A 56,609-nucleotide genomic window follows, 5' to 3' on the forward strand; every position below is an offset into this window, starting at 1 on the left:
GCGCCAAACAGGCCGAAGTGGGCGAGGATCGACAGCAACGACGCAATCAGCATCGAGCCGACGCCCACCGGATTGATGTCGTAGAGGTGCGCGCGTTTGAACTCGATGTGTTTGGGCGACAGGCCCAGGGGCTTGTTGATCACCAGGTCGGCGACCAACGTGCCAATCCAGGCAATCGCAATATTGGCGTACAGCCCCAGCACCTGGTCGATCACATCGAACACGCCCAGCTCCATCAGCATCAACGCAATGGCCACGTTGAATACCAGCCACACCACGCGCCCGGGGTGGCTATGGGTGACGCGGGCGAAGAAGTTCGACCAGGCCAGGGAGCCGGCATAGGCGTTGGTCAGGTTGATTTTCATCTGTGAGATGAACACAAACAGCACCATGGCGCCGAGGGCCCATTCCGGCGAGCTGAACACATAGTGGAAGGCGACCAGGTACATCTGGGTCGGTTCGGCGGCGCGCTCCATGGGGATTTCATGTTGCAGGGCAAGGAACGCCAGGAACGCGCCGCCAAACATCTTCAACGCGCCGGGGATAATCCAGCCCGGGCCGGAGCAGAGCAGGGCGGCCCACCAGCGCTTGCGGTTGGCGGCGGTCTTTTCCGGGAGAAAGCGCAGGTAGTCCACTTGCTCGCCGATCTGTGTCACCAGCGACAGCGCCACGGTACAGGCGGCGCAGAACGCCAGCAGGTTGAAACCGCCGCCGTCGCCGCTGCGTCCGACGAAGCTGGTCCAGTCGCTGAAGGCGTCAGGGTTTTTCCACCACACAAAACCATAGGGCAGCACCAGCAACAGCAGCCACAGCGGTTGGGTCCACAGTTGCAGGCGACTGATCAGCGTGACGCCGTAGGCCACCAGCGGAATCACCAACAGTGAGCAGATCACATAGGCGAAAGCCAGCGGGATATGGAAATACAACTCCAGCGCCAACGCCATGATCGCCGCTTCCAGGGCGAAGAACAGGAAGGTGAAGCTGGCGTAGATCAGCGAAGTGATGGTCGAGCCGATATAGCCAAAGCCGGCGCCGCGGGTCAGCAAGTCCATGTCCACGCCATAGCGGGCGGCGTAATAGCTGATGGGCAGGCCGGTAAGAAAGATCACCAGGCTGATGGCCAGGATCGCCCAAAAGGTATTGGTGAAGCCGTAACTGAGCACCAACACGCCGCCAATCGCCTCCAGCGCCAGGAACGACACCGCACCCAGGGCCGTGTTGGCGATGCGCAGCTCCGACCATTTGCGAAAGGATTTTGGGGTGTAGCGCAGGGCGTAGTCTTCCATGGTCTCGTCGGCGACCCAGGAGTTGTAGTCGCGGCGGATCTTGACGATGCGCTGGGTGCCAGAGGTGGGGTGCACGGTGGGGTGCTCCGGAAAGAGGGCCAGGTTAAATGAGCAAGTTCCATGCCCTCGAGTGCGCTGAGATCCAAATGTGGGAGGGGGCTTGCTCCCGATGGCGGTGTGTCAGTCAACGGATGCGCAACTGACCCACCGCCATCGGGAGCAAGCCCCCCTCCCACAGGGGATCGCAGTGGCTGGGCGGACGCGATCCTGCCCTGCATTGGTGCGCAACGGCATACGTCAAATGACGTACTGCGTTACGTCAGGCTGCGTATACCCGCGATTGCCTGCCGCCGCCATGCTGGAGCCCTCATTGCACAGGAGTCGCCCCATGGAACCACGATTGATCCGCTCCACACCGCTGCTGGCTCTGTCGCTGCTGGCGGCCAGCCTGTTCAGCCAGGGCGTGCTGGCCGATAACGAAGGCTTGGCCGTGACGCCCACCGAAGTCACCGTCGGCCAGTTGCACTCGGCCACCGGCACCATGGCGATTTCCGAGACCGGCTCGATCCAGGCCGAACGCCTGGCTATCGAGCAAATCAACGCTTCGGGCGGGATCCTGGGACGCCAGATCAAAGTGATCCAGGAGGACGGCGCCTCCGACTGGCCGACCTTCGCCGAAAAGGCCAAGAAGCTGCTGGTCAACGACAAAGTCGCCGCCGTGTTCGGTTGTTGGACCTCGGCCTCGCGCAAAGCCGTGCTGCCGATCTTCGAGAAAGAAAACGGCCTGCTCTACTACCCGACCTTCTACGAAGGCCTGGAACAGTCGAAAAATGTGATCTACACCGGGCAGGAAGCCACGCAGCAGATCCTCGCCAGCCTGGATTGGATCGCCAAGACCAAAGGCGCCAAGACCTTCTACCTGGTCGGCTCCGATTACATCTGGCCGCGCACGTCGATGAAGATCGCCCGCAAGCACATTGAAAACGTACTGCACGGCAGCGTGGTCGGCGAAGACTACTACCCACTCGGCAACACCCAGTTCGGCTCGCTGATCAACAAGGTCAAGCTGAAAAAACCTGACGTGGTGTTCGCCGCCGTGGTGGGCGGTTCCAACGTGGCGTTCTACAAACAACTCAACGCGGCAGGCGTGAACGCGTCCAAGCAAACCCTGCTGACCCTGTCGGTCACCGAAGACGAACTGCTCGGCATCGGCGGCGAAAACATGGCCGGCTTCTACGCCTCGATGAAGTACTTCCAGAGCCTGGACAACCCGAACAACAAAGCCTTCGTCGAAGCCTTCAAGGCCAAGTACGGCAAGGATGCAGTGATCGGCGACGTGACCCAGGCGGCCTACCTCGGCCCGTGGCTGTGGAAAGCGGCGGTGGAGAAGGCCGGCAGTTTCGACGTGGATAAAGTTGTCGCCGCCTCACCGGGCATCGAGCTGAAAACCGCGCCGGAAGGTTATGTGAAGGTCCATGAGAACCACCACTTGTGGAGCAAGTCGCGCATCGGCGAAGTGCTGCCGAACGGCCAGTTCAAGGTGATCTACGAGTCGGATCTGATCGAACCGAATCCGTTTCCAAAGGGCTACCAATAACCCCCAGGCATAAAGAGATCTAAGTGTGGGAGGGGCGGTGCGACGATTCGACTTGCCCCCGATGGCGGAGTGTCAGTCGACATTTCTATAACTGAACCACCGCTATCGGGAGCAAGCCCCCTCCCACACAGAGCAACAGCAGACTGCATTTCATCTCTCTGTAGGAGACCATCATCATGGAATGGCTATCGGAATTTGGAGCCATCGCGGCGATGCAGGGGTTCAACGGTTTGTCCGTGTTCTGCGTGCTGTTGCTGATGGCGTTGGGACTGGCAATCATCTTCGGCCAGATGGGCGTGATCAACATGGCCCACGGTGAATTCCTGACCATCGGCGCCTACACCACCTACGTGTGTTCCAGCCTCACCGCGCACTTTGCGCCGAGCTTTCAACCCTATTACTTCTTCTTCGCCATTGCCCTGTCGTTCCTCGTTGCCGGCGCCGTCGGCTGGTTGGTCGAGTGGGCGATGATCAGTCGCTTGTACAAGCGGCCGCTGGACACGTTGCTGGCGACCTGGGGCTTGTCTTTGGTCATGCAGCAAACCTTCCGCTCGGTGTTCGGCGCCCGCGAAGTCAGCGCCGAGCCACCGGCCTGGTTGATGGGCTCGGTGAACTTCACCGATGCGATTGAAATCCCGCGCAACGGCCTGTTCATGATGGCCCTGACCGTGCTGCTGACGGCGGCGATCTTCCTGATGTTGTACCGCTCGCGTTGGGGCTTGCAGGTGCGCGCCACGGTGCAGAACCGCCTGATGAGCCGCGCGGTCGGGATCAATACGCGCAAGGTCGACCGCATGACCTTCGCCCTCGGTTGCGGCGTGGCCGGGGTGGCCGGTGCGGCGTTCACCACCATCGGGTCAACCGGGCCGACGGCGGGCTCGCAGTACATTGTCGACACCTTTCTGGTCGTGGTGTTCGGCGGCGCGCAAAGCCTGTTTGGCACCATCGCCTCGGCGTTCGTGATCGCGCAGACGCAATCGCTGTCGGAGTTTTTCCTGAGTGGCTCGATGGCCAAGGTGCTGACCTTGTCCTCGGTGATTCTGATCCTGATGCTGCGCCCGCAAGGGTTGTTCTCCATCAAAGTGCGCAAGTAGAGGCGAGCAGATGAAGGCTTTAGACAAGCTGCTGGGCGGCCAGCAAAACCTGATCGGCATCGTGCTGCTGGCGTTGCTGATTCTCGTGGTGTTCCCCCTGACCCTGGATGCGTTCCGGCTGAACATGGTCGGCAAGTACCTGACCTACGCGTTTGTCGCGGTGGGGCTGGTGCTGTGCTGGGGCTATGGCGGCATTCTCAGCCTGGGGCAGGGCGTGTTCTTTGGGGTGGGCGGCTACTGCATGGCGATGTTCCTCAAGCTGGAGGCGTCGGACCCGCAGAGCACCAAGATCCAGTCCACACCGGGCATTCCGGACTTCATGGACTGGAACCAGATCACCGAGTTGCCCTGGCTGTGGCAGCCGTTTCACAGCTTTGGCTTTACCGTCGTCGCGGTGGTCGCCGTGCCGGTGCTGCTGGCTTTTATCATCGGCACGGCGCTGTTCAAACGGCGCGTGGGCGATGTGTATTTTTCCATCGTGACCCAGGCGATTGCGCTGATCCTCACGGTACTGATCGTCGGCCAGCAAGGGCTGACCGGCGGCGTCAACGGCATCACCGACCTCAAGACCTTGCTCGGTTGGGACCTGCGCACCGACAGCGCGAAGCTGATCCTGTACTTCATCAACGCCGGCTTGCTGTTTGGCTGCATCTTTATCGGTCGCTTCATTCTCGCGTCCAAACTCGGCCGCCTGCTGATGGCCATGCGCGACAAGGAAGAGCGCGTGCGCTTTTCCGGGTATGACGTGGCCAGTTTCAAGATCTTCGTGTTCTGCGTGGCTGCGGCGTTTTCGGCGATTGGCGGCGCCATGTTCGCCTTGCAGGTGGGCTTTATGTCGCCGTCGTTCGTCGGCATCGTGCCGTCGATCGAGATGGTGATCTTTGCCGCCGTGGGCGGGCGCATGTCACTGCTCGGCGCGGTGTATGGCGCGCTGCTGGTGAACTACGGCAAGACCTACTTTTCCGAGTCCTTTCCCGAGCTGTGGCTGTACCTGATGGGCGGGCTGTTTATCGCCGTGGTCATGTACTTCCCCAATGGCCTGGCCGGGTTGTGGGACAGCCATGGTCGGCAGGCATTGGCCCGACTGTTGCGCCGTCAACCGCCGATGAAAGCCGTGGCGCCGGTGGTCAAGCCCAAGGCTGAAAGCAAAATCCTGGAGACCCAGCCATGACCGCCGTCGGCTTTGAAATGAACAAACCGGTGTTGGCCATCGAAGGCCTGACCGTGTCATTCGACGGCTTCAAGGCCGTCGACAACCTCAACCTGTATATCGACCGCAACGAAGTGCGCGTGGTCATCGGCCCCAACGGTGCCGGCAAGACCACGGTGCTCGACCTGATCTGCGGCAAGACCCGCGCCACCAGCGGCAGCATCCAGTTCGACGGCCAGGAACTGACCAAAATGCGCGAGTACAACATCGTGCGCGCCGGGGTCGGGCGCAAGTTCCAGAACCCGTCGATCTACGAAAACCTCACGGTGTTCGAGAACCTCGAGATGTCCTACCCGGCGGGTCGCAAGGTCTGGGGCGCGCTGTTTTTCAAGCGCAATGCCCAGGTGATCGCACGGGTGGAAGAGGTGGCGCGGGAGATCTTCCTTGGCGAGTTGCTGCAACAACAGGCGGACTTGCTGTCCCACGGGCAAAAGCAATGGCTGGAGATCGGCATGCTGCTGATGCAGGACCCCGAGCTGCTGATGCTCGACGAGCCCGTGGCCGGCATGAGCGTCAACGAGCGCGCGCAAACGGCGGAACTGCTCAAGCGCATCAGCCAGGGCCGCTCGGTGCTGGTGATCGAGCACGACATGGAGTTTGTCAAAAGCATCGCGCACAAAGTCACGGTGCTGCACCAGGGCAAGGTGCTCGCCGAGGGCAGCATGGAGTCGGTGCAAAGCAATCCGAAAGTCATCGAAGTGTATTTGGGCCACTGAGGAGTCCGGCATGTTCAAGATCGACCAGCTGTCATGCGGCTACGGGCAGAGCCAGATCCTCCACGACCTGGACCTGAACGTGGCCAAGCGCGAGATCGTCGCGGTGATGGGCCGCAATGGCATGGGCAAGACCACGTTGTTCAAGAGCTTGATGGGCATCCTGCCGCAGTGGAAAGGCCAGGTCAGCGTGGACGGACACGACGTGTCGGCGCTGGAAACCCATGAACGGGTCGAGCGCGGGATTGCCTATGTCCCCCAGGGCCGCATGATTTTTCCGAGCATGACGGTGCTGGAAAATATCCAGACCGGCCTGCCGGCCTCCGCGCGGGGCAAGGTGCCGGAGGATTTGTACGCGCTGTTCCCGGTGCTGTACGACATGCAATCGCGCAAAGGCGGCAACCTGTCCGGCGGGCAACAGCAACAGCTGGCGATTGCGCGGGCGCTGGCGACCAACCCCAAGGTGTTGCTGCTGGATGAACCGACGGAGGGCATTCAGCCGTCGATCATCAAGGACATTGCACGCACGCTGAAGGAGATTCGCAACCTGCGCGATCTGACTATCGTGGTCTCGGAGCAGGTGCTGTCGTTCACCCTGGAAATCGCCGACCGCTTTTTGGTGATCGAAAAGGGCCGCTTCGTGATCGAAGAGACGCGGGACCGGGTCGACGAGGCGACGATCAGCCGCTACCTGTCCGTCTAAACCACACAGGTCAACTGTGGGAGCGGGCTTGCTCGCGATGGCGGTCTATCAGTCAATCAAACTGTGACTGATAGACCGCCATCGCGAGCAAGCCCGCTCCCACATTTTTTGCGTATTCCAAGCAACCTTTTTATACGTCATCCAACGTATTCCCCGTTTTACCCCGCTCCCCGAGACTGGTTTCAACGCCACAAGCCATCCGTCCAGGAGCCAGTCCATGACCGAAACGCTGATCAAAGTCGACCTCAACCAACCCGTCACCGAAAACGAGCAGATCCACAACCGTTGGCACCCGGACATCCCGATGGCCTGCTGGGTCAAGCCGGGCGATGACTTCATCCTCGAAACCTACGACTGGACCGCCGGCGCGATCAAGAACAACGACGACGCCAGCGACGTGCGCGATGTGGACCTGTCCACCGTGCATTACCTGTCCGGCCCGGTGGGTGTGCACGGCGCCGAGCCCGGCGACTTGCTGGTGGTGGACTTGCTCGACATTGGCGCCAAGGCCGACTCCCAGTGGGGCTTCAACGGCTTCTTCTCGCGGCAGAACGGCGGAGGCTTTCTCACCGATCACTTCCCCAGTGCGCAAAAAGCGATCTGGGATTTCAAGGGCATGTTCACCCGCTCGCGGCACATTCCAGGCGTGAACTTCGCCGGCCTGATCCACCCTGGCCTGATCGGCTGCCTGCCGGACCCGGTGATGCTCGCCGACTGGAACCGCCGCGAACAGGAACTGATCGACACCAACCCCACCCGCGTACCGCCGCTGGCCAACGCGCCGCTGGCCGCCACCGCGCACATGGGCAAGCTCAAGGGCCAGGCCCGCGACGATGCCGCCGCCACGGGCGCGCGCACCGTGCCGCCGCGTGAGCATGGCGGTAACTGCGATATCAAGGACTTGTCTCGCGGCTCGAAGATCTTCTTCCCGGTCTACGTCAACGGCGCCGGGCTGTCGGTGGGCGACTTGCACTTCAGCCAGGGTGACGGCGAAATCACCTTTTGCGGCGCCATCGAAATGGCCGGCTGGGTGCACATGAAGGTCGAGCTGATCAAGGGCGGCATGGCCAAGTACGCGATCAAGAACCCGGTGTTCAAGCCGAGCCCGATCACCCCGAACTACCAGAATTACCTGATCTTCGAGGGCATCTCGGTGGACGAACAGGGCCAGCAGCATTACCTGGACGTCAACGTCGCCTACCGCCAGGCGTGCCTGAATGCGATCAACTACCTGACCAAGTTCGGCTACTCACCGGCCCAGGGTTATGCGGTGCTCGGCTCGGCACCGGTGCAGGGGCATATCAGCGGCGTGGTGGATATTCCGAATGCATGCGCGACCTTGTGGCTGCCTACGGAAATCTTCGAGTTCGATATCAACCCCAACGCCAACGGCCCGACCCGGTTCCTCGACGGCAGCGTCGACCTGCCCATCGCCCCGGACCTGTAGCCATGCCGACCTACGAATACGCCTGCGAGGCGTGCGGTACGTTCACGATGTTGCGGCCGATCGCCCAGCGCAACGAACCCAGCCAGTGCCCGTACTGCGCAGGGCCGGGGGGGCAGTTGCGGGTATCGGCCCCGGCCTTGCAAACGCTGTCGGCCAACCAGCGCAAGGCCATCGCCGGCAACGAGCGCAGCGCCCACGCGCCGCAAACGCTCGGCGAGTACCAGGAAAACCGCCGACATCCAGCGGGATGCGGCTGCTGCGGCGCCAGTAAAAAGGTTGAACCGAGCAAGGCTAACCCGCTGGGCCTCAAGACCAAAACCGGGCCACGGCCGTGGATGATCAGTCACTAGACCCGGCGCGTTGCAATGCGTCATGCCTTGGGCGATGGCGACAGCCGGATGACCGGTGGCTGGTTTCTGTGCAATAGGCTTGCAGTCTGAATATTTTTGACTAATATAATCCGGGTAAAACAAATACTACCCGGGTATAAAACATGGATTCGCAAACCCCCCCTCGTTGCACCGCTTTCGTTCACCACCAACGTGTGGTGGACGGCCCCTATGCCCACGTTGCCCAGGTGTTGGCGGGCCTTGACCTGCCCTCCGGCAGCTTTCTGGTCTTCGACGATGCCAGCGGCGCCCAGGTCGATTACCCTTGGCCCGTAGGTTATGCAGCCGCGCTACCCGCGCCCGCAGAGGCGCAAGATGAGCCGCCCGCGGCCCCTACGGTCGGGCGCCCCAAGCTGGGCGTGGTCGCCCGCGAAGTCACTTTGCTGCCGCGCCACTGGGAGTGGTTGGGCCAGCAGCGTGGCGGTGCGTCGGCCGCGTTGCGGCGGTTGGTGGATGAAGCGCGCAATGCCCATGCCTGCCGTGATCAAATGCGCCAGGCCAAGGAGGCCAGCTATCGTTTCATGAGCGCCATCGGCGGTGACCTGCCGGGTTTCGAAGAGGCCTCGCGGGCGCTGTTTGCCCAGGACGCCGCAGACTTTTCCAATAAGATCGCGCTCTGGCCGGTGGACGTGCAGACGTACCTGGCCTGGCTGTCGCGCAACGCTTTTACTGCCTGATTATCATCCAGGGACCCGAACTACCATGGAAGTCACCCAACAACGCCCACTGTGGCAGATCTACCTGATCTTCCTCGCACCGATGGTGCTGTCCAACTTTCTGCAGAGCTTTTCCGGCACGCTCAATGGCATCTATGTCGGGCAAATGCTCGGTACCCAGGCGCTGGCGGCGGTGTCGGGGATGTTCCCCATCGTGTTTTTCTTTATCGCCCTGGTGATCGGCCTGGGGGCGGGGGCCTCGGTGTTGATCGGCCAGGCCTGGGGCGCCCGGGAAATCCATATGGTCAAGGCAATCACCGGCGCCACCCTGACCCTGGGCGCGCTGGTGGGCTTGGTTGCGGCGGTGCTCGGCAGTCTGTTTGCGCGTCCGGCACTCCAGGCGCTGGGCACGCCGGGGGACGTGCTGGACGACGCGGTAGGCTATGCCCAGGTGATGATGCTGATCATGCCGCTGCTGCTGGTGTTTATTCTCTACACCCAGTTGCTGCGCGGTGTCAGTGACACGGTTTCGCCGTTGCTGGCGTTGATGGTCTCGACGTTCGTCGGCCTGCTGCTGACGCCAGCGCTGATCCGCGGCTGGATCGGCCTGCCGCCCATGGGAATCCAGAGCGCGGTGTATGCCGGCCTGGTGGGGAACGCAGCGGCCATGCTGTATCTGATCCTGCGCCTGCGGCATAAAAACCATGTGATGGCGCCGGACCGCGAATTGCTCGCGGCCTTGCGGTTGGACCGCCTGATTCTCGGCAAAGTCTTGCGCATTGGGCTGCCCACCGGACTCCAGATGGTGGTGCTGTCGCTGTCGGAGCTGGTCATCCTGGCCCTGGTCAACAGCCACGGCTCCCAGGCCACGGCGGCCTATGGCGCGGTGACGCAGATCGTCAACTATGTGCAGTTTCCGGCGCTGTCGATTGCCATTACTGCGTCGATCCTCGGTGCCCAGGCGATTGGTGCCGGGCGCCTGGAACGTATCGGGCCGATCCTGCGCACCGGGTTGCTGATCAATACCTGCCTGACCGGCGGCCTGATCCTGCTCGGCTACCTGCTGTCGCACTGGTTGCTCGGCCTGTTCATCACCGACGACGCCGCGCGGATCAAGGCCGAACACCTGCTGCATATCATGCTGTGGAGCATTCTGGTGTTCGGCTTCCAGGCCGTGATAGGCGGGATCATGCGCGCCAGCGGCGTCGTGCTGATGCCGGTGGCGATTTCGATCTTCTGTGTGCTCGGCGTGGAATTGCCGGTGGCCTACCTGCTCAATGCGCAGTTCGGCCTGGAAGGGGTGTGGATGGCGTTTCCGCTGACGTACCTGGCGATGCTCGGTTTGCAGACCGCGTATTACCGGCTGGTGTGGCGGCATAAACAGATCACCCGGTTGGTGTGATAAAAGGTTGCGCAAATCAAGGAAAGAAGGCGTTTCAGTCATGGCAAATCCCTACGCCGAATTGTTCCAGGCGCCCGGCGCCCGGGCTTTCGTACTGGCCGGCATGCTCGCGCGCATGCCCATCTCCATGACCGGTATCGGCGTGATTACCATGCTCTCGCAGGTGCATGGCGGCTACGGCCTGGCCGGCTCGGTGGCGGCGGTGTTCGCCCTGGCCACGGCATTTTGTGCGCCGCAGGTGTCACGGCTGGTCGACCGCTACAGCCAGGGCAGGGTGTTGCCGATCGCTGCGCTGCTCGGCGGTGGGGCATTGTTGTTGCTGTTGCTGAGTACGCGTTTGCAGGCGCCGAACTGGGTGTTGTTTGTGTTCGCCGCGCTGGCCGGTTGCATGCCCAACATGTCGGCGATGGTGCGGGCACGCTGGACCGAGTTGTACCGGGGCCAGCCCAAGCTGCAGACCGCGTTTGCCCTGGAGTCGGTGCTCGACGAGGTGTGCTTTATCATCGGCCCGCCGATTTCGGTGGGGTTGAGCGTGGTGCTGTTTCCGGAGGCCGGGCCTTTGGTGGCGGCGTTGCTGTTGGCAGTCGGCGTCACTGCGTTCGTGATGCAACGCCAGAGCGAGCCGCCCGTGCATGAACGCCATGATCATCACGACCGCTGGCTGATCGCTTCGCCTTCGGTGTTGATCCTGATGATCCTGTTGCTGGCCATGGGGGTGATTGTCGGTGTGGTGGACGTGGTCAGCGTCGCTTTTGCCCAGCACCAGGGCCAACCGGCGGCGGCAAGTATTGTGCTGTCGGTGTATGCCATCGGCTCGTGTCTGGCCGGTCTGGCCTTTGGCACCCTCAAGCTCAAAGCCGCGTTGCCTCGCCAGTTCCTGTTCTGCGGGGTGGCCACGGCGTTGACGACCTTGCCGTTGTTGCTGGTGACCAATATCCCCGGCCTTGCGGTGGCAATCTTCATCTCCGGGCTGTTCTTTGCCCCAACCCTGATCGTGTCCATGGCCCTGGTGGAGCGGATCGTGCCGCCGAGCCGCCTGACCGAAGGCATGACCTGGCTGATCACCGGCCTGAGCATCGGCGTAGCCATCGGTGCCGCCAGCTCCGGCTGGATGATCGACCACTTCGGCGCGGCCAGCGGCTTCTGGGTGGCGCTGGCGGCGGGAGCGGTGGTGCTCGGCGCGGCCGTGTTGGGCAGTCGGCGGTTGGGCTAGTCAGCCAATCGCCGGGGCCGGTTCGGCGCAGTGATGTAGCAAAAACTCATTCAGCGCCTGGCGCGTCAGGTCGTTGAGCGTGACTTTTTTACGGCTCGCCGCCAGCGCGGCCGCCAGGTGCAGGTCATGGCCGACGCGCACATTGAACGAGCCTTTGCACGGCTTCTCCGGCGTTTGCCCCAGGGCCTGGCAGGTCTTGATGTAGTCATCCACGGCCTCGCGAAAGGCCGCGTCCAGCTCTGCGACGGTTTTCCCTTCGTAGCTCACCAGCGCCTTGATGAACAGGATTTTGCCGAACAGGCAGTTGTCGTCGAGGCTGGCTTCGATAGAGCCGATGTAGCCTTTGTGTTTGAGTGGGTTGTTCACTGAATCAGTTCTCCTGATTTCAATTGTTCGATGATCTGGCGCCGAATGTAGTGCTTCAGTTCGTTGCCGGGGTGCGGCTTGTGCAACGTGATCATTGCACTCGGGTCACCGATGTCGAACTTGACGCGGCTTCCAGCGCCTTCGATCAGCGTGTAGCCAAGGCGACGCAACAGCGTGACGCGCTCGGGCCAGGTAAATGCCATGTGCTCGTTGAGCAATTTGGCTAGCAGCTTCTCTTTTTTTGGACACGGCGTTCACCGCGTGTAACTAAATTTAGTTGCACGATGTGGTGTGCGTCAATGCTAGCCCGACTTCGTGCGCCTTTCCCGAGATTGATGTAACCCCTGATGACGCGTCGCTCGACGCCCGCCATCCCCCCGCTAATTTTTGCCTGTCCGGTTCGTTTTATAGGGACGACGTGCCTTTGTGCTTCCCGCCTATTGCTCCGGACTCCAAGAAATGAATGCTGAAGACTCCTTGAAACTCGCTCGCCGGTTTATCGGGTTGCCCCTGGAAAAACGCCAACTGTTCCTGCAGGCGCTGCAGAAGGAATGGGTGGATTTTTCCCGGTTCCCGATTCCGGCAGGGGTGGAGGCGGCGGATCGCCAGGCGTTGTCCTACGCGCAACAGCGCATGTGGTTCCTTTGGCAACTCGACCCGGCCAGCGGCGCCTACAACCTGCCGGGGGCGGTGCGGCTCAAGGGCGCATTGAGTCTGAGCGCCATGCGGCAGGCGTTCTCCAGTCTGGTGGCGCGCCATGAAACCTTGCGCACGGTGTTCCAGCGCCAGGCCGATGAGCGCCTGGTGCAAGTCGCGGTCGAGCCGTCGTTGGCGGTCGAGCCGCTCGATCTGAGCGCGCTGGCCCCCGCCGAGCGCGAGCAGGCGGTCAACGATGCGCTCATCGGTCAATCGCTGCTGCCGTTCGACCTGGAGCACGGCCCGCTGCTGCGCGTGCAATTGCTCAAGCTGGACGCGCAGGAGCACGTCTTGCTGCTGACCTTGCACCACATCGTTTCTGATGGCTGGTCGATGAACGTGCTGATCGACGAGTTCATCCGCTGCTACGACGCCCATGAGCGCAACGAGGCACCGCAACTGCCGCCATTGCCGATCCAATACAGCGACTACGCCCTGTGGCAGCGCCGTTGGCTGGAAGCGGGGGAGCAGGCCCGTCAGCTCGAATACTGGCAAGCGCGCCTGGGCGACGAGCATCCGGTACTGGAGTTGCCGACCGATCGTCCGCGCCCGGCCATGCCCAGCTACCTGGGCACGCGCCATTCCTTCGCGATTGAGCCAGCCCTGGCCGCGCAACTGCGCCGCTGTGCGCAACAACACAACGTCACCCTGTTCATGCTGCTGCTCGGCGGGTTCAACGTATTGCTGCATCGCTATACCGGCCAGGGCGACATCCGCATCGGCGTGCCGATCGCCAACCGTAACCGCAGTGAAGTCGAAGGGTTGATCGGCTTTTTCGTCAACACCCAGGTGCTGCGCACCGAGCTCACCGGGCAGACCCGTGTCGCCGAGCTGCTGCAGGACATCCGGGAGCACGCCCTGGGCGCCCAGGCTCACCAGGATTTGCCGTTCGAACGCCTGGTCGAAGCGCTGAAGGTCGAACGCAGCCTGAGCCATACGCCGCTGTTCCAGGTGATGTACAACCACCAGCCGGTGGTGGCGGACATGGCCTCGGTCCGTACCGCTTCCGGCCTGGAACTGGCCCTGGTCGAGGGGCAAGGCCGCACCACTCAGTTCGATTTGACCCTGGACACCTATGAACAAGCCGGCACCCTGCAGGCCGCGCTGACCTATGCCAACGACCTGTTCGACGCGCCCTCCATCGCACGCATGGCGCGGCACTGGATCAGCCTGTTGCAGGCGATGGTCGCCGACGGCGAACAGCGCATTGGCGAGTTGCCGATGCTGGCCGCCGACGAACAACACGTGGGGGTGCATGCCTGGAACCAGACCGCCGAGGCGTACCCGACCGAGCGCGCCATTCACCATTTGATCGAAGACCAAGTACAGCGCACGCCGGATGCGCCGGCGCTGGTGTTTGGCCACACCACCTTGACCTATGCCCAACTCGAGGCCCGCGCCAACCAACTGGCCCATGCCTTGCGCGAGCAGCAGGTCGGCCCCGATGTGCTGGTCGGTGTCTGTGTCGAGCGCTCGGTCGAGATGGTGGTCGGCCTGCTGGCGATCCTCAAGGCCGGCGGCGCCTACGTGCCGCTGGACCCGGAATATCCGCGTGAGCGCCTGGCCTACATGATCGAAGACAGTGGCGTGCGCCTACTGCTCAGCCAGCAGAGCCTGTTGCCGTTGCTGCCCGTCGAAGGCCTGCAGGTGATTGCCCTCGACCAGGCGGCGCAGTGGCTCGACGGTTACAGCCGCGCGGCGCCAGCGGTGCCGATCCACGCGCTGAACCTCGCCTATGTGATCTACACCTCCGGCTCCACCGGCCAACCCAAGGGCGCCGGTAACAGCCATTGTGCGCTGGTCAACCGCTTGTGCTGGATGCAACAGGCGTATGGCCTGGATGCCAGCGATGCGGTCTTGCAGAAAACCCCGTTCAGCTTTGACGTGTCGGTATGGGAGTTCTTCTGGCCGCTGATGACCGGCGCACGCCTGGTGGTCGCAGCGCCTGGCGAACACCGCGAGCCGGCGCGACTGATCGAAACCCTCGACGCGCAGGCGATCACGACCGTGCACTTCGTGCCGTCGATGCTCCAGGCCTTCATCCATGAGCCCGGCGTGCAACGTTGCAGGCGCCTCACGCGCATCGTGTGCAGCGGTGAAGCCTTGCCCGTGGACGCGCAAAACCAGGTGTTCGCCAAACTGCCGAACGCGGCGTTGTACAACCTCTATGGCCCGACCGAAGCCGCTATCGACGTGACTCACTGGACCTGCGTCGACGAAGGCGCGGCCAGCGTGCCCATCGGCCGGCCGATCGCCAACCTCGCCACCTACGCGCTCGACGCGCAACTCAACCCGGTGCCGGCCGGCGTTAGCGGCGAGCTGTACCTCGGCGGCACGGGCCTGGCGCGCAGTTATCAGCGTCGCCCGGCGCTGACCGCCGAGCGTTTTGTGCCGAGTCCGTTCATTGCTGGCGAACGCCTGTATCGCAGCGGCGACCGCGTGCGCCAACGCGCCGATGGAGTGATTGAATACCTCGGCCGCCTCGACCATCAGGTCAAGCTGCGCGGCCTGCGCATTGAGCTCGGCGAAATCGAAACGCGCCTGTTGCAACACCCCGGCGTGCGCGAAGCGGTGGTGCTGGTGCATGGCGGCAAACAACTGGTGGCCTATTTGGTCCTGGACGGCCAAGCGCCGACTGACCTCAAGGCCTGGCTGCTCGGCAGGCTGCCGGAATACATGGTGCCGACGCATCTGATCGCCCTGGCGCAGTTGCCGGTGACCGCCAACGGCAAGCTGGATCGCAAGGCCCTGCCATTGCCGGACGCCGCCGCGCAGCAGACCTATAGCGCCCCGGAAACGCCCGTACAACAAACCCTGGCTGCGATCTGGAGCGATGTGCTTGGCATTTCGCAGGTCGGCCTGGACGACAACTTTTTCGAACTGGGCGGTGATTCAATCATCTCCATCCAGGTGGTCAGCCGCGCCCGTCAGGCGGGGATTCGCCTGAGCCCACGCGACCTGTTCCAGTACCAGAGCGTGCGCAGCCTGGCGTTGGTGGCGAGCCAGGAGTTGGCGACTGCGATTGACCAAGGCCCGGTCAGCGGTGAAGTAATCCTGACGCCGGTGCAGCAGGGCTTCTTCGCCCAGGCGATCCCGGCGCGTGAGCATTGGAACCAGTCGTTGCTGCTGACCCCGCGTGAGGCGCTGGAACCTGCACGGCTGGACGCGGCCTTAACGCAATTGATCAACCATCACGATGCCCTGCGCCTGCGCTTTACCCAGCAGGCCGGCGGCTGGCGGCAAGTTCATGTGGCCCCAGTCGCGGCGTCGGTGTTGTGGCAATCCCACGCTGCGAGCGACGCCGAACTGGCGGCGCTGTGTGACGAAGCCCAACGCAGCCTCGATCTCGAACAAGGCCCGCTGGTGCGCGCGGCGTTGGTGAGCCTGGCCGATGGCAGCCAGCGCGTGTTGCTGGTGGTGCATCACCTGGTGGTCGATGGCGTGTCCTGGCGCATCCTGCTCGAAGACCTGCAACAGGCGTACCGCGCGCAAACGCTGCCGAGCAAAACCAGCGCCTACCAGGATTGGGCACAGCAACTGCAGGCCTACGCGCCAACGCTCAACGCGCAATTGCCTTACTGGCAGGCACAGTCCTTGGACGCCGATCTGCCGTGCGACAACCCCCAGGGCGGGCTGCAAAACCGCCTGGGCACCACGCTCGAAATGCGCCTTAACGCCGAACAGACCCGCCAACTGCTGCACGACGCCCCGGCGGCGTACCGTACCCAGGTCAACGACCTGCTGCTGACGGCCTTGGCGCGGGTGATCAGTCGTTGGAGCGGCCAGCCCGCTGCGCTGATCCAGTTGGAAGGGCATGGCCGCGAAGACCTGTTCGATGCGCTCGACCTGACGCGCACGGTCGGTTGGTTCACCAGCCTGTTCCCGGTGCGCCTGCAAGGCGACGGCGAGCTGTCGAGCGCGATCAAATCGGTCAAGCAACAACTGCGCGCCGTGCCCGACAAAGGCCTGGGCTACGGTGTGTTGCGCTACCTCGGTACGCCCGAGGCGCGCGAATCCCTCGCAGGCCTTGGCGCACCGCGCATCACCTTCAACTACCTGGGCCAGTTCGACCGCCAGTTCAATGAGTCGGCGCTGTGGGTGCCGGCCAACCAGGGCAGTGGCCAGGCCCAGGACCCCGAAGCAGCGTTGGCCAACTGGCTGACGGTGGAAGGGCAGGTGTACGGCGGCGAGCTTGCGCTGCGATGGGGCTTCAGCCGCGAGATGTTCGAGGCTTCGACCATTCAAGGCCTGGTGGACGATTACCGGCGCGAACTGCTGGCCCTGATCGAACACTGCGTCGACCCGCAACACGGCGGTTTCACCCCCGTCGATGTCGACCTGGCGCGCCTCACCCAGCAGCAACTGGATGACCTGGCGCTGTCGCCCAGAGAGGTGAAGGACCTGTACCCGCTGTCGCCGATGCAACAGGGCATGCTGTTCCACAGCCTGTACCAACAGGGCCAGGACGACATCTACGTCAGCCAACTGCGCGCCGACATCCACGGCCTCGACGTGCCGCGTTTCCGGCGCGCCTGGGAGCACGCACTGGCGCGGCACGACATGCTGCGCACCGGGTTTGTCTGGCAGGATGCCCAGGCGCAGCCGCTGCAGGCGGTGTATCACACGCTCGGTTTGCCGTTCGCCGAATATGACTGGCAGGCCCGGCCAGATCAGCAGGCAGCACTGGATGCCTTGGGCGAATCGACCCGGGCGCAAGGTTTTGTGTTGGAACACGCGCCGCTGCTGAGCCTGAAACTGGTGCGTACCGGTGTCGATCGCTTTCACCTGATCTACACCAATCACCACATTCTGCTGGATGGCTGGAGCCGCGCGCAGCTATTCGGCGAGGTCTTGCAGCACTACGCCGGGCTGCCGTTGGCGGCACTGCAAGGGCATTACCGCGACTACATCGGTTGGCTGCAGGCCCAGGACGCGGCGGCCAGCGAGGCGTTCTGGAAAAGCCAACTGACGGCGTTGCAGGAACCGACGCGCCTGGCGCGTGGCACGCCGTCGGGTCACCCGTCGGCCAAGGGCAGCTACGAGCTGGCGCTTAGCACCGAGCAGACCGCGCAACTCAAGGCTTTCGCCCAGGCACACAAAGTCACCCTGAACACCCTCGTGCAAGGCGCCTGGGCGTTATTGCTGCAACGCCACACCGGCCAGGACAGCGTGGTGTTCGGCGCGACGGTTTCCGGGCGGCCCGCCGGCTTGGCGGGCGTGGAGCAGCAGGTCGGGCTGTTCATCAACACGTTGCCGGTGATCACCACGCCGAGCCCGACGCTGTGGGTCGCTGACTGGTTGCAGCAGCTCCAGCAACAGAACCTGAGCCTGCGTGAACACGAGCACACGCCGCTGTTCGACATCCAGCGATGGGCCGGGGCCAGCGGTGCCGCATTGTTCGACACGCTGTTGGTGTTTGAAAACTACCCGGTGTCCACCGCGCTGGCCGCCGGTGCGCCGGCCGGGCTGGCCTTCAGCAACGTGCAGAACCTCGAACAAACCCATTACCCGCTGACGGTGCTGCTGGGGGCAGGGGCTGCGTTGGCGTTCGAGTTCAGCTTTGATGTGCAGTTGTTCAGTGAGGCGCAGATTCGGCAGTTGGCCGAACACTTCCAGTACCTCCTGCACGGCTTGGCCAGTGCAACGCCGCAGCGGTTGGGGGATTTGCCGTCGCTGACGGACGCAGCACGCCGGCAGGTGCTGTACGACTGGAACGCCACGGCGCGCGATTACCCGCTGCAGCGTTGCGTGCATCAGTTGATCGAAGCGCAGGTGGCGCGCACGCCGCACGCACCCGCCTTGGTGTTCGGCCAACAGCGCCTGGATTATGCCGAGCTGAACCGCCGCGCCAACCGCTTGGCCCATCGCTTGATGGACGCCGGCGTGGGCCCCGATGTGCTGGTCGGGCTGGCGCTGGAACGTTCCATCGACATGGTCGTCGGCCTGTTGGCGGTGCTCAAGGCCGGTGGCGCTTACGTGCCGCTGGACCCGGACTACCCGCGTGAACGCCTGGCTTATATGCTCGAAGACAGTGGCGTGAAGTTGCTGCTGACCCAGGCGCACTTGCTGGAACAGCTGCCGATTCCCCAAGGCTTGCAAACTCTGCTGTTGGGCGAGTCAACCTTTGAAGGCTACCGCGAGCACAACCCAGACGTTGCCCTGCACGGCGAAAACCTCGCCTATGTGATCTACACCTCCGGCTCCACCGGCCAGCCCAAAGGCGCCGGCAACCGGCATGCGGCCCTGACCAACCGCTTGCTGTGGATGCAGGAAGCCTACGCCCTCGACCTCGGCGACGCGGTGCTGCAAAAGACCCCATTCAGCTTCGACGTGTCGGTGTGGGAGTTCTTCTGGCCGTTGATGACCGGCTCACGCCTGGTGGTCGCCGCGCCGGGTGACCATCGCGAGCCGGCCAGGTTGATCGACCTAATCAATGCCGAACGCATCACCACGCTGCACTTCGTGCCGTCGATGTTGCAGGCGTTCCTGCAAGAGCCGGCGGTCGCTACCTGCCACAGCTTGCGGCGCATCGTGTGCAGCGGCGAGGCGCTGGCGGTGGACGCGCAGCAGCAAGTCTTCGCCAAGTTACCGCAGGCCCGGCTCTACAACCTGTACGGCCCGACCGAAGCGGCGATCGACGTGACCCACTGGACGTGCGTCGATGAAGGTCGCGATGCGGTACCGATTGGCCGTCCGATTGCCAACCTGGGTGGCTACATCCTCGACAATCACCTCGAACCGGCCCCGGTCGGTGTCTTGGGTGAGTTGTACCTGGGCGGCGTCGGCCTGGCCCGGGGTTACCATCGCCGTCCTGCATTGACTGCCGAACGCTTCATCGCGCATCCCTTCGTCAACGGCGAACGTCTGTATCGCACCGGCGACCTGGCGCGTTATCGCGATGACGGCGTAATCGAATACGCCGGTCGCATCGATCATCAAGTCAAGCTGCGCGGCTTGCGCATTGAACTGGGCGAGATCGAAGCGCGCCTGCTGGAACACGACCTTGTGCGTGAAGCCGCAGTGCTGGCGGTCGACGGCCAATACCTGTTGGGTTACCTGGTGCTGCGAGACGCTGGCGATGATTGGCGCGATGCAGTCAGCGCGCATTTGGCTTGCCATCTACCGGACTACATGGTCCCGGCGCAATGGCAATTGCTGGCACGCATGCCCCTTAGCCCCAACGGCAAACTCGACCGCAAGGCGCTGCCCAAACCGCAGGCCGCCAACCGCGAGTACCGCGCACCGCACAGCGAGCGCGAGCAGCAGATCGCCGCGATCTGGGCCGAGGTGCTGGAGCTGGAACGCGTCGGTCTGAACGACAACTTCTTTGAACTGGGCGGGCATTCCCTGCTGGCCACGCAAGTGGTGTCACGCCTGCGCCATGGCCTGGGCCTCGATGTGGGCTTGAAGGCGCTGTTCGATCAACCGGCGCTGGGCGATTTTATCCGCACCTTGGCGCCGGCATGTCTTGAAACCAGCCGCATCGAGCGGGTTGAACGCGACCAACCGCTGGCCTTGTCCTATGCGCAGGAGCGTCAGTGGTTCCTCTGGCAACTGGACCCGCACAGCGCCGCCTACCATGTGCCACGGGCCTTGCGCCTCAAGGGCCGGCTTGACCACGCGGCTTTGCAGCGGGCCTTCGACAGCCTGGTGGCGCGCCACGAAAGCCTGCGCACCCACGTGCAACAAGAGGCCGAGCACACCGTGCAGGTGATCCGCCCGTCGGCGCGGATCGAACTGGCCTTGGTCGACATTGACGCAACCGCCCTCAAATCGCGGGTGCAGGCCTGCGTTACCCAGCCATTCGACCTGCGCCAGGGCCCGCTGATGCGCGTCAGCCTGCTGCGCCTGGCCGCGGATGAGCATGTCTTGGTGCTGGTGCAGCACCACATCATCTCCGATGGCTGGTCGATGCAGGTGATGGTCGACGAGCTGGTGCAGCTCTACGCCGCCTATAGCCAGGGCCAGGCCCTGCAATTGCCGGCGTTGCCGATCCAATACGTCGACTATGCGCTGTGGCAACGCCGTTGGATGGACGCCGGGGAGAAGGCCCGCCAACTCGCGTACTGGCGTGCAGTGCTCGGTGGCGAGCAGCCCGTGCTGGAACTGCCGTTCGATCACCAACGCCCGGCCGTGCCGACCCATCGCGGTGCGCGCTTGAATATCGCGCTGGCGGCGCCGTTGCTTGACGCTCTCAAGACCCTGGCCCAAGGCGAAGGCGTGACGCTGTTCATGCTGTTGCTGGCGTCGTATCAAGTCTTGTTGCACCGCTACAGCGGCCAGCAGGATATCCGCGTCGGCGTGCCGATCGCCAACCGCAACCGCGTGGAAACCGAGCGCCTGCTCGGCTTCTTCGTCAACACCCAGGTGCTCAAGGCCGAGATCGATGGGCACACCACCGTCCGCCAACTGTTGGCCCAGGTCAAACAGCGTGCGCTGGAGGCGCAGGCGCACCAGGACCTGCCGTTCGAACAGCTGGTCGAGGCTTTGCAGCCGGAGCGCAGCCTTAGTTTGAGCCCATTGTTCCAGGTTGCGTTCAACCACCATGTCAGCCGGTCCGGCCGGCATTTACAACGCCTGGCGCAGTTGGACATGAGCCCGGTGAGCTGGGACGAAACGGTCGCGCAATTCGACTTGACCCTGGATATCGAGGAGTCCGACGAGCAACTGGGCGCATCGCTGAGTTACGCCACCGATCTGTTCGAAGCCTCCACCATCGAGCGCATGGCGCGACACTGGCAGAACCTGTTGCAGGCGATGGTTGCCGACCAGCAACAAAGCATCGCCCAGTTGAACCTGTTGGACAGTGATGAGCAGCAGCACATTTTGCAGCTGTGGGATCGCACCGACTCGGGCTTCTCGGCCCAGCGTCTGGTGCACGAATTGGTCGCCGACCGTGCACGGGAAACCCCTGATGCGGTGGCGGTGAAGTTCGATGCGCAAACCCTGACTTACGCTCAGCTGGATCGCCAGGCCAACCGCCTGGCCCATGCCCTGATCGCCCGTGGCATTGGTCCGGAAGTGCGCGTGGCGATTGCCCTGCCGCGCAGTGCCGAGAGCTTGGTGGCGTTCCTTGCCGTGCTCAAGGCGGGTGGCGTGTACGTGCCACTGGATGTGGAGTACCCACGAGATCGCCTGCTCTACATGATGCAGGACAGCCATGCGAAGTTGTTGTTGACGCACAGCCGGGTCATGCAGCAATTGCCGCTGGCTGAAGGCCTGGACACCCTGGCGATTGATAACCGCGAGGCGTGGGCCGACTACAGCGACACCGCACCTGAGGTCACGCTGCACGGCGACAACCTCGCCTACGTGATCTACACCTCTGGTTCCACCGGCCTGCCCAAAGGCGTGGCCGTCGCCCACGGTCCGTTGGTGGCGCACATCATCGCCACCGGCGAACGCTACGAAACCACGCCGGCCGATTGCGAATTGCACTTCATGTCGTTCGCCTTCGACGGTTCCCACGAAGGCTGGATGCACCCGTTGATCAACGGCGCCAGCGTGCTGATCCGCGACGACAGCCTGTGGTTGCCGGAGTACACCTACGCGCAGATGCATCGCCACAACGTGACGATGGCGGTGTTCCCGCCGGTGTACCTGCAACAACTGGCCGAACATGCCGAACGCGACGGCAATCCACCGGCCGTGCGCGTGTATTGCTTCGGCGGTGATGCGGTGGCGCAGGCCAGCTACGACCTGGCTTGGCGTGCGCTGAAACCGACTTATCTGTTCAACGGCTACGGCCCGACCGAAACCGTGGTCACGCCACTGCTGTGGAAGGCCCGCCGAGGCGACCCGTGCGGCGCGGTTTACGCGCCCATCGGCACACTGCTGGGCAACCGCAGCGGCTACGTATTGGACGCGCAACTCAACCTGCAACCGATCGGCGTGGCCGGCGAGCTGTACCTGGGCGGCGAGGGCGTTGCTCGTGGTTATCTCGACCGTCCTGCGTTAACGGCTGAGCGCTTTGTGCCGGCCCCGTTCGGTAAAGCCGGCAGCCGCGTCTACCGCAGCGGCGACCTGACCCGTGGCCGTGCGGATGGCGTGGTCGACTACCTCGGCCGCGTCGACCATCAAGTGAAAATCCGTGGCTTTCGCATCGAACTGGGCGAAATCGAAGCGCGGCTGCGCGAACAGGACAGCGTCGGCGAAACCGTGGTGGTGGCCCAGGACGGCCCGACCGGCAAGCAGTTGGTGGCCTATGTCGTACCGGTCGATCCCGCTTTGATCAACGAAGTCGAGTTCCGCGACGCCCTGCGCCGCGCACTCAAGACCCGTCTGCCGGATTACATGCTGCCCACGTATTTCATGTGCCTGGCGCAGATGCCGCTGACCCCCAACGGCAAGCTCGACCGCAAGGGCCTGCCCACACCGGACGCAAGCCAGTTGCAGCAACACTATGTGGCCCCCGAAACCGAGTTGGAGCAGCAGATCGCCGCGATCTGGGCCGATGTGCTGCGCCTGCCGCAAGTGGGTCTCAACGACAACTTCTTCGAAGTCGGCGGCCATTCGCTGCTGGCGATCCAGATCACCTCGCGGGTCCAGGCCGAGTTGGGCCTGGAGGTGCCGTTGGTGGACGTGTTCCAGACCGAATCATTGCGCGCCTATGCCCAGGCAGCGGCGACGTTCCGCGCCGGTACCGCGCAAGATTTTGATGACCTTCGTGACTTTTTGAGCGAACTAGAGGCGATTTGAACCATGCTTTCCAACCCCAATATCGACCTGGTGTCGCGCTTTCTTCGCCTGCCTCTGGAACAACGCCAGCAGTTTTACCAACGCCTGCAAAGCCGGGGCATGAGCTTCGGCCAATTGCCGATTGCCCCGGCGCGCCAGGACGGCGAGAGCCTGCCGCTGTCTTACGCCCAGGAGCGCCAATGGTTCCTCTGGCAACTGGAGCCGGACAGTGCCGCCTACCACATCCCGAGCGCCTTACGCCTGCGTGGGCGCCTGGACAAAAGCGCGTTGCAGCGCAGCTTTGACAGCCTGCTGGCCCGCCACGAAAGCCTGCGCACACGCCTGCACCTGGAGGGCGAAAACCGCTCGCAGGTGGTGCTGGCCCACGCCTCGATCGACATGACCGAAAGCGCGGTGACGCAAGAACAGGTGCAGGCGCGCATACAGGCGGAAATCGCCCAGCCGTTCGATTTGCAGCACGGCGCCTTGTTGCGGGTATGCCTGCTGAACCTGAGCGAAGACGAGCATGTGTTGGTGCTGGTGCAGCACCATATCGTCTCGGACGGCTGGTCGATGGGCGTCATGGTACAAGAGCTGATGCAGCTATATGCCGCCTATAGCCAGGGCAATGAATGCCAACTGGTGCCGTTGCCGATCCAGTACGCCGACTACGCCCTGTGGCAGCGCAGATGGATGGAAGCCGGGGAGAAGGAGCGCCAGCTTGGCTATTGGCGCGAACACCTCGGCGGCGCTCAGCCGGTGCTGGAGTTGCCCTTGGACCACCCGCGCCCGGCCCGGCAAACCTACCGTGGCGCGCGCCAGGGTGGGCTGTTGGAACCGGCGTTGGTCGCTGGCCTTAAAGCCTTGGCGCAACGTGAAGGCGTGACCCTGTTCATGTTGCTGCTGGCCGCGTTCCAGACCCTGTTGTATCGCTATAGCGGCCAGGCGGATATCCGCGTCGGTGTACCGGTCGCCAACCGCAACCGCGCCGAGACCGAACGCCTGATCGGTTTTTTCGTCAATACCCAGGTACTCAAGGCTGACATTGACGGCCAGATGACCTTCAGCCAACTGCTGGCCCAGGTCAAACAGCGCACCCTGCAAGCCCAGAGTCACCAGGACCTGCCGTTCGAACAGTTGGTGGAGGCGCTGCAGCCGGAACGCAGCCTGAGTCACAACCCGTTGTTCCAAGTGATGTTCAATCATCAGGCGCAAGCGCTCACGCCCCATGGCGAGCAGCAATTGCCCGGCCTGGACGTGGAAACGCTGGAGTGGCAAGGCCAGACTGCGCAGTTCGACTTGAGCCTGGATACCGAGGAAAGCCCGCAAGGGCTATGGGCCTCGTGGACCTACGCCACCGACCTGTTCGAAGCTGCCACCGTTGAGCGCATGGCGCAGCATTGGCACACCGTGCTGCGCAGCGTGGTCAGTGGCGCCGCCACGGGTATTGCGCAACTGGCGATGCTGGCCGCAGATGAGCAGGGCCATTTGCTCAGCGAGTGGAACGACGGCGCCGCCGCCTTCGGCAGCCCGAGCGGGGTTCACGCTCTGTTCGAAGCGCAAGCGCAACAACGGCCGGACGCCATTGCGCTGTGCCTTGACGAGCAGGTGCTGACCTACGCTGAGTTGAATCGCCAGGCCAACCAGTTGGCCCATTACCTGATCGGCCAGGGTGTCGGGCCGGAAGTGATGGTCGGCGTCGCGGTGCAGCGCTCGTTCGCCATGGTCGTTAGCCTGTTGGCGATCCTCAAGGCCGGTGGCGCGTATGTGCCGCTGGACCCGCAATACCCGCGCGAGCGCTTGCTGCATATGCTCGAAGACAGTCACGTGCGCCTGGTGCTGTGCCAATCGCCGCAGCCATTGCCGTTGCCCGCCGATGTCATGCGGCTGGACATCGACCGCGCCGATCAAGCGTTGCGGGGTAGCGCCCAGCACAACCCACAGGTGGCGGTCGATCCGCTTAACCTCGCCTATGTGATCTACACCTCCGGTTCCACCGGCAAACCCAAAGGCGTGGCGATCAATCACGCGGCGCTGACCGAGTTTTCCAGCATCGCCGCCAGCTATTCGCAACTGACCGCCGAAGACCGCGTCCTGCAATTCGCCACCCTGAACTTCGACGGCTTCGTCGAGCAGCTTTACCCGGCCTTGACCCACGGCGCCACGGTCGTCCTGCGCGGTGCCGAATTGTGGGACAGCGGCCGCCTGTACGCCGAAATCATCCGCCAACGCATCACCCTGGCCGATTTGCCGACCGCCTACTGGCACCTGTTCCTGCTCGATTGCCTGGCGGCGGGGCCGCGCAGTTATGGGGCGTTGCGCCAGGTGCATATCGGCGGCGAAGCCATGCCGTTGGACGGCCCGGCGCAATGGTTGAAAGCCGGCCTCGGTCATGTGCGGCTGCTCAACACCTACGGCCCGACCGAGGCCACGGTGGTATCGAGCGTGTTGGATTGCACCTCGGGCAACGAGACCATCGGCGCTACTGCCAGCCCGATTGGCCGCTCGCTGCCGGGGCGTGCGCTGTACGTGCTCGACCGCGACCTGAACCTCGCACCCTTCGGTGCGGTGGGTGAGTTGTATATCGGCAGTCAATGTGGCCTGGCCCGCGCTTATCTGAACCGGCCGTTGCTGAGCGCCGAGCGCTTCGTGCCGGACCCGTTCGGTGCCAGCGGCGAGCGGCTGTACCGCACGGGCGACCTGGCACGTTACCGCGCCGACGGTGTAATCGAGTACGTCGGCCGGGTCGACCATCAGGTGAAAATCCGTGGGTTCCGTATCGAACTGGGGGAGATCGAAGCGCTGTTGCTGGCCCAGGACGGCGTGCGTGAAGCCCTGGTGCTCGCCGCTGATAATCAACTGATCGCCTACCTGGTTTCTGCCGAGCAAGATGCTGAAACTCTGAAAACCGCGCTGCGCGAGCAACTGCCGGACTACATGGTGCCCGCGCACCTGATCTTCCTCGAACGCATGCCGCTCAACCCCAACGGCAAACTGGACCGCCAGGCGCTGCCCAAACCGGATGCCAGCCTGACGCAGCAGGCGTGGATCGCGCCAGTCACCGAGCTTGAGCAGCAAATCGCCGCCGTCTGGGCCGACATCCTCGGCGCCGAGCGCGTCGGGCTGACCGACCATTTCTTCGCGATGGGCGGGCACTCGCTGCTGGCGATGCAGGTGGTCTCGCGCCTGCGTCACACCCTGGCGCGTGAAGTGCCGTTGAAGCTGGTGTTTGAACAGCCACGCCTCGACGCTTTCGCCGCCGCTTTGCAAGCGCTGGAGGCGCAACCCCTTGAGCAGGCTCCGCCGCTGGTCGCGCTCAGCCGTCTTCAACCGTTGCTGCTGTCTTACGCCCAGGAGCGCCAATGGTTCCTCTGGCAGTTGGACCCCGACAGCGCTGCTTACCATATCCCCAGCGCCTTGCGTCTCAACGGCCCGCTGGACCGCGACGCCTTGCAGCGCAGTTTCGACAGCCTGGTGGCGCGCCATGAAAGCCTGCGCACCCATGTGCAGCCGGCAGGCGAGGGCGCCGTGCAAGTCATTCGAGCGCCGGCCCCGTTGCCGATGATGTTTGCCGAGATCGATGAGGCCGATCTGCAGGCGCGGGTTGCTGCCGACATCGCGTGCCCGTTCAATCTGCAACAGGGCCCGTTGTTGCGCGTGAGTCTGCTGCGCCTCGCGGCAGAAGAACATGTGCTGGTGCTGGTGCAGCACCATATCGTCTCCGACGGCGGCTCGATGCAGGTGATGGTCGATGAACTGGTGCAGCTGTATACCGGTTACACCCAGGGTCGCACCGTGCAACTGCCGGCCATGTCGATCCAGTACGCCGACTATGCGCTGTGGCAACGCGACTGGATGGAAGCCGGCGAAAAACACCGGCAGTTGGCTTACTGGCGCGACCTGTTGGGCGGGGAACAGCCGGTATTGGAGCTGCCGTTCGATCACCCGCGACCGGCCCAGCAGAGCCATCGCGGTGCGCGTTTGGACGTGCCGTTGCCAGCGCCGCTGACGGCCGCTCTAAAAGCTCTGGCCCAGGCCCAGGGCGTGACGATGTTCATGTTGCTGTTGGCCTCGTTCCAGACCCTGTTGCACCGTTACAGCGGCCAGCAGGACATCCGCGTCGGCGTGCCGATTGCCAACCGTAACCGGGTCGAGACGGAACGCCTGATCGGCTTCTTCGTCAACACCCAGGTGCTCAAGGCCGAGATCGACGGGCATACCACCGTCCAGCAACTGTTGGCCCAGGTCAAACAGCGTGCGTTGGAAGCCCAGGCGCACCAGGACCTGCCGTTCGAACAGTTGGTCGAAGCCCTGCAGCCGGAGCGCAGCCTGAGCCTCAATCCGCTGTTCCAGGTGATGTTCAACTACCAGACTGATGCCCCCAACGTCGCCGCACCGGCACTCTCGCAACTGCGTATCGAAAACCTGGCCTGGGAGCGCCGGACCGCGCACTTCGACCTGGATCTGGACACCCACGATAGTCGTGACGGTCTCTGGGCTTCCCTGGGGTACAGCACCGACCTGTTTGACGCCTCCACCATCGAACGCATGGCGCGACACTGGCAGAACCTGTTGCAGGCGATGGTTGCTGATCAGCAACAAAGCATCGGCCAGTTGAACCTGTTGGACAGCGATGAGCAGCAGCACATTTTGCAGCTGTGGGATCGCACCGATTCGGGCTTCTCGGCCCAGCGTCTGGTACACGAATTGGTCGCCGACCGTGCACGGGAAACCCCCGGTGCGGTGGCGGTGAAGTTCGATGCGCAGCACTTGACCTATGGCGAGCTGGATCGCCAGGCCAACCGCCTGGCCCATGCCCTGATCGCCCGTGGCATTGGTCCGGAAGTGCGCGTGGCGATTGCCCTGCCGCGCAGTGCCGAGAGCTTGGTGGCGTTCCTTGCCGTGCTCAAAGCGGGTGGCGTGTATGTGCCGCTGGATGTCGAATACCCGCGTGATCGCCTGCTCTACATGATGCAGGATAGCCGTGCGAAGTTGTTGTTGACGCACACTCGAGTCATGCAGCAACTGCCGCTGGCTGAAGGCCTGGACACCTTGGCAATCGACCGCACTGAAGTATGGGCCGATTACAGTGATTCAGCCCCCGAGGTCACGCTGCACGGCGACAACCTCGCCTACGTGATCTACACCTCTGGCTCCACCGGCCTACCCAAAGGCGTGGCCGTCGCCCACGGCCCGTTGGTGGCGCACATCATCGCCACCGGCGAACGCTACGAAACCACGCCGGCCGATTGCGAATTGCACTTCATGTCGTTCGCCTTCGACGGTTCCCACGAAGGCTGGATGCACCCGTTGATCAACGGCGCCAGCGTGCTGATCCGCGACGACAGCCTGTGGCTGCCGGAGCACACCTACGCACAGATGCATCGCCATAACGTGACGATGGCAGTGTTCCCGCCGGTGTACCTGCAACAACTGGCCGAACATGCCGAGCGCGACGGCAATCCACCGGCCGTGCGTGTGTACTGTTTCGGCGGTGATGCGGTGGCGCAGGCCAGCTACGACCTGGCCTGGCGTGCGCTGAAACCGACGTACTTGTTCAACGGCTATGGCCCGACCGAAACCGTGGTCACGCCACTGCTGTGGAAGGCCCGCCGAGGCGACCCGTGCGGCGCCGTCTACGCGCCCATCGGCACACTGCTGGGCAACCGCAGCGGCTACGTATTGGACGCGCAACTCAACCTGCAACCGATCGGCGTGGCCGGCGAGCTGTACCTGGGCGGCGAGGGCGTGGCCCGTGGTTATCTCGACCGTCCTGCGTTAACGGCTGAGCGCTTTGTGCCGGACCCGTTCGGCAAAGCCGGCAGCCGCGTCTACCGCAGCGGCGACCTGACCCGTGGCCGTGCGGATGGCGTGGTCGACTACCTCGGCCGCGTCGACCATCAAGTGAAAATCCGTGGCTTTCGCATCGAACTGGGCGAAATCGAAGCGCGGCTGCGCGAACAGGACAGCGTCGGCGAAACCGTGGTGGTGGCCCAGGACGGACCCACTGGCAAACAACTGGTGGCCTACGTGGTGCCCGCCGATCCGGCGCTGGCCGAGGCCGGCCCGGCGCAGGTGGCGTTCCGCGAAACCTTGCGGCGTGCCCTGAAAACCGGCCTGCCGGATTACATGGTGCCGGCGCACTTCATGTGCCTGGCGCAGATGCCACTGACCCCCAACGGCAAGCTCGACCGCAAGGGTTTGCCCGCGCCGGAAATGCTGCAAGGCGTGTGGGTCGCGCCGGTCAGCCCTTTGCAACAGCAAGTGGCCGCGATCTGGGCCGATGTGCTGGGGGTCGAGCGCATTGGCCTGAGCGATCATTTCTTTGAACTCGGCGGGCATTCCCTGCTGGCCATGCAGGTGATCTCACGCGTGTGCCAACTGCTGGACCGCGACGTCGCCCTGCGCGTGTTGTTCGAACAGCCACAGCTCGAAGGCTTTGTCCTGGCGGTGCAAGCGCTGGATGTCAGTGATGTGCCCCTGGCGCCGCCGCTGGTGGCGGTCGAGCGCGATCAACCGTCGGCGCTGTCCTACGCCCAGGAGCGCCAGTGGTTCCTCTGGCAACTGGAGCCGCACAGCGCGGCCTATCACGTGCCCAACGCCTTGCGCCTGAGCGGCCACCTGGACCGCGACGCCTTGCAGCGCAGCTTCGATAGCCTGCTGGCGCGCCATGAAACCTTGCGCACGGTGTTTGTCAGCGACGCTGATCGCACCTTGCAGCAGGTGCTGGCGCCGGCCGCGCTGCCCATCGACACCTGTGTGCTCGACAGCGCGGACGCCGCTCAGGTACACGCGCGGGTCGAAGCAGAAATCGCCCGGCCGTTCGATTTGCGCCAGGGCCCGCTGCTGCGCGTCACGTTGTTGCAACTGAGCGAACAGGAGCATGTGCTGGTGCTGGTGCAGCACCATATCGTCTCGGACGGCTGGTCGATGGGCGTCATGGTGCAAGAGCTGATGCAGCTCTATGCCGCCTATAGCCAGGGCAATGAATGCCAACTGGCGCCGTTGCCGATCCAGTACGCCGACTACGCCCTGTGGCAGCGCGACTGGATGGAGGCGGGTGAAAAGCAACGCCAGCTGCGCTATTGGTGCGAGTTGCTGGGCGCCGAGCAGCCCGTGCTGGAACTGCCGCTGGATCACCCGCGCCCGGCGGTGCAGAGCTACCGGGGCGCGCGTCTGGAGGTCGCCCTTGAGGCGGCGGTGGTCGCCGGGCTCAAGGCCTTGGCGCAACGCGAAGGCGTGACTCTGTTCATGCTGTTGCTGGCCGCGTTCCAGACCTTGTTGCATCGCTACAGCGGCCAGGCGGATATCCGCGTCGGCGTGCCGATTGCCAACCGCAACCGGGTCGAGACCGAGCGCTTGATCGGCTTTTTCGTCAACACCCAGGTGCTCAAGGCCGATATCGACGGGCAGATGACGTTTGCCCATTTGCTGCAACAGACCAGGCACCGCGCCCTGGAAGCCCAGGCGCACCAGGATTTGCCGTTCGAGCAACTGGTGGAAGCCTTGCAGCCCGAGCGCAGCCTGAGCCATAACCCGCTGTTCCAGGTGATGTTCAACCATCAATCCGACGCTCGCGTACAGCGTGGCGAACAACTGCCTGGCCTGCGACTGGAAGGGTTGGAGTCCGACAGCCATCCCGCACATTTTGACTTGAGCCTGGACACCCAGGCCTCGGCCGATGGCCTGTGGGCGACGCTGACCTACGCAACCGATCTGTTCAGCGAAGCGACCATCGAGCGCCTGGCGCAGCACTGGCGTCACCTGCTGCAGGCCGTGGCCGTCGATGCCCAGCAGCGCCTGTGCGAGTTGCCGTTGCTGACCGGCACCGAGCAGGCGTGCCTGTTGCAACAATGGAACGCTGGTGCCGCCGCCTTCGAACACCCGCTCGGCGTGCATGGGCTGTTTGAAGCTCAGGCGCAGCGACGTCCCGAGGCGATTGCGCTGCGCCTCGACGAGCAGGCGTTGACCTATACCGAATTGAATCGCCAGGCCAACCAATTGGCCCATTACCTGATCGGCCTGGGCGTGGGCCCGGAGGTCTTGGTCGGCGTCGCGGTGGAGCGCTCATTCGCCATGGTGGTCAGCCTGTTGGCGATCCTCAAGGCCGGTGGCGCCTATGTGCCGCTGGACCCGCAATACCCGCGCGAACGCCTGCTGCATATGCTTGAGGACAGTGGTGTACGCCTGGTGTTGAGCCAATCCCATGTGCCTATGCCGTTGCCCGAAGGCGTGCAAAGCCTGGCGATTGATTCTGTGGCGGGCCCGTTGGCGCAGTGCGCCCGGCATAACCCACAGGTGGCGGTCGATCCGCTTAACCTCGCCTATGTGATCTACACCTCAGGCTCCACCGGCAAACCCAAAGGCGTGGCGATCAACCACGCGGCGCTGACCGAGTTTTCCAGCATCGCCGCCAGCTATTCGCAACTGACCGCCGAAGACCGCGTCCTGCAATTCGCCACCCTGAACTTCGACGGCTTCGTCGAGCAGCTTTACCCGGCCTTGACCCACGGCGCCACGGTCGTCCTGCGCGGTGCCGAATTGTGGGACAGCGGCCGCCTGTACGCCGAAATCATCCGCCAACGCATCACCCTGGCCGACTTGCCGACCGCCTACTGGCACCTGTTCCTGCTCGATTGCCTGGCGGCGGGGCCGCGCAGTTACGGGGCGTTGCGCCAGGTGCATATCGGCGGCGAAGCCATGCCGCTGGACGGCCCGGCGCAATGGTTGAAAGCCGGCCTCGGTCATGTGCGGCTGCTCAACACCTACGGCCCGACCGAGGCCACGGTGGTGTCGAGCGTGTTGGATTGCACCTCGGGCAACGAGACCATCGGCGCCACCGCCAGCCCGATTGGCCGCTCGCTGCCGGGGCGTGCGCTGTACGTGCTCGACCGCGACCTGAACCTCGCACCCTTCGGTGCGGTGGGCGAGTTGTATATTGGCAGCCAATGCGGCCTGGCTCGCGCTTATCTGAACCGGGCGTTGCTGAGCGCCGAGCGCTTCGTGCCGGACCCGTTCGGTGCCAGCGGCGAGCGGCTGTACCGCACGGGCGACCTGGCGCGTTACCGTGCCGACGGTGTAATCGAGTACGTCGGCCGGGTCGACCATCAGGTGAAAATCCGTGGGTTCCGTATCGAATTGGGGGAGATCGAAGCGCTGTTGTTGGCCCAGGATGGCGTGCGTGAAGCCCTGGTGCTCGCCGCTGATAATCAACTGATCGCCTATCTGGTTTCTGCCGAGCAAGATGCTGACACTCTGAAAACCGCGCTGCGCGAGCAACTGCCGGACTACATGGTGCCCGCGCACCTGATCTTCCTCGAACGCATGCCGCTCAACCCCAACGGCAAACTGGACCGCCAGGCGCTGCCCAAACCAGATGCCAGCCTGACACAGCAAACCTGGGTCGCGCCGGTCACCGAGCTTGAGCAGCAAATCGCCGCCGTCTGGGCCGACATCCTCGGCGCCGAGCGCGTCGGGCTGACCGACCACTTCTTCGAGATGGGCGGGCACTCGCTGCTGGCGATGCAGGTGATCTCACGCCTGCGCCATCTACTGGGGCGCGAAGTGCCGCTGCGCAGCCTGTTTGAACAGCCACGCCTGCAAGGTTTTGTGGCCAGCGTGCTGGCGCAGGCGACCCCTGCGCAGCCGCTGGCGCCGCCGATGCGCGCGGTGGATCGCGAGCAGCCGTTGCCGCTGTCCTATGCCCAGGAGCGCCAATGGTTTCTGTGGCAGTTAGACCCGGACAGCGCCGCCTATCACATTCCTGGCGCGCTGCGTCTCAAAGGCCCACTGGACCGCGTCGCCCTGCAGCGCAGTTTCGACAGCCTGGTCGCCCGTCATGAAAGCCTGCGCACCCATGTCCGGCAGGACGGCGAAGGCGCGGTGCAGGTGATTGCCGCGCAGGCCGCCGTCGACATCCTGCGACTTGAGTGTGACGAAGCCGGCTTGCTCGCGCAGGTCGAGGCGCAGATCGCCCAGCCGTTCGACCTGCAACAGGGCCCGCTGCTGCGCGTGAGCCTGTTGCGCCTGGCCGAGGACGACCATGTGCTGGTGCTGGTGCAGCACCATATCGTCTCCGATGGTGCGTCGATGCAGGTGATGGTCGATGAGCTGGTGCAACGGTATGCGGCGTACAGCCAGGGCCAGGACGTGCAACTGCCGGCGATGGCGCTGCAATACGCCGATTACGCGCACTGGCAGCGCGCCTGGATGGATGCCGGGGAAAAACAACGCCAACTGAACTACTGGCGCGAGCGCTTGGGCGGTGAGCAACCGGTGCTTGAACTGCCGTTGGACCATGCGCGGCCGACCCAACAAAGCCATCGCGGTGCGAGCCTGGATATCCATGTGCCGTCGCCGCTGCTGGCTGCACTGCGTGAGTTGGCCCGGCAGCAGGAAGTGACGCTGTTCATGCTGCTGCTGGCCTCGTTCCAGACCTTGCTGCACCGCTACAGCGGCCAGGCGGATATCCGTGTCGGCGTGCCGATTGCCAACCGTAACCGGGTCGAGACCGAGCGCCTGATCGGCTTCTTCGTCAACACCCAGGTACTCAAGGCCGATATCGACGGGCACCTGACCGTGGCCCAACTGCTGCAACAGGTCAAACAGCGTGCGCTGGAAGCCCAGTCGCACCAGGACTTGCCGTTCGAACAATTGGTCGAAGCGCTGCACCCCGAGCGCAACCTGAGTTTCAACCCGCTGTTCCAGGTGATGTTCAATCACCAGACCGAGGATGCCGATCAACCCTGGCAGTTGCCGGGCCTGCACGTCAGTGGCCTGGAATGGCAGACCCGCACGGCCCAGTTCGACCTGAGCCTCAGCACCCAGGAGACCGGTGATGGGCTGTTTGCGTCGCTGATTTATGCCACCGACCTGTTCGAAGCGAGCACCCCGGCGCGCATGGCGCGTCACTGGTTGAACCTGTTGGAAGGCATGGCCCGCGATGCGCAACAACGCATCGGGCAGTTGCCGTTGCTGCAGGAAACCGAGCAGCAGGCGTTGGTCCATGATTGGAACGCCACTGCACAGGCTTATCCGCTGCATCGCGGTGTCCACCAATTGATGGAAGAGCAGGTCGCACGCACCCCGGATGCGCCGGCACTGGTGTTCGGCCAGGAACGCCTGAGCTACGCCGAGCTGAACCGCCGCGCCAACCGTTTGGCCCATCGTTTGATCGAGGCCGGCGTGGGCCCGGATGTATTGGTCGGTGTCGCGTTGGAGCGCTCCGTGGAAATGGTGGTCAGCCTGTTGGCGGTGCTCAAGGCCGGGGGCGCCTATGTGCCGCTGGACCCCGACTACCCGCGCGAGCGCCTGGCCTACATGCTCGAAGACAGCGGTGTGGCGTTGTTGCTGACCCAGGCGCGGCGGCTGGAGCACCTGCCGATTCCGCCCGGGTTGCCAAGCCTGGTGGTGGGCGAGTCCTGGTTCGAAGGCTATGGCGAAGGCAATCCGGGGATTGTCCTGGACCCTGAAAACCTGGCCTACGTGATCTATACCTCAGGCTCCACCGGGCAGCCCAAGGGCGCAGGCAATCGCCATTCGGCCTTGACCAACCGCCTGTGCTGGATGCAGGACGCCTATCGGCTGGAGGCGCGCGACGGCGTGCTGCAGAAAACCCCGTTCAGCTTTGATGTATCGGTGTGGGAGTTCTTCTGGCCGCTGATGACCGGCGCTCGATTGGTGGTGGCGGCGCCTGGCGAGCATCGCGATCCGGCCGCGCTGGTCCGCCTGATCAACGCCGAACAGGTCACCACGCTGCACTTTGTGCCGTCGATGTTGCAAGCGTTCCTGCAAGACCCCGGCGTCGCCACGTGCCACAGCCTGCGGCGCATCGTGTGCAGCGGCGAAGCCTTGCCAGTGGATGCCCAGCAACAGGTCTTTGCCAAACTGCCCGCAGCCGCCCTGTACAACCTGTACGGCCCGACGGAAGCCGCCATCGACGTGACCCACTGGACCTGTGTCGATGAAGGCCGCGACACGGTGCCGATCGGCGAACCTATCGCCAACCTGCGCACCCATGTGCTGGATGCCCACCTGCTGCCGGTGCCTGCGGGCGTGGCGGGTGAGCTGTACCTGGGCGGCGAAGGCCTGGCGCGCAGCTACCATCGTCGTCCGGGCCTGACCGCCGAGCGCTTCGTGCCATGCCCGTTCCACCACGGCGCACGTTTGTACCGCAGCGGTGACCGGGTACGGCAGCGCGCCGATGGGGTGATCGAATACCTCGGGCGCCTCGATCATCAGGTCAAATTACGCGGCTTGCGCATCGAACTCGGTGAAATCGAAGCACGCTTGCTGGAGCACCCACGGGTGCGCGAAGCCACCGTGCTGGTGGTGGAGGGGCAGCATTTGGTTGGTTATGTGGTGCTTCACGACGGCCACGCCGACTGGCGCGCCGACGTCAGCGCCCATTTGGCCCGCCACCTGCCGGACTACATGGTGCCGGCGCAATGGGTGGTGCTGGCGCAGATGCCGCTGAGCCCCAACGGCAAACTCGAGCGCAAAGCCTTGCCCAAGCCGGATGTTGATGGGCAGGGCCAGACATTCGTCGCGCCGCAGACCACGCTGCAACAGCAGATCGCCGGGATCTGGGCTGAGGTGCTGGACATCGAACGCGTGGGGTTGCACGACAACTTCTTCGAATTGGGCGGCCATTCGTTGCGGGTGCTGGTGCTCAAGGAACGGATCAATCGGCTGTGTGGCGGCGCGCTGGCGGTCAGCCAATTGATGCTCAATCCTACGGTGGCCGGCCAGGCGCGCTGTATCGACGGGGATGGATCAAGTTCGTTGATCGTGCGGCTCAACAGTCAGACCGAGGGCACGCCGCTTTATCTGTTCCACCCCAGTTTTGGCTCGGTGCATTGCTATAAGCCGATTGCGCTGGCGCTGCGCGAGCAACGGCCGGTGCTGGGGCTGATGTGCCGGGCGCTGGTGGAAGAGGGCGGCGCGGTGCCGACCTGGATGCAGATGGTCGAAGACTACGCCGAACAACTGTTGAGCGCTCAGCCGCAGGGCGCCTTCCGCCTGGCGGGCTGGTCGTTGGGCGGCAACCTGGCGATGGAAGTGGCTTATCGGCTGGAGCAGGCCGGGCGCACGGTGGAGTGGGTCGGCTGGATCGACGCGCCACCGCCGACGCGGTTTGCCGCGTTCTGGAATCAGGCTGCCGCTGAGCCTCAGTGGGAGAGCAGCGCAGTGCAGCGGCGGGCGCAGATGCTCGAAGTGATGTTCCCGGCATTTGCCGCGCAGATCCAGGCGCAATGGCGACTGGCGCAACAGGCTGGATGCAGCGAGGAGCAGCAGTGGCAGCAGGTGTCCGACTGGGCCGATGCGACGCTGGGGGAGAGCTTTCGGGTGCTCAAGGATGAACTGCAGGACGGTGGTGAAACCGAGCGTTCGTGGGCGATCAAACAGATCCTCGACCAGCGCTTGCAGGACACCGACTACCGCGCCATCAAGGCACCGGTTACATGTTGGTGGGCGGCGCGCAGCGAAGCTGGCCTGCACCAGGCGCTGATCGAGAACGGCATGCGTGAGGTGATTGGCCAGGCAGGTATCCGACGCTCGATTGTCATCGACACGACGCACCACCGGATTGTCGATAATGCTCAGTTCATCAAGAGCCTGGTGGCGGAAATGGCGTGATTCCACCCACGCCGCCGATCCCTTGTGGGCGCTTTAGCGCCCCACAGTGGATTGGCGAACGGCCATGAAAAAGTCCCGTATCTCGCGATACGGGGCTTTTGTGTCAACGCGGGGTCAGAAGTTCCAGCGGGTGGTGACCATCATGTTGCGTGGGGTGCCAGGGTACGCCGAGTCATAGAAACCGATGTTGGTGTAGTAGTGCTTGTCGAACACGTTGTTGACGTTGAGGGTGGCTGACAGGTTCTGGGTGATCTGGTAGCGCGCCATCACGTCCACCAACCAGTACGCGTCTTGGGTGAGGACTTCGGAGCGGCCCAGGCCGGAGTTTCTGATCGACTTCCAGCCTTCGCTCTGCCAGCGCGCGCCACCGCCGAGGGTGAATTTGTCCAGCGGGCCGGTGAGTTTGTAGGTGGTGTAGAGGTTGATCTGGTCTTCCGGCTCCCAGGTAGAGACCTTCGTGCCGCTGTCGTCGCGGGCGACCTTGTGGGTGTAGCCAGCCTGCAGTTGCCAGCCAGTGGCGATTTCGCCGGAGATTTCCGCTTCGTAACCCTTGGTCTTGGACTTGATGCCGTAGTAGGGCGAATCGTTGATCAGGTCGGCGCCGGGTGAGGTGTCGAGTTCTGGACGGTTCTCTTCGTGGACTTCGAAATAGGCGAGGCTGGCGTTCAGGCGGCCGTCGAAGAATTCGCCCTTGAGGCCGATCTCGTAGTTCGTGCCTTCGTCGGGTTCGAGCATCTTGTCGTTGCGGTCGCGGTAGTCGGTTTGCGGCTGGAAGATCTCGGTGTAGCTGGCGTAGGCGGTGAAGTTGTCGTTGAGGTCGTAGGTCACACCGGCATACGGCACGACTTTGCCGCTTACCTTGGATTTGCTGGTGCCGGTGACTTCATAGTTGGCCAGGCGCGCGCCGAGCAACAGGTGCATTTCGTCGGTCAGGCTGAAGCGGCTGGTGAGGTAGCTGCCGGTCTGGCGGGAAGTCTGGTCGATGGTGCGGTATTGAACCCACGCTGGCTCCGGGATGTCACCGTCCCAACTGTAGAAGTCAGCGGAGTTGGTGCCGGGCGCGAAGACGGCGTTATAGCTCTTGCCGTCCCATTTGCTGATCGACAGGGACTGGCCCACCACCAGTTCATGCTCACGGCCAAACAGTTCAAACGGTCCGGAGGTATAGGCATCCAGGCTGTCGGCGGTGGTTTCGCCGGTGTGTTTTTTCGCAAACAGCGAGCTTTGGTTGCCGGAGTCCTGGGACAGGGCGCCCAGCGGCGCGTTGTAGCCGTTGACCTGATGGTTGTATTGACCTTTGGCGACCCAGCCATTGCTGAAGGTGTGTTCCAGGGTGGCGAATGCCGTGCGGCTGTACTGCCCCCACGAACCCCATTTCGGGCCGTTGTTGAACGAACGCGGCAAGTCCAGCTCTTTACCCTCGGCATCGAAGATCATGCGGCTGCCGGTCCAACTGGAGCCTTTCGGGTCGCTGTCTTGGTAGTCGGCACCGACGGTCAGCAGGGTGTCTTCGTCCAGGTCGGCTTCGAGAATCCCGTAGAACACGCTGGTCTTGCGCGAGTAGTGGTCGAGGAACGACTGCTTGTCGTTGTACGCCGCGACCACGCGGCCACGGACGTTGCCGGTGTCGGTCAGCGGGCCGCTGACGTCGATCTGCGAGCGGTAGTTGTCCCAGGAACCGGCCCCCAGCTCGATACTGCCCTTGAAGTCGGCCGTCGGCTTCTTGCGGATCAGGTTGATGGTGCCGCCCACGCCGCCGGCGCCGGTGAGCAGGCCGGTGGCGCCCTTGAGCACCTCGATGCGGTCATAGATGGCCATGTCGGTGAGGGTCTGGCCGGCGGAGTACTGGGCGTCGCGCAGGGTCGGAATGCCATCGTACTGGAAGGTGTTGATGGAGAAGCCACGCGAGAAGTAGTTGGTACGTTCGCTGTCATAGGTCGACACCGTGATGCCGGGGGTGTGGCGCATCACGTCGTCGATCGAGCTGAGGGCGAAGTCATCCATGGCTTGGCGCGTGACCACGGAGATCGACTGCGGGGTTTCCCGTGGCGTCAGCACCAGGCGCGTGGCGGTGGCGATGGTGCCTGGGGTATAGGAGCCGGTGCCTTCGGTCACGGTGCCCAACTGGTTGGCGGTTACCTGGGTGGCGCCGAGTTCTATGCCGGTCGAAGCCTGGAGGCTGATGCTCAGGGTGTTGCCCTGCAGGCCATAGCCGACGCCGGTGCCTTGGAGCAGGGTGGTGATGGCGCGGTCCGGGTCGAGCTTGCCTTTGACCGCATTGCTGCGCTTGCCTTCCACGTCGGTTGGGCTGTACAGCACTTGCAGATTGGCCTGCCGACCGAATGCCTGCAGGGCACTGCCCAGGGATTGGGCCGGCACGTCGATCTCGAGTTCTTGTGCCTGCACATAGCTGGCAATCGGCAGCGACACGGCCAGGGCCAGCGCGCTGGGCAGCAGGTTGAAATGCAGGGCCCGTCGCATCGATAGCGCTTTGCTCAGGGGGCTCAGACCGAGTCGTACTGACATGAATGCTTTCTCTTCTAGGTTTTTAGGTGGGCAGTTTATACGTATCTATTGAGGCTGGTTCTCATTACCACTAGTGAGACGTTCCTAATTGGAAAAACCGGAAAAGAAATTTCAAGCCGGCGCCATTTCCTCTACGACCTGGCCCGCGCGCAGGCGCACCAACTGGTCGGCGATGTCGAAATAGCGGTCGTCGTGGCTGATCACGATGATGGTTTTGCCCAGGCGTTTGAGGTCCGGCAGCAACTCGGTGTAGAAGATGCGTCGAAAGGCCGGGTCCTGGTCGGCGGCCCATTCGTCGAACACCAGCACCGGGCGCTGTTCGAGCCAGGCGTTGACCAGCGCCAGGCGCTTGCGTTGGCCGGTGGACAGGTCGGTGGTGCTGAACACGCCATCCTTGACGCTGACCTTGTGCGCGATTTCCAGGCGTTCCAGGTACGGGGTCGCGCTGTCCGGGGACTGGGTTGCGCTGCCCTGGACGAGGTCGTCGAACAGGTAATAGTCAGCGAACACGGTGGTGAACAACTGGCGATAGTCATCGCGCAGCAGGTCGGTGACGGGTTCGCCGTTGAGGCGGATCTCCCCGACATGGGGCTGATACAGGCCCAGCAGCAACTTGATCAGGGTGGTTTTGCCACAGCCGTTTTCGCCGACGATAAACACAATATCGCCTTGCTTGATGCTCAGGTTGATCGGCCCCAGGTGGAACGGTTCGCTGCCTGCCACCGGCGGCGGGCTGTAGCTCACGCCGCGCAGTTCCAGGCTGTGGACCTGCGCATGCGGCGCTTCGCTAGCGTCCATCAACAGGTGCGGTTCCGGCGACGAGAAGCGCTCGGACAGTTCGGTGATACGCGCAAAGGCAATCCGCGCCTTGCCGATGATCGGCAGGTAACCCACCACGTGTTCCAGCGGGCCTTTCATGTACAGCAGCACCAGCACGAACCCGGTGATCACCGCCGGGTCGGGGTTCGGGTTGTAGGCCTGCATGGCCAGCGCGAGGCCGATCACCACGAAGAACAGCATCGAGCCGAAGGTCTTGGCCACGATGTAGATGTTGACTGAGCGCACCTGGATATCGCTGATGCGGTCGGCGGTTTCCTGGATGCGGTGGGTGTTCATGCGGTAGCGGCGCGGCCGATGAATGCGCAGTTCCTTGGCGCCGGAGGCAATTGCCGAGTAGTGGCGTTGCAACTCATCTTCCAGGTCGCGTGCCTCGTCGAAGCCACGGATGCCCTTGGCCCCGGCGATGAACTGGACGCTGCAGCCGATGACGATGGCGACGATCATCATCAGGAACATCGGCACCGACAGATACGCCAGGTAGCCCAGGCAGCCGAGGGTGACGGTGGTGGCGATCGCCAGCGGGGTGAAGGCGAAGGAAAAATCGCTGATGGTGTCGACGTCGTGGGTCAGCACCGGGATCAGGCGGTGGGAGCGGTAGCGCTCGATCTGCTCGATGGGCGCCGACAGCACTTTCTCGCCGAGTTCCTTGCGCAACGCTGCGATGATGCGTTGGCCCACATAGTTGGTGCCGATGTCCGACACAATCGAACTGGTCAGGGCCAGCAGGCACAGGGCGGCAAACGTCAGCACCACGCCTTGGGTCATCCCGGTGGAGGCGTGCAGCGCGTTGTTGATAGTGGCCAGCAACAAGGTGATGGCCAGGCCACCGGCCATGCCCAGCGCGACGGAAACCGTCACGAGGGTCCGAAAGGGCCTGAGTAATGCGAGCAGACCGTTGAAGGCGCCGCGCTTGGGGTCGGTCATAAATACTTCCCGGAGAGTGAATAGAGGGGCTGGGCACACAAACCCTTACCCATGACAAACGAAGCGTCGGCGCGAGTATTTAGCGCGGCGCGCCTGGCGGCAGTGGCGGCGGATAAATTGCCCGGGGCCTGGTTCGTTCTTGTGATGTAGGCGCACGCGTAACCACGCCGTGCGCGTTCCCTTCAGCGAGAGCGAAACAATGACGAAAAAGAATCTGGTGTATGTGTGGTCCCTGCGAAATGCCGCCGCCGACAAGGCCGGGCAGGCGGTGGCCTACAAGGACCACGCGCGCTACATGAAGTCGGTGCTGGAGTTTCTGGTGGGGTCGCTGAACGACACGCCGCTGGGCGAGGCCTACAACCTGGTCGGCGTGGTGTATGACGACGACGAGCAGAACCCGCGGGACCGGCAGTTGGTCGCCGATTACGGCTTTGCCTACCAACCTGGGCGCCAGTGGCTGTACCCGGCCGACCTGCAGGTGCAGGGCCAGCGGGTCAACGACCTGCTGCTGAGCGTGGCGTCCACCTACCGCCGCCTGCCACGGGGCAGCGCCGAACATATCGCCGGCAAACAGGATTTCGAGCGCCGCCTGCATGACACGCTGGTGGAACTGAAGGCCGATATCGTGGTGTTGGACGGCTTGCTGGTGATCCTTGATGAATTGGTGCGTCCCGGTGCGCCGTTCGCGCGCCGGATCATGAATATCCATCCGGGCATTACCCGTCTCGAATCGCCTTACGAGCGCCGTGGCGCCTATGCCACCTGGAACGCGCTGTACGGAGCGCGTGGGCAGACTGTGGTGGACTGGGCCACCAAGGCAACCACGCCATCGGAACCGCTGTACCTCACCGGAGCGTCATTCCACTACGTGGACAACGGCATCGATTCCGGGGAAGTGTTCCACGACGTGCTCAAGACCGAGATCTCGCCGGACGACACGATCCTCGAACTGCGCTGGAACAACTTCAATAACAGTCTGTTCCCGGCGCTGCATGAAGGGCTGGCGTTGTTGGCGCAGAAGGATTGAAGCAAGCGCGGTCAAAGGTGGGAGGGGGCTGGCTCCCTCCCACATTGAAAAGGGCGGTGTTTTAGAGATCGCGCACCACGCGAAAGCCGATCCAGTCCCCACGCGTCTGCGGATAGATGTTGTTGCGGTTGCCAGAGCGTGAAAACACCGGCGCTTCACCCCAGTCGTTGCCACGAATCTGATAGACCTCGCAGCCCGGTTCGACCCAGGCGCTGCCGTCTGCAGGCGCCCCCAGGTAATTCTCGTGGTAACAGTCGGCTACCCGCTCATAGACGTTGCCGTGCATGTCATACACGCCAAACGCATTTGGCGGGTAGCTGCCGGCTGGCGAGGAATAGCTATAGCCATCCGCTGGCCCATAGGTGTTGGCATGCTCGGCGATGCTGTAACCCTTGCCCTCATCGAAAGGAAACGGGAACGGTCCGCTTGAGCCGGCGCGGGCGGCGTATTCGCGCTGCGCTTCACTGACCATCTGGTAGGTCTGCCCGGTCGTCTTCGACAGCCAGGCGACATACGCCTTGATGTCGTCCATGTCCATGCACACCGCTGGCTGGCGCGGGCCCTGGGGGTAGCGCGGTTTGCTGGCGATGCATTCACGGCCTGGGCGGGTGTCGCCATCGGCGATCTTGACCCCGGCCTGGCGCACGTAGCTGTCCCATTCGGCGGCGGTGATCTGGAAACGGCTCATGGCGAAGGGCTTGGCGAAGGTCACTGCATGCAGCGGGCCTTCGTCGGGCTCGCGGCCGACTTCGTCGTCCGGGGTGCCCATGGTGAAGGTGCCGGCCGGCAGTACGACCAGCTCCGGGCAGTCCTTGCAGTCCTTGAACACGTTGCCCGGCTGCGGCGTGGCGGCGTGGGCCAGGCCGGGCAGCAGGGCGCCGCAGAGGACGGTAAGCGCCAGGGCGGGCAGGCGGTTGAAGCGGGATGAAATCATCGGGGCCTCTCGTTCAAAGGAAAAAATCGCCGTCACCACCGCTGGCTCAGAGGGGCATAAAAGGTATGGCGATCGGTCATGGACTGACGTCATGGGTGATTAATGGGTTTGGCGGCTTGTTGGACCTGGTCCCACACCCGCAGGAAGTTGCCGCCCCACAGCTTGGCGATATCGGCTTCGGAGTAACCGCGCTGGAGCAGTTCGGCGGTGACGTTGCGGGTGTCGCCGACGTTCTCCCAGCCCTGAAGGCCGCCGCCGTCGTTGAAGTCCGACGAAATACCGACGTGATCGATGCCGATCTTGCGCACGGTATAGTCGATGGCATCCCCCCAATCCTTGAGGGTGGCCTTGGGTTCGTCTTCGAGAATGGCGTATAGCGCCTGGGCGTATTGGCCGAACTTCTGCTCGGGCCATGCGGCGATGATCGCGTCCCCCGGCATCAGGGCCATCGCCAGGTTGGGCAACGGTGGCAAATCGAAACGGGCGCGCAGGGTGTTGAGCGTGTCCTGGGTCGCTTGGCTCAGCGGGCGCAAATACGCCCGGAAACCCACCACCTGCACCACGCCGCCGCTGCGCTTGATCAGTTGCAGCTCTTTGTCGCTGAGGTTGCGCGGGATCTCCACCGAGGCGCGTGGTGCCGAGTGGGACGCCACCAGCGGCGTGCGGCTCAGTTGCGCAACCTGCTCCAGGGCCTTGGTCGACATCTGCGACACATCGATGATCACCCCCAAGTCGTTGAGGCGGTGTACCGCTTGCTGGCCGATGTCCGACAGCCCGTCGAGGGCATCGCTGGAGTCATTGAAAAACGGCAGCGGCCGCGATGAGTCGGACCAGGCGTTATTGCCGATATAGCTGAAGCCGAACATGCGCATGCCGCGTGCCGTCCACAGGTCGAGTTGGTTCAGGTCGGTGCCCAGCGGGTAGGCGTTGAGCATGCTGATAAAGACCGCGAATTTGCCTTCGCCATGCAGGCGCCGAAAGTCATCCGGGGTGTAGGCGATGCCCACTTGGTTGGGGAAGTCACGCACCATGCCGGAGATGATTTTGTAGCGCACCTCCTGCTCGTGGCGGGCTTCCTCGACAAACCCGTCGCTGGGCTTGTGCGGCGCGTTGGGGCCATTCCAGATTTCCGGCCAGCCGAAAATCGTCAGCGCCGCCCCGGACAATCGCCCGCGCCGCGCCTTGGCCAGGTCGAACTGGCCGCCGCGATCCTGGTCGGCCTCGTTGCCGGCGGTGCCGAAATCCAGCGGTACGGTGATATGGCTGTCGAACGACAACAAGCGGTCCTGCAAGTCATTGGCCTGCTTGATCACCGCCAGCCGGTAGCCGGCAGTGCCCTTGAACCAGTGATCCCAGACCAGGAAACCGACCCCGGCGCCGATGGCCAATGCCAGCGGCAGGCCGATAAACAGCGCCTTTTTCGAACGTGGTTTTGTCATTGCCATCTCAGTCAGTTGAGGCCTTTGCTATCTGGGAGGAACGAGCGATGAGCGGGGAAATTTAGGCCCCGGCGACGGCGCGGTAAATTTCCCCCACAGGCAAACGTTCTAGCTCTGATAAAGCCGCTTCCCAAGGTAGACAATGACGATCTCTCGACGTGGGTTCATCGCAGGCCTGGCGCTGACCGGCGCCGCCGTGCCTGCGGCCCTTAATGCCCATCGCGAGTGGACGCGTGAAGCATTCCCCATCACCCCCGGCGAAGCCACGGTGGATCTGGCTGACACCGCCGGCCAACACTTGGCGAACACCCTGCGCGGGGTGTGGAACCTGCGCCTGGAAGGCCGCGACGCCGGCCTCAAGGGCTTGCCCACGCAGGGCCTGGCGTTGCTGCTTGATGTCGCGCCGCGTGGGCGCGGCCTGCGTGGCTATCTCGACACGACCGAACACCTGCGCGCCGATGGCGAACCGCGCTACCGCGTCCTGGGTGATTTGCTCACGGGCGCGGGCACCGAGCTCTATTGGCGCCTGATCGACCGTGACGCGGCAGACGGCGCGCCTGCCTATGAATTCAGCATGACCGTTGATGAAGTCTGGGGCGTGTTCGGCAATGCCGGCAGCGGCACCCTCAGCGGGCAGATCCTCGACCTCGCCCGACCCCTGGCGCTGACCGAACCGGATAATCGTTTTGTCGCGCACAAACAGCCGTTTCCCGAAGCTCGCCAGCGCATCGGCCTCAACCCGTCGCTGCTGGCCTGGTTGATTTCCCCCGAGCACCGCCTGTTCCACCAACTGTGGCACGCCACCCGCGATCAATGGCACAAGCTCTCCGAGGACAAGCGCGAGGCCCTGCGCGGCATCGGCTGGCAGCCCGGCCCACGCGGTAAGGAGCGCGAAGCGCGGGGCAAACTCAAGGATCGCAACGGCTCGGGCATCGACTTCTTCTTCATGCACCGCCACATGCTCGGCACCGCACGCTCGATGCAGGACTTGCCGTCGTGGCCGGCGTTCCCCGAACCGCAACCGGCGTTGGAACGTGATCGCCTGGGCTTCCTGCGTTACTTCGATAACCACGACGGTTTTGCCCTGCCGCCCACCTGGCGGGCACCGGACGACGGCGACTACACCCAATGGGTCAGCGATATCAAGGCCGCTGAGACCTACCACAGCAACTTCCAAGTATGGGAATCCCAATACCGCGACCCGCGTTACCTGGCCAAGCTGACCCTGGGCCAGCTCGGTTCCGAAATGGAACTGGGCCTGCATGACTGGCTGCACATGCGCTGGGCCTCGGTGCCTCGCGACCCCTCCAACGGCGCGCCCGTGCCCTTCGCCCGCGACCCGGCGGACTTTGCCGCGCGTTGGTATGCGCCCGAAAACGACTTTCTTGGCGATCCGTTTTCCTCCCACGTCAACCCAGTGTTCTGGAACTTCCATGGCTGGATCGACGACCGCATCGAAGACTGGTTTCGCGCCCATGAGCGCTTCCATCCGGGCGAGGTAAAACGCCTGGAGGTCAACGGCGTGGCATGGTTTGCGCCGGGGCGTTGGGTCGAGGTCGGCGACCCGTGGCTGGGCCCGGACACCCATGGCTGCAGCACCACGCCGGGTTTGCAGAGGGGGCGTTCGATGGAGATGGACCCAGAGACCATGAAGCTCGCCCTGCGTATTACGTTTGCTGCGCAAGACGAAGCGCTGCAAGGCTTGTTCAAGCGGGTGCCGAAGCGCCCGTGGTATGCGCGGCATTTGAAGGTGAAGGCGCGGGAGGTTTAGGCGTTTTTTGCTGGGGTTCAATGTTTATGATGTAAAACGGCGGCGGGGTGGTTTATCTCCTGGTCCCTGAGCGTTCGCTTGCTTATATGTTTTAGTACTAGGTGAGTAGGAAAATATCGAAATGGATTTATATAAAACTCCATATTTCTACTGTTGTTTTGTTGTATGCCTATAGGGTTAAGAAATATCTGACAGTTAAATCCCGGCTCGGGGTTTAAATCTTAAATATTCTTTGCAATAAAGATAATCTGCGTGATTTGTGGGAAATATCTCCGATGCGCAATGGAAAGTTCCCGTCCGTGATTCGGGGGGTGGTAAATTCCCGCAGTGATACTTCATTCTAGTGAGCAAGGGGATGCCGTGTGCCATGTAGCACGTTGGTGTTCCAGAGTGGGGATTTAACTTCATTAAGTTCCCGTCTTACTTTTCTCTAATGGCTGATCAGCGCTGTTGGAAAAATCACGGAATGAAGCGATGACGCTAAGCAGCTTTCAAAATGAAGTGCCAAAGGCCCGGGTTAATATCAAGCTCGACCTGCATACCGGCGGTGCGCACAAAAAGGTTGAGTTGCCTTTGAAACTGATGGTGATGGGTGACTACAGTAACGGCAAGGAGCAGCGTCCGCTCTCCGAGCGCAGCAAGGTCGATATCAATAAAAACAACTTTGACAGCGTCCTGGGCGAGTTCTCGCCGGGTCTGAAGCTCGCGGTCAACAACACCTTGGACGACGATGCGTCCGACACCTCTGTCGAACTGAGTTTCCGGCGCATGAAGGACTTCGAGCCCGAACAGGTGGCGCGGCAGATTCCACAATTGCGTGCCTTATTGGCGATGCGCAACCTGTTGCGTGATCTCAAATCGAACCTGCTGGATAACGTGACCTTCCGCCATGAATTGGAACGCATCCTCAAGGATGATGCGCTCAGTGACGAACTGCGCGCTGAGTTGGCTGCCTTGGCGCCTGAAGAAGAACGTTAATTCATTGCGGTAGTTTAAAGGGAAGTTAAATCATGTCTTTAGAAGATTCCAGCGTGCAAACGCGCGGCGCCACAGTGTTGTCTGAAGAAGCCAGTGGTGTTTATGCTACGCTGTTTAATAAAATCAATTTAAGTCCTGTTTCTGAGTTGGCAGGTATTGATATCTTTCAGAGCTCGGACGCGCTGTCTGAAGTGTCCGTCGATGAACGGGTGACGGCGGCGGTTAGTGTGTTTTTAAACTTGCTTAAGCAAACGCCGCAAAAAATCGAGCGATTGGATAAAGTCCTGCTGGATGAACATATCGCTTCGCTGGACAGGCAGATTGGCCGTCAGCTCGATGCAGTCATGCACCATCCTGACTTCCAGCGCGTCGAGTCAACCTGGCGCGGTGTGAAATCGCTGATTGATCAGACAGATTTCCGTCAGAACGTTCGCATAGAACTATTGGATGTCAGCAAGGACCACCTGGTACAAGACTTCGAGGACGCGCCAGAAATTGCCCAGAGTGGCTTGTACCTGCATACCTACACGCAGGAGTACGACACCCCGGGTGGCGAGCCGATTGCGGCGGCTATCTCAAACTATGAATTCGATCGTAGGCCTCAGGACATCGCGCTGCTGCGCAATATTTCCAAAGTGGCCGCCGCCGCGCACATGCCGTTTGTGGGGGCCGTCGGCCCAGCCTTCTTCGGCAAAGAGACTATGGAGGAGGTGGCCGCGATCAAAGACATCGGCAACTACTTTGATCGTGCCGAATACATCAAGTGGAAGTCATTCCGTGACAGTGATGATGCGCGTTACATCGGCCTGACCATGCCACGTGTCCTGGGGCGCTTGCCCTATGGGCCCGACACCGTTCCCGTGCGCAGTTTCAATTACATCGAGACTGTCAAAGGGCCGGATCACAACAAGTACCTGTGGACCAACGCATCGTTTGCCTTTGCCGCGAACATGGTCAAGAGCTTCATCACCAACGGTTGGTGCGTGCAGATTCGTGGGCCGCAATCGGGTGGTGCGGTGACTGAACTGCCGATCCATTTGTATGACCTTGGCACCGGCAATCAGGTCAAGATCCCTTCCGAAGTGATGATTCCGGAAACCCGTGAGTTCGAGTTCGCCAACCTCGGGTTCATTCCGCTTTCGTACTACAAGAACCGCGACTATGCGTGTTTCTTCTCGGCCAACTCCGCGCAAAAGCCGGCGCTGTACGACACGGCCGATGCCACGGCGAACAGTCGAATCAACGCGCGCCTGCCTTACATTTTTCTGCTCTCACGCATTGCTCACTATCTGAAGCTGATCCAGCGCGAAAACATTGGCACCACCAAGGACCGGCGTTTGCTCGAGCTGGAACTGAACAAGTGGATCGGCGGGCTGGTCACCGAGATGACTGATCCGGGCGATGACTTGCAGGCCTCACACCCGCTGCGGGATGCGAAGGTTACGGTGGAAGACATCGAGGACAACCCCGGTTTCTTCCGCGTCAAGTTGTACGCCGTGCCGCACTTTCAGGTCGAGGGTATGGACGTGAACTTGTCGCTGGTTTCGCAGATGCCCAAGGCCAAAGCCTGATTCAGTCGTAGGGAAACGATGCCATGAATATCGATCGCCCTCTGTGGGCCGCTGGGGCGTTGCTGTCGCCGCAGCAATTCCAGCAACAGGCACGCTGGGAGGCTTGGACCAACGAACAGCTCGCGCACCTGGCCCTGGCACACCCTTGGGGTGTCCAGGCGGTGGGGTTCGACCTGGACGCATTGCGGCTGGGTAAGCTCAAAGCGACTCAACTGCGTGTGCGCATGCCTGATGGCACGTGGATCGACACTGAGCAGGTGGACCGCCTGCCTGCCGCCTTGGAGCTGGCGCAGTTGCTGGCTGACGACGATCAGGCAGTGCTATTGCACGTGGCCTTGCCCCTGGAGCAGGCCAATGGCAACAACTGCCTGTTCGAGGGCGGCCGGGCCGATCGACCGATGCGCTACTGCCAGTCTTGGCGTGAAGTACAAGATATTTACGCCGATGAGGTGCAGTCGATTGGCGTGCTGGAGCATGCACTGAGCCTACGCCTGCAGCGTGATGACAATGCGGATTACATGACGTGCCCGGTCGCACGTCTGGTGCGCGATGGGCAGGGAGCCTGGAGCCTCGACCCGGCCTATGTGCCGCCGTTGCTGAGTTTCGCCGCGCACCCGGGGCTGCTGAACCAGTTGGACAACCTGTTGACGCAGTTGTCCGCCAAGCGGCAAAGGCTCATGGGGATGCGGCGGGAAAGCAACCAGCGCATGGCCGACTTTGCCGTTGCCGACGTGTCGCTGTTCTGGCTGCTCAATGCCTTGAATACCTATCAGCCGGTATTGGCCGATCTTCTGGAGTTCCCCGCACGCCATCCCGAGCAGGTCTACCAGCAGTTGATCAAGCTGGCCGGCAGCCTGCTCACGTTTTCGCTGGAACACGATGTAGACAAGATCCCCGCATACCGGCACACGTCGTTGGAAGCAGTGTTCCCGCCGCTGATGCACACCCTGTCGCTGTTGTTGGAGGCCAGTCTACCGTCGCGGGTCGTTGCTCTGGTGCTGGAGGTGCAGGGAATTAATCGTTGGCAGGTCACGCTGAATGACCCGCGCTTGCGCGAGCGTGAGGGGGCCGATTTCTATCTGTCGGTGCGCAGCCGGTTGCCGGCGGCGCAGGTGCAGGAGCAGTTCCCGCGCCTGTGCAAGATCGGTACGCCGGATGATGTCGATTATCTGATCAACGCGGCACTCGACGGGGTGCCGTTGCAGTCCCTCAGCCATGTGCCGGCGGCGATTCCATTGCGCCTGGAAAATCAATACTTCGCGCTGGATCTCGGTCATTCCAAGGGGCAGGCGGTGTTGGACGAAGGGGTCTGCGCTTTCTACGTTCCAAGCAGCTTGGTCGACGTCAAGCTGGAACTGTTTGCGGTGCTGCGCTCATGAAACCGACGCCTTCCAACGCGCAAACCGCAGTGGCGGTGGATATTGACGCGCTGTTACAGGACACCTACCTGTTGGTGGTTGAGTTGCGCCAGGGCGCCTCGGTGCAGCCTGGTCGGGAGTTGGGCGAACTTTGTGTCGAGCAGGTTGAGCAGACTCGGCAGCGCCTTGAGCGGGCGGGCCTGAGTCCGCGCAGTATCGACCACATCAGTCATGCTCAATGCGCGCTGCTCGACGAAGCGGTGCTGACCTGCGCCGACGCCGATGCCCGTACCGATTGGGCCAGCGCACCGTTGCAGGCCAAGTTTTTCAATCGTCATCAGGCCGGTGAGTTCCTGTACGAGGCCATGCGTGACGTGTTGAGCGAGCCTGCGCCTGACCGGCATGTGCTGACGGTATTTCAGCGCGTATTGATGTTGGGTTTTCGCGGGCGCTATCGTGATTTGAGCGACCCCGAACGCGAGCAATTACGGGTGGCTCTCGACGCACAGGTGGCGCCGTTCAAGGTCAGTCAACACGCGCCGACGCAGGTAGGCGGTGGCGAACTGAGCGCGGGTTTTGGTTGGCTGCGTTCACCTTTGATTCATCTGCTGACAGTGGCCCTGTTGCTCGTTGCGACGTGGTGGGGATTGGATCATCTGTTGAGCGATGCGATTGCCTCGCTCTTGCCGGATCAGGGGTGAGTGCCAGATGACCTTCAATCTGCATCGCATCCTATACCTGTGGGCGGGTGTCCTCGTGCTCGCGTTGCTGCTCATCATTCCGCTCGCGCTGTGGGCGCGTGTACTCGGCGTGTTGATCGCGGTGTGCTGTGTGGCGTGGGCCTGGGTATCACTGCGCCTGCGCGCCGAACGGCAGCATGGGTCGCTGAGGTTGGCCGAGGGCAGGGGGATACCCGCCGCTGGGTTTCGTCACCCGGTGGTGCTGGTCTGCGGTGATGGCCTGGATGGGCTGTTCGGCAGGGTTGCCGCCGAGCGGTTGGCCCTGCGTGTGACTGAGCAAGGGTGCTACGTGCGCGTACCGAGCCTGGAGCAACTGCGGGTTGTCACTGATCAGGTTCTGGCCGTGCGTCCGGGCTGGGCCGGGCAACTGGGCGTGATGTTCAGCGTCAGTCCCGGCGCGCACAGTGATGGGGCCGTACTCGCCCGTCAGGTGCGCGCCTTCAGTCATCAGGTGGCCTTGGCCCGCAAGCGCGGCGTTGCGCTGCCGCTGTTGCTGGTGAGCTACCTGCAAACCTTGCAGGGCGAGGCGCCTTGGTTCTGTTGGGGCAACGGGCAGGCCGAGGTCCGTGTGTGTGATGCGGGTGCTTGCGTCAGCCTGGATGACTGGCAACAGCAACCTGCTGACTCGCCCAGGCAGGCCGCTCGGATGCACGCAAGCATTCAACTGAGCAGCACTGTGGCCTGGCTTCATGAAGCGGTACTGCCGCACCTTGTCAGTCGCAACGCTTCTGGCTTGGCGGCGACCTGCGCAGTCACGTGGGTGCCGGCATTGCCGCATGCCGTGAAGGGGAACCTGTGGCAGCACTGGTTACGCAGAAAAGTGGCGCTGGCGGATCACAGAGAGGCCGTGACGAATGCGGTGTTGCCGTTCCCGGACCCTTTGCTCAACCTGTTGCCGCTCGGCCCGCTGCGTTCCCCGGTGCAACGTGCAAGCGTTATTGCGCTGTGGTTGTTCGCCGTGGCGGGTGTTGTCGCGCTCGCCAGTTCGGCGTGGCAGAACGCCCTGTTGCTACGCCAAGTCAGCGATGACTTGCGACGTTATTCGGCTATCCCGCAACCGACCCAGCGTAACCAGCGCGAGTTTCTTTGGCGTGAAAATGCCCTGACCGTGCTGCGCCAGGACGCCCAGCGTCTGGACGCGTACTACCGGCACGGTGCGCCCCTGGCATTCGGCTTGGGCCTGTATCGCGGCGAACGCATGCGCGCCGTGCTGCAGGCGGTGCTGGCCGCTCACGTTGAACCGCCACCGGCCACATCACCGGCGCGGGCTGCCCGCCCGGTGCGGTTGGACAGCCTGTCGCTGTTCGCCAGCGGCAGTGCCCTGCTTAAGCCGGATTCGGCCAAGACCCTGATCAATGCGCTGGTCGATATCAAGGCCCAGCCCGGCTGGCTGATCGTCATTTCGGGGCATACCGATGCCACTGGCGACCCCGAAAACAACCTTCGACTGTCCCGCGCCCGCGCCGCTGCCGTGCATGACTGGATGCAGCGCTTGGGCGGCATTCCCGACAGCTGCTTTGCCGTGCAGGGCTTTGGCGCCAGCCAGCCGATTGCTGGCAACGACACCGAGGCGGGGCGTGCAGCCAACCGCCGCGTTGATATCCGTCTGGTGCCTGAGGCGGGGGCCTGCGTGCTTCCCGTCGCACACCCGGACAGGCAACCCCCGGTCGCATTCCGCGACATTTAAATCTACGAGAAAAAGGAGCTTCACATGGCAATTCCCGTTTACCTCTGGCTGCAAGACGACGGCGGCGCAACTATCAAGGGTTCGGTGAACGTGCAACAACGCGAGGGCAGCATCGAGGTGGTTGCCCAGGATCACAGTCTGTACATCCCCACCGACAATAACACCGGGAAATTGACCGGTACGCGGGTTCACACCCCGTTTCTGTTTTCCAAGGAAATCGATGCGTCCAGCCCCTATCTCTACAAGGCGGTCACCACCGGGCAAACGCTCAAGAGTGCTGAGTTCAAGTGGTACCGCATCGACGATGCGGGGCAGGAGGTCGAGTACTTCATCACCAAACTCGAAGACGTCAAAGTCGTGAAAGTCGCGCCGAAAATGCACGACGTCAAAGACCCGAGCAAAGAGAAGCACAACCACCTCGAGCAGGTGGAGTTGCGTTACGAGAAGGTCACCTGGACCTACAAGGACGGCAACATCATCCACTCCGATTCATGGAATGAACGCCAAAGCGCTTGATACGCGTGGAGCAGCAGGTGGGCCTTTGCCTGCTGGCTCCCGGTGTGCTGGGTTGAGCGTCCGTTCGCGGGCGTTCAGCCAAACACATCGAGTTTCAAACCCGCGGCTGGCGTTATCGATGACACACCACCATCACCGAACAAGGATGTAACCGTATGGCCCAACATTCCACGCGCTTGCTTCGCCGTCTCAACCCTTATTGCACCCAGGCGTTGAGTGCAGCGGCTACGTTGTGCCAAAGCCGTGCCCACGCGCAGGTCACCATCGAACACTGGCTGCTCAAGTTGCTGGAGCAAGGCGAGGGCGACCTGACCCTTATCGGCCGTCGCTACGAATGGGATATGGATGCACTCTGGCGCGGCCTGATCGACCACCTGGACACCCTGCCGCGCAGCGTGCAAAACAAGCCACAGCTGTGCGGCAAGCTGCAACAACTGATCAAGAATGCTTGGCTGCTGGCATCCCTGGATGGCAATAACGAGATCCTGCGCTCGGCGCATTTGCTCGGTGCGCTGCTGGAAACTCCGAGCCTGCTGGTGTGCGACGCCACTTGGCCGCTGCTTAGTATCAGCGATGCCCAGTTACAGCGGTTATTGGTGTTGCTCGACCAGCGCTCCGAAGAACGTGCGCAAGCGCAGCAAGAAGCGGCACGGGACCACACTGAGCTGCCCGCTTTATCCGGCACCGATGAACCGGATGCCCTGAAAGTCATCTTGGACAAATTCACCCACGACGTTACTGCCAAGGCGCGGGCGGGGCAGATCGACCCGGTGTTTGGTCGTGACGATGAGATCCGTCAGGTGATCGATATTCTCAGCCGTCGGCGCAAGAACAACCCGATCCTGGTGGGGGAGCCCGGCGTAGGCAAAACCGCTTTGGTTGAAGGTCTTGCGTTACGCATCGTAGAGGGCAATGTCCCCGACAGCCTCAAGCAGGTCACCTTACGCACCCTTGACTTGGGTTTGTTGCAAGCGGGCGCCGGGGTCAAAGGCGAATTCGAACAACGCCTGAAAAACGTCATCGAGGCCGTGCAACTGTCGCCGCATCCGGTGCTGCTGTTTATCGATGAAGCCCACACTCTGATTGGCGCTGGTAACCAGGCGGGTGGTGCGGACGCCGCCAACCTGCTCAAACCGGCCCTGGCGCGTGGCGAGTTGCGCACGGTCGCCGCTACGACTTGGGGTGAATACAAACAGTATTTTGAACGCGATGCCGCTTTGGAACGACGCTTCCAGATGGTCAAGGTCGACGAGCCGGACGACGCCAACGCCTGCCTGATGCTGCGCGGCCTCAAGGCGCGCTACGCCAGCCATCACGGCGTGCACATCCAGGACGCGGCGGTACAAGCAGCGGTGACGCTTTCACGGCGCTACCTGACCGGCCGCGAACTCCCCGACAAAGCCATCGACCTGCTCGACACCGCCAGTGCACGGGCACGCATGAGCTTGGACTGCGAGCCGCAAGCGCTGGTGCGCCTTAAGGCCCAGCAGACGGCCCTCGAGCTGGAACGCCAGGCCCTGGAAGAAGACCAGCAACTGAGCGGCAGCCCCGCCAGCGAGCGCCTGGCGATCATCGACGCGCAGCACGCCGAGTTGCACCGCCAGCTAGTCGGGCTTGAGGCGCAATACCGCAACGAACTCGAGCTTACCCAGCAATTGCGCGATGCCCGTCAGGCAGAACCAGCACAAAGGACCGTCTGCCTGCAATTGCAACAACAACTGAGCAACGCCCAGGGCAACCAGCCACTGCTGTCCCTCGACGTCGATGCGCGCAGTGTGGCCGAAGTCATCGCTGACTGGACCGGCGTACCGCTGGGCAGCTTACTCAAGGACGAACAAGCCAACCTGCTTGAGCTGGAATACCAACTGGGTGAGCAAGTGATCGGCCAGGACCCTGCGCTCAGCGCTTTGGCCCAACGCCTACGCGCAGCTAGGACCGGCCTGACAGATGAAAAAGCCCCGCTGGGCGTATTTTTGCTGGTCGGCACTAGCGGCGTCGGCAAAACCGAAACGGCGCTGGCGCTGGCCGACACGCTGTTCGGCGGCGAAAAATCGCTGATCACCATTAACCTCTCGGAATATCAGGAAGCCCATACCGTCAGCCAGCTCAAAGGCTCACCTCCCGGCTACGTCGGTTACGGTCAGGGCGGCGTGCTCACCGAAGCCGTGCGTCAACGCCCCTACAGCGTGGTGCTGCTCGATGAAGTCGAGAAGGCGCACCGCGACGTTCTCAATATTTTTTACCAGGTCTTTGATCGGGGCTGTATGCGCGATGGCGAAGGTCGGGAAATCGACTTTCGCAACACCGTCATCCTCATGACTTCCAACCTTGGCAGCGATGAACTTCAAACTTGCCTGCAAGAGTTCCCCGACGCATCCGACAGCACCTTGCACGCGTTGCTGCGCCCGATCCTGCGCGAACACTTCCAGCCAGCCTTATTGGCTCGTTTCCAAACCCTGATTTACCGCCCGCTTCAAGCCGACGCCCTCCAACGTATCGTCGCCATCAAACTCGCCCACGTTGCCAAGCGCTTGCAGCGTCATTACGGATTGGATTGTCAGGTCGACGCAGCCCTCAGCGCGGGGCTGGTTGCGGCCTGCCTGCTGCCCGACACAGGCGCGCGCAACATTGACAGCCTACTCAACCAGCAGATTCTGCCGGTCCTCAGTCAGCGGTTGTTGCAACGCCAAGCCGCCCGGCAGAAAACGTTTGGCGTGACCTTGGGCTACAGCATTGAGGAAGGGATTGTCCTGCATTTTATCGACGCCCAAGACGCTGTTTCGCCCGTTGCGATGGAGGCCTGAACATGCTCAACCAACTGCGCAGCTTCTACGACCACAGCCGGCACACACTCAGCGTGCGCGACGTTGATGCACTGCTTGACGTCCTGGCCTTTGAGGGCAAAGAGGGCCTGAGCCAACCCTTCACCTATCGTGTGGAGTTCACCAGCACAGACGGCGATATTGCTGCCGAAAAAATGCTCGGACAGAACGCCAGTTTTAGTTTGCATGGCGCCCCACAAAACTTTTCCAAGCGTGGCTTTAACGGACCCGCGAACGGCCCATTGCGCACGCTTCACGGGGTAGTCACCGGCTTCAAACGCCTGTCCGGCTCCGCTGATGAAGCCCGCTACGAAATCACCCTGCAACCGCACCTTGCCCTGCTTGGGCGAGGCCGACAGTTCCGCATTTACCAACACCAATCTGTACCG

At 62.8% G+C, this 56,609-nt stretch carries 29 protein-coding genes (1 of these 29 running past the window's edge); 22 read left to right on the forward strand and 7 right to left on the reverse strand.

Features of this window, described 5'->3' with window-relative positions; genetic code table 11:
* On the reverse strand, positions 1 to 1,361 hold the start of the coding sequence (locus tag ACP7CJ_RS18500) for an ATP-binding protein (protein WP_426100978.1). 2,017 nt of this gene lie to the left of the window's left edge; the window shows 1,361 of its 3,378 coding nt (coding positions 1-1,361); it begins with the start codon at positions 1,359 to 1,361; its stop codon lies beyond the left edge, outside the window.
* Between the two features lie 313 nt (positions 1,362 to 1,674).
* On the opposite strand from ACP7CJ_RS18500, the gene urtA reads away from it, so the two are divergent.
* From urtA to ACP7CJ_RS18550, 10 genes are all read left to right on the forward strand, one after another.
* On the forward strand, positions 1,675 to 2,883 hold the full coding sequence (gene urtA / locus ACP7CJ_RS18505; protein WP_247399793.1) for an urea ABC transporter substrate-binding protein: 1,209 nt from the start codon (positions 1,675 to 1,677) through the stop codon (positions 2,881 to 2,883).
* A gap of 176 nt (positions 2,884 to 3,059) precedes the next feature.
* Complete coding sequence (gene urtB / locus ACP7CJ_RS18510) at positions 3,060 to 3,977, forward strand: urea ABC transporter permease subunit UrtB (RefSeq protein ID WP_010564283.1); 918 nt, start codon at positions 3,060 to 3,062, stop codon at positions 3,975 to 3,977.
* A 10-nt stretch (positions 3,978 to 3,987) separates the two neighbouring features.
* The gene (urtC, locus tag ACP7CJ_RS18515; RefSeq protein ID WP_426100980.1) at positions 3,988 to 5,148 is read left to right on the forward strand and encodes an urea ABC transporter permease subunit UrtC; all 1,161 of its coding nucleotides are present in this window, start codon (positions 3,988 to 3,990) and stop codon (positions 5,146 to 5,148) included.
* Entirely contained in the window at positions 5,145 to 5,903 is a 759-nt protein-coding gene (gene urtD / locus ACP7CJ_RS18520; RefSeq protein WP_247399797.1) for an urea ABC transporter ATP-binding protein UrtD, read from the forward strand. Before urtC ends, urtD begins: the two co-directional genes overlap by 4 nt.
* A gap of 10 nt (positions 5,904 to 5,913) precedes the next feature.
* A complete protein-coding gene (urtE, locus tag ACP7CJ_RS18525) occupies positions 5,914 to 6,603 on the forward strand; it encodes an urea ABC transporter ATP-binding subunit UrtE (RefSeq protein ID WP_046383753.1) in 690 nt (229 codons plus the stop codon).
* Positions 6,604 to 6,820: 217 nt separating this feature from the next.
* Positions 6,821 to 8,050: a formamidase gene (fmdA, locus tag ACP7CJ_RS18530; RefSeq protein ID WP_426100982.1), complete on the forward strand. Its 1,230-nt coding sequence runs from the start codon at positions 6,821 to 6,823 to the stop codon at positions 8,048 to 8,050.
* Between the two features lie 2 nt (positions 8,051 to 8,052).
* Complete coding sequence (locus ACP7CJ_RS18535) at positions 8,053 to 8,400, forward strand: FmdB family zinc ribbon protein (RefSeq protein WP_253396519.1); 348 nt, start codon at positions 8,053 to 8,055, stop codon at positions 8,398 to 8,400.
* 143 nt (positions 8,401 to 8,543) lie between these two features.
* Positions 8,544 to 9,116 (forward strand): DUF2239 family protein, encoded by a 573-nt coding sequence (locus ACP7CJ_RS18540; protein ID WP_426100984.1) that lies wholly within the window; start codon positions 8,544 to 8,546, stop codon positions 9,114 to 9,116.
* 25 nt (positions 9,117 to 9,141) lie between these two features.
* The gene (locus tag ACP7CJ_RS18545) at positions 9,142 to 10,497 is read left to right on the forward strand and encodes an MATE family efflux transporter (protein WP_426100986.1); all 1,356 of its coding nucleotides are present in this window, start codon (positions 9,142 to 9,144) and stop codon (positions 10,495 to 10,497) included.
* A 40-nt stretch (positions 10,498 to 10,537) separates the two neighbouring features.
* Positions 10,538 to 11,710: an MFS transporter gene (locus tag ACP7CJ_RS18550; protein ID WP_276197735.1), complete on the forward strand. Its 1,173-nt coding sequence runs from the start codon at positions 10,538 to 10,540 to the stop codon at positions 11,708 to 11,710.
* On the opposite strand, the gene ACP7CJ_RS18555 is transcribed toward ACP7CJ_RS18550, so the two are convergent.
* Together ACP7CJ_RS18555 and ACP7CJ_RS18560 are read right to left on the reverse strand one after the other, a co-directional pair.
* The gene (locus ACP7CJ_RS18555) at positions 11,711 to 12,076 is read right to left on the reverse strand and encodes a type II toxin-antitoxin system HicB family antitoxin (protein ID WP_276197736.1); all 366 of its coding nucleotides are present in this window, start codon (positions 12,074 to 12,076) and stop codon (positions 11,711 to 11,713) included.
* A complete protein-coding gene (locus ACP7CJ_RS18560) occupies positions 12,073 to 12,279 on the reverse strand; it encodes a type II toxin-antitoxin system HicA family toxin (RefSeq protein WP_426100988.1) in 207 nt (68 codons plus the stop codon). Before ACP7CJ_RS18560 ends, ACP7CJ_RS18555 begins: the two co-directional genes overlap by 4 nt.
* A gap of 256 nt (positions 12,280 to 12,535) precedes the next feature.
* Here ACP7CJ_RS18560 and ACP7CJ_RS18565 point away from each other — a divergent pair, with 256 nt between their 5' ends.
* Positions 12,536 to 23,470, forward strand: coding sequence for a non-ribosomal peptide synthase/polyketide synthase (locus ACP7CJ_RS18565; RefSeq protein WP_426100990.1), 10,935 nt, complete (start codon positions 12,536 to 12,538; stop codon positions 23,468 to 23,470).
* Between the two features lie 3 nt (positions 23,471 to 23,473).
* Positions 23,474 to 37,087, forward strand: a complete 13,614-nt coding sequence (locus ACP7CJ_RS18570) for a non-ribosomal peptide synthase/polyketide synthase (RefSeq protein WP_426120584.1) — start codon at positions 23,474 to 23,476, stop codon at positions 37,085 to 37,087.
* 114 nt (positions 37,088 to 37,201) lie between these two features.
* Here the strand turns inward: ACP7CJ_RS18570 and ACP7CJ_RS18575 are convergent, their stop codons facing one another.
* Together ACP7CJ_RS18575 and ACP7CJ_RS18580 are read right to left on the reverse strand one after the other, a co-directional pair.
* Positions 37,202 to 39,613 carry a TonB-dependent siderophore receptor gene (locus ACP7CJ_RS18575; RefSeq protein ID WP_426100992.1) on the reverse strand — a complete coding sequence of 804 codons (2,412 nt, stop codon included), beginning with the start codon at positions 39,611 to 39,613 and terminating at the stop codon, positions 37,202 to 37,204.
* 111 nt (positions 39,614 to 39,724) lie between these two features.
* A complete protein-coding gene (locus ACP7CJ_RS18580; protein ID WP_426100994.1) occupies positions 39,725 to 41,377 on the reverse strand; it encodes a cyclic peptide export ABC transporter in 1,653 nt (550 codons plus the stop codon).
* Positions 41,378 to 41,576: 199 nt separating this feature from the next.
* On the opposite strand from ACP7CJ_RS18580, the gene ACP7CJ_RS18585 reads away from it, so the two are divergent.
* Entirely contained in the window at positions 41,577 to 42,404 is an 828-nt protein-coding gene (locus tag ACP7CJ_RS18585; protein WP_426100996.1) for a N(5)-hydroxyornithine transformylase PvdF, read from the forward strand.
* Positions 42,405 to 42,465: 61 nt separating this feature from the next.
* On the opposite strand, the gene ACP7CJ_RS18590 is transcribed toward ACP7CJ_RS18585, so the two are convergent.
* A complete protein-coding gene (locus ACP7CJ_RS18590; protein WP_426100998.1) occupies positions 42,466 to 43,338 on the reverse strand; it encodes a formylglycine-generating enzyme family protein in 873 nt (290 codons plus the stop codon).
* 89 nt (positions 43,339 to 43,427) lie between these two features.
* Positions 43,428 to 44,777 carry a pyoverdine-tailoring dipeptidase-like protein PvdM gene (gene pvdM, locus ACP7CJ_RS18595; RefSeq protein ID WP_426101000.1) on the reverse strand — a complete coding sequence of 450 codons (1,350 nt, stop codon included), beginning with the start codon at positions 44,775 to 44,777 and terminating at the stop codon, positions 43,428 to 43,430.
* A 142-nt stretch (positions 44,778 to 44,919) separates the two neighbouring features.
* Between pvdM and ACP7CJ_RS18600 the strand changes: the two genes are divergently transcribed.
* The 9 genes from ACP7CJ_RS18600 to ACP7CJ_RS18640 form a co-directional block, all read left to right on the forward strand.
* Entirely contained in the window at positions 44,920 to 46,548 is a 1,629-nt protein-coding gene (locus ACP7CJ_RS18600) for a twin-arginine translocation signal domain-containing protein (protein ID WP_426101002.1), read from the forward strand.
* Positions 46,549 to 47,022: 474 nt separating this feature from the next.
* Positions 47,023 to 47,526: a type VI secretion system contractile sheath small subunit gene (gene tssB, locus ACP7CJ_RS18605; protein ID WP_426101004.1), complete on the forward strand. Its 504-nt coding sequence runs from the start codon at positions 47,023 to 47,025 to the stop codon at positions 47,524 to 47,526.
* A 32-nt stretch (positions 47,527 to 47,558) separates the two neighbouring features.
* Complete coding sequence (gene tssC / locus ACP7CJ_RS18610; RefSeq protein WP_276197746.1) at positions 47,559 to 49,097, forward strand: type VI secretion system contractile sheath large subunit; 1,539 nt, start codon at positions 47,559 to 47,561, stop codon at positions 49,095 to 49,097.
* 23 nt (positions 49,098 to 49,120) lie between these two features.
* Entirely contained in the window at positions 49,121 to 50,476 is a 1,356-nt protein-coding gene (gene tssK / locus ACP7CJ_RS18615; protein WP_276197747.1) for a type VI secretion system baseplate subunit TssK, read from the forward strand.
* On the forward strand, positions 50,473 to 51,156 hold the full coding sequence (tssL, locus tag ACP7CJ_RS18620; RefSeq protein ID WP_276197748.1) for a type VI secretion system protein TssL, short form: 684 nt from the start codon (positions 50,473 to 50,475) through the stop codon (positions 51,154 to 51,156). Before tssK ends, tssL begins: the two co-directional genes overlap by 4 nt.
* A gap of 7 nt (positions 51,157 to 51,163) precedes the next feature.
* A complete protein-coding gene (locus tag ACP7CJ_RS18625) occupies positions 51,164 to 52,882 on the forward strand; it encodes an OmpA family protein (protein WP_426101006.1) in 1,719 nt (572 codons plus the stop codon).
* A 24-nt stretch (positions 52,883 to 52,906) separates the two neighbouring features.
* Positions 52,907 to 53,398 carry an Hcp family type VI secretion system effector gene (locus ACP7CJ_RS18630; protein WP_276197750.1) on the forward strand — a complete coding sequence of 164 codons (492 nt, stop codon included), beginning with the start codon at positions 52,907 to 52,909 and terminating at the stop codon, positions 53,396 to 53,398.
* Between the two features lie 155 nt (positions 53,399 to 53,553).
* Entirely contained in the window at positions 53,554 to 56,202 is a 2,649-nt protein-coding gene (gene tssH / locus ACP7CJ_RS18635) for a type VI secretion system ATPase TssH (RefSeq protein ID WP_426101008.1), read from the forward strand.
* A 2-nt stretch (positions 56,203 to 56,204) separates the two neighbouring features.
* Positions 56,205 to 56,609 (forward strand): contractile injection system protein, VgrG/Pvc8 family (locus ACP7CJ_RS18640; RefSeq protein WP_426101010.1); only part of this gene is annotated, 405 nt, incomplete at its 3' end.

This window comes from Pseudomonas sp. PSPC3-2 (assembly GCF_049897085.1).
Classification (GTDB): Bacteria; Pseudomonadota; Gammaproteobacteria; order Pseudomonadales; family Pseudomonadaceae; genus Aquipseudomonas; species Aquipseudomonas paraveronii.

What these genes read in the sequence shown, in the direction of transcription:
- ACP7CJ_RS18550 (WP_276197735.1), top strand. Translation starts at nt 10,538, where the DNA reads ATGGCAAATCCCTACGCCGAATTGTTCCAGGCGCCCGGCGCCCGGGCT.
- urtC (WP_426100980.1), top strand. Translation starts at nt 3,988, where the DNA reads ATGAAGGCTTTAGACAAGCTGCTGGGCGGCCAGCAAAACCTGATCGGC.
- ACP7CJ_RS18565 (WP_426100990.1), top strand. Translation starts at nt 12,536, where the DNA reads ATGAATGCTGAAGACTCCTTGAAACTCGCTCGCCGGTTTATCGGGTTG.
- tssH (WP_426101008.1), top strand. Translation starts at nt 53,554, where the DNA reads ATGGCCCAACATTCCACGCGCTTGCTTCGCCGTCTCAACCCTTATTGC.
- urtD (WP_247399797.1), top strand. Translation starts at nt 5,145, where the DNA reads ATGACCGCCGTCGGCTTTGAAATGAACAAACCGGTGTTGGCCATCGAA.
- tssL (WP_276197748.1), top strand. Translation starts at nt 50,473, where the DNA reads ATGAAACCGACGCCTTCCAACGCGCAAACCGCAGTGGCGGTGGATATT.
- ACP7CJ_RS18535 (WP_253396519.1), top strand. Translation starts at nt 8,053, where the DNA reads ATGCCGACCTACGAATACGCCTGCGAGGCGTGCGGTACGTTCACGATG.
- ACP7CJ_RS18625 (WP_426101006.1), top strand. Translation starts at nt 51,164, where the DNA reads ATGACCTTCAATCTGCATCGCATCCTATACCTGTGGGCGGGTGTCCTC.
- ACP7CJ_RS18630 (WP_276197750.1), top strand. Translation starts at nt 52,907, where the DNA reads ATGGCAATTCCCGTTTACCTCTGGCTGCAAGACGACGGCGGCGCAACT.
- urtA (WP_247399793.1), top strand. Translation starts at nt 1,675, where the DNA reads ATGGAACCACGATTGATCCGCTCCACACCGCTGCTGGCTCTGTCGCTG.
- ACP7CJ_RS18545 (WP_426100986.1), top strand. Translation starts at nt 9,142, where the DNA reads ATGGAAGTCACCCAACAACGCCCACTGTGGCAGATCTACCTGATCTTC.
- ACP7CJ_RS18560 (WP_426100988.1), bottom strand. Translation starts at nt 12,279, where the DNA reads ATGGCATTTACCTGGCCCGAGCGCGTCACGCTGTTGCGTCGCCTTGGC.
- tssC (WP_276197746.1), top strand. Translation starts at nt 47,559, where the DNA reads ATGTCTTTAGAAGATTCCAGCGTGCAAACGCGCGGCGCCACAGTGTTG.
- ACP7CJ_RS18590 (WP_426100998.1), bottom strand. Translation starts at nt 43,338, where the DNA reads ATGATTTCATCCCGCTTCAACCGCCTGCCCGCCCTGGCGCTTACCGTC.
- ACP7CJ_RS18570 (WP_426120584.1), top strand. Translation starts at nt 23,474, where the DNA reads ATGCTTTCCAACCCCAATATCGACCTGGTGTCGCGCTTTCTTCGCCTG.
- urtB (WP_010564283.1), top strand. Translation starts at nt 3,060, where the DNA reads ATGGAATGGCTATCGGAATTTGGAGCCATCGCGGCGATGCAGGGGTTC.
- ACP7CJ_RS18575 (WP_426100992.1), bottom strand. Translation starts at nt 39,613, where the DNA reads ATGTCAGTACGACTCGGTCTGAGCCCCCTGAGCAAAGCGCTATCGATG.
- ACP7CJ_RS18600 (WP_426101002.1), top strand. Translation starts at nt 44,920, where the DNA reads ATGACGATCTCTCGACGTGGGTTCATCGCAGGCCTGGCGCTGACCGGC.
- tssK (WP_276197747.1), top strand. Translation starts at nt 49,121, where the DNA reads ATGAATATCGATCGCCCTCTGTGGGCCGCTGGGGCGTTGCTGTCGCCG.
- ACP7CJ_RS18585 (WP_426100996.1), top strand. Translation starts at nt 41,577, where the DNA reads ATGACGAAAAAGAATCTGGTGTATGTGTGGTCCCTGCGAAATGCCGCC.
- ACP7CJ_RS18580 (WP_426100994.1), bottom strand. Translation starts at nt 41,377, where the DNA reads ATGACCGACCCCAAGCGCGGCGCCTTCAACGGTCTGCTCGCATTACTC.
- pvdM (WP_426101000.1), bottom strand. Translation starts at nt 44,777, where the DNA reads ATGACAAAACCACGTTCGAAAAAGGCGCTGTTTATCGGCCTGCCGCTG.
- fmdA (WP_426100982.1), top strand. Translation starts at nt 6,821, where the DNA reads ATGACCGAAACGCTGATCAAAGTCGACCTCAACCAACCCGTCACCGAA.
- urtE (WP_046383753.1), top strand. Translation starts at nt 5,914, where the DNA reads ATGTTCAAGATCGACCAGCTGTCATGCGGCTACGGGCAGAGCCAGATC.
- tssB (WP_426101004.1), top strand. Translation starts at nt 47,023, where the DNA reads ATGACGCTAAGCAGCTTTCAAAATGAAGTGCCAAAGGCCCGGGTTAAT.
- ACP7CJ_RS18540 (WP_426100984.1), top strand. Translation starts at nt 8,544, where the DNA reads ATGGATTCGCAAACCCCCCCTCGTTGCACCGCTTTCGTTCACCACCAA.